This window comes from Bacillus sp. T33-2 (genome assembly GCF_002860205.1).
Lineage (GTDB): Bacteria > Bacillota > Bacilli > Bacillales > Cytobacillaceae > T33-2.
Window position 1 is genome coordinate 1 of sequence record NZ_PGVB01000037.1, and the last position, 46074, is coordinate 46074.

Here is a 46074-nt window from a genome sequence, read left to right on the forward strand (position 1 = left end):
AGGAACGGATATAGCTTCCGATTGTTTTGCTGGTCCGCTTGAGGATGGCGGCGATTTCCTGGTCAGATTTCCCCATCAGGTGCAGACGAATCGCCTGGTAACGTTCATACATACGACGGGTTTTTTCGCCTTTAAGTCTATTTTCAACCTCTTGTAATTCGTCAACATTGGATTTCATGACATTTCACCGCCCATTCAGGATAAGTCTCTATTTCGACGGGTGATATGCAAAAATCCTTCTGAATTACGAAGAAAAACTTAAGTTCAATCTATATAGCTCAAACAGAAAAATTTATTGCTCTCCTGCCCAGGCAGGGGAGTTTTTAATTAAGGATGGATTGCATACTTATGAACAATGGGTCATTTTTTGCACCCGGATTTCCACTAAATACGTTGTGACAAACTTGTCAAATTTTCGACAAAATATTTCAACCGTTTTAGCAGGAATTAGGCAGGGTAAACTAGAAATGTATTTACATAGCCTTTACAAAAGGAGGATCTAACTTATGAATTATAACATTCGTGGGGAAAACATTGAGGTAACTCCGGCAATTAGAGATTATCTTGAAAAGAAAATTGCCAAGCTTGACCGTTATTTTACAGAATCACCGGATGCAAGTGTAAACGTGAACCTGAAAGTTTATCCTGATAAAAAATCCAAAGTGGAAGTAACGATTCCAATGCCAAACCTTGTCCTCCGCGCTGAAGAAGCTAACGAAGACATGTACGCTGGAATTGATTTAATTACTGATAAATTAGAGCGGCAAATCCGCAAGCACAAGACAAAAGTAAACCGCAAGTTCCGTGAAAAAGCGAATGTGAGGGAATATGCACCGATCTTCACCGAGGTCGACCAGCATGAGGAAGAAGAAGACCTGGAAGTTGTCCGTACAAAGAGCTTCGACCTGAAGCCAATGGACAGTGAAGAAGCCATCCTGCAGATGAACATGCTCGGCCACAACTTCTACGTCTTCACAAACGCCGAAACGAACCGCACAAACGTGGTCTACAAGCGTAAAGACGGCCGGTATGGTTTGATTGAAGCGCAATAAACCAGTAAGCAAAATGATGCACGCAAACGCAGTCCTATATAGGGCTGCGTTTTTCATCTTTTTAACAACCATCCAGTTTTGCACAAAAGTCTGAGCGTTATTTGGTCTCTACTTCGACAAAAAACACGCGTATATTATAGTTAAAGAAAAACGTACTTTTTTGCACAAATGAAAGTGCAAAGGAGGTAACTTGCAATGGCTTTAGATCAACGAAGTAGCGCAATATTATCACATCTGGTCCAGGCTGACTCGTATGTACCTGTGAAAGAACTGGTGGATAAATTCAACATTTCACGGCGAACTATTTATTACGATGTTGAGAAGATTAATGGATGGCTTAAGGATAACAAGCTTCCGCTGGTCAGTCATGTAAGGACTGCAGGTTTTTACCTCGATAAGTCTGCGGCTGAAGCAATCCCTGAAATGCTTGGGAAATTGAAAGCGTGGCAATACGAGTACACCACAAAAGAACGAAGGGCATGGCTTGCCATTTATGTAATGGCAAGAGAAGCACCATTATTTCTTGAGAACCTTATGGGAAAAACGAGGGTTAGCCGAAATACGACTATTGAGGATTTAAAGTGCCTAAAGGACGAACTCACTCGATTTCAACTGCAGCTTGATTTTGACCGGCGGGATGGTTACATTGTGCGCGGGGAAGAGGAGGAAAAGCGAAAGGCAATTGTTTTTTACTTGCAGCATGTCATTTCAGACAAGCACTGGCAAGTGAGTGGGCCAGTAATTCCTGTTTTTCTGAGTAATGGTGGGGATGAGAATGCCCAAGGTGTTTGGGAATTTGAAAAACTAATGGCCATTGAAAAAATTCTGGCTGAGAGTGAAAAAGAATTAAATATCCAATTTACTGATGAATTTGTTCAAAGCCTTGCGTTTCGTCTGATGTTGTTCGCCCGACGTCTTTCCAGGGGAAAAAGGGTAACTATTGATCCGGTTGAAAAAGAAGTACTGAACGAATCAACAGCATATCAGGTAGCTCAGAGAATCGCCGGCAAGCTGGCAATCCTTTTTGACATCAATTTTCCGAAGGATGAAACCCTCTATATTACAAAGCATCTATTAAGTTCACGTATTCAGTTTTCGGAACATTCAAGCATTGATATGGATGATGCACACAGGTTGGATGAAGTAGTTTCAAAAATGGTGACAGATTTTCAAAGGTATGCCTGTGTCGTCTTCCAGGATCGTGTTGAAATGGAAAAGATTCTTCTCATGCACGTTAAGCCTGCATTTTACCGTGTGAAATATGGTCTTGAGGTTGAAAATAATGCAACTGAAATGATCCAGAGGAAATACAACGATATCTTTTTAATTACCAGAAAAGTCATACATCACTTGGAGGAGGCTGCCGGGAAGGAAGTTAACGACAATGAAACAGCATTGATAGCTGCCCATTTTGGTGGATGGATGAGAAAGACTGGTGCAAAACCAGCGATACGTAAACGTGCACTTGTTGTTTGCACCAAAGGTGTAGGCACGTCCAGATTACTGCAACAGCAGCTTGAAGGTCTGTTTTCAACGATAGACATTATCGGAAGCGTATCACTGCGTGAGTATGAACAATTTGACTATGATGCTGACTTTATCTTTTCCACGATTCCACTGGACGGTAAAGATAAGCCGGTTTATGTCGTCAGCCCGATTTTGACGGACGCAGAAAAGGAAAATCTTCTGAAACAAGTGAACATATCGATGGGTACAACCACAGAGCAGAGGACATCAGTTGAAGCACTTATCAGCATCATGAAAAAGCATGGACGAATAAATGACCTTGAATCGTTGAAAAAAGAATTGAAACAATACCTTTATCAGCCAGCTCCTATGGTTATGGCAGCACATAAGCCATCTTTATGTGATCTGTTGCAACCGCAGAAAATCCAATTTATCGATGAGGTGGCTGATTGGCAGGAAGCCATAAGAATAGCAGCTCAACCGTTACTGAAAGAAGGATCCGTTACAGAAAAATATATTCACGCCATGATTGAGTCCATACAGAAAATGGGTCCGTATGTCGTCATCGCCCCAAAGGTGGCCATTCCACACGCACGGCCGGAAGATGGTGTTAATAAGCTTGGGATGAGCTTGCTGAAACTGTCACACGGGATACCATTTTCCAAAGCAGGAACACATGATGTTAACTTGGTCGTCGTCTTGGCTGCTATAGACGGTGAGGCACACTTGAAAGCACTTTCACAGTTGTCAAAGATGCTTTCATGCAGTGAAAACATCGAGCAGTTGATCAAAGCTGAAACTCCTCAAGTTATGCTGGATTTTGTCAATGCCTATTCAGTCTAGAAATAAACAGGTCACGTAAATTGTACAGAGAGGATTTTTCACCATGAAGTTTTTAGAAAAGAATATGGTAGCACTGAATTTGGATGTATCATCCCCAGAAGCTGCAATCAGGGCTGCCGGGCAATTATTAGTAGAAGCGGATGTGGCAGAGGAGAAGTATACCGATGCCATGGTTGAATCCTACCAGAAGAATGGCCCTTATTTTGTTCTTGCACCGCAGATAGCCCTTCCGCATGCCCGTCCGGAAGACGGTGTAAAGGAGGCGTCAGTAGCATTTGTACGGCTAAAAAATCCGGTAGTTTTCGGAAACCCTGCAAATGATCCAGTAAAATTTGTCTTTGCACTTGGTGCTTCCTCAAGCGGGGAACATCTTAAGATTTTGCAAAAGCTGCTGGAGCTCTTGAACATCCATGAAAACATTGAAAAACTTGGTACTGTAAATTCCTATGAAGAACTGAACCAAATTATGAGGGGGAAACAATGATGAAAATTTTATGCGTGTGTGGACTTGGACAAGGAACAAGCTTGATTTTGAGAATGAACGTAGAAACAGTGTTACGTGATCTCGGAATTACAGCAGATGTGGAGAATACGGATGTGTCATCTGCCTCAAGCATGGCTCCAGATTATATTATCACCAGCAACGAATTGGCCCAGACTTTGGCAGGCACCACGGCAAAAGTCATCGTAGTCAATAATTACTTTGACCTTGGCGAAATCAAGGCATCACTGCGGAGTCAACTGACTTAGTAATAAATAAAAATGGGGGAAAGAAAATGGAAATAATCAAATGGGTTGCAACAAATGTTTTTGGTACACCTGCGATTCTTCTCGGCTTTATCGTACTCCTTGGATTGCTGCTTCAAAAGAAAAACTCCAGCCAGGTTGTCAGCGGCACTTTTAAAGCAATTATTGGTTTCTTGATAATCGGTGCTGGTGCCGGCGTTATTGTAAACGCTTTAATGGTATTCGAACCGATGTGGAAGGAAGTATTTAACCTAAAGGGAGAGTCACTAGGCAAGTTCATGGGCCAGGAAGCTTTTAACGTCAAATATGGCAGTGCCGTAACTCTTGCGATGACGTTAGGATTCCTTATTAATGTGCTTCTTGCAAGATTCACAAAGTTTAAATACATCTATCTGACTGGCCATATGATGTTCTGGACCACAACCGTCTTTGCGGGGATTGTTGTACATTCTGTCGGTGACGTTTCTTTTGGGAAACTAGTAATATTTTTATCTATCTTGATGGGGCTATATTGGACCCTTCAGCCAGCTCTCACACAGCCATTCATGCGTAAAATCACTGGTAACGACAACATAGCGCTTGGGCATACATCTGCATCGGTTGCATTGCTTGCTGCTCTTGCAGGCAAGGTTGCAGGAAACAAGGAAAATGATTCTGAAAAAATCAAATTGCCAAAAGGCCTAGAATTTCTGCGGGACTCCAACGTTATCACAGCTTTGACAATGGGGCTTCTTTTCCTGATTGGTGCGATAATCCTCTCTACGAAAGACACTGAGGCAGCCAAGGAACTGATAGCAAAATCAGGCGAGCAGAACTTTATCATTTATTCTATCATTCAATCATTTACCTTCGCCGGAGGAATTGCGATCGTGTTGCTCGGTGTACGGATGTTCATTGGGGAAATCGTTCCAGCCTTCAATGGGATTGCGACTAGATTAGTTCCTGGTGCAAAACCTGCGCTTGACTGCCCGATCGTATTCCCTTACGCGCCGAATGCCGTAATCCTCGGTTTCGTAGGTGCATTCGCAGGGGCAATAATCTGGCTTGTTGTCTTGGGCAACACGGTAAGCTATGTGTTCGTTCCAACGATGATCGTTCTGTTCTTCCATGGTGCGACAGCTGGTATTTTCGGTAATGCGACAGGCGGTGTGCGTGGTGCTTTGATGGGCGGATTCATTACTTCGACAGTTGTGGCATGGGGCCAATATATTATGGTGAAAATGCTGATCTCGAACACTGTTCCTGATACTGCGATGTGGGCGGCAGACTCTGACATGTTCATTCTCGGCCCGGTCGTAAAATTCCTTGCACATTTATTCTTTTAATCTAGTACAAGTAAAAGGGCATTCCGATGCCCTTTACTTTTTACCATTTCATCACTTCGTTAATTCACACCACAATTTAACAAAAAACATGGGGGGGTTGCCATCATGAGTTTTATCCGAACATTGCGCGGGGACATCATGCCCGAGGAATTAGGATTTACGTACTCTCATGAGCATATCATCTGCCGTCCTGCTTTCTGGGAGGAAAGAGGCGAAAATGACCTGTTGCTTGATGATGAGGAAAAGTCCAAGAAAGATGTTCTTGATTTTAAGCAGCACGGTGGAAAAGCTATCGTCGATGCAACAGCAGTTGACTATGGCAGGGATGTAAAAGCTGTCAAGAAAATTTCTGATGACCTTAATATTCATATTATCGCGACTGCTGGTTTTAATAAAAGCTTTCTATGGGATGCGAAAATCAAAGACGACTTAAAACCGATCATTGGGGATTACTCCACTTATACCGACTGGATTGATTCCAAAAGCATAAATGAGCTGGCAGATTTTGTCGTGAGTGAAGTGGAACAGGGCCTTGAGGCCACAACATTTAAAGCAGGACAGGTGAAATTCGGGACAGGCTACAACCGAATCACTCCATTGGAGGAAAAAACGCTGCGGGCAGTGGCCCGGGCCCACCATGAAACAAAAGCGCCACTTCATTCCCATACTGAAGCGGGAACAATGGGCCTTGAACAAATAGAGCTTTTAAAAAGTGAAGGTGTGGACCTCTCGTTTATGAGCTTCGGCCATATGGATCGAAATCCTGATCCTTATTATCATGAACAAATTGCGCGGACAGGTGCATACCTATGCTTTGATGGCATTGGGAAAATAAAATACGCACCCGAAAGTACGAGGATAAATTGCATCCTGGAGCTCGTGAGGAAGGGTTATGAAAATCAAATATTAATCAGCGGTGACACGGCTCGTAAGTCCTATTACAAACACTATGATTATGGTCTGGGGCTTGAATATATAATCGCCAAGTGGGTTCCTCGTTTTATTGATGACGCAAACCGCCAGGGGTTTGACGGCACCGCCCTTGTACATAAATTCTTTATAGAAAATGCAGCGAGATGCTTCAGGTTTGCAAAATAGGGAGGAATGACTTTGAAATTTCAAAACGAAAATTCCTTTGAGGTGAGAGCCAAAATTCAAACAGTTAAGGTAGCTATCCTGCCAATCGGTGCGGTAGAGGCACATGGGCCTCATTTGCCGCTGGGCACGGACAATTATCTGGCCGAGAGACTGGCTGAAAGGGTGGCCAGTAAAACTGAGGCATTTGTATTGCCTACATTGCCGTACGGACAGGTATGGAGTCTTAAAAATTTTCCGGGAAGCATAAATATCAGTAATGAATCCCTGGTCAGTTTTTTATTTGACATGGGAGTGAGCCTTTATGAGCAGGGATTCCGTGTTTTTGCGGTAATTAATGGCCATCTGGGCAATGCCCCAGCCTTGAAGGAAGCGGCGCGGAAACTATATAGCAGGTATCCGGATTTTAAGGTTCTTTATCTCTTTTATCCTGGAACGAAACGAATTACGGAGGAAGTGCGGGAAACAAAGTCTTCACATGCTACATACTTTCATGCGTGTGAAATAGAAACATCATACATGCTGTACCTGGCCGAAGAATATGTTGATATGTCCAAAGCGATAACAGATATACCACATATCCCACTCATTGCAGACGTGAAACCTACACCTTGGGAGGAATTCACCAATTCGGCTGTGCTGGGGGATGCAACGCTTGCTACGAAAGAAAAAGGTGAAAAAATAATCGAAGTGGCCATTGAAAATATGGTCACATTGATTGAAGGTGCTAAAGATGAACTTAACAGATCTTAATAAACTTGCTGACTTTTTACTCTTTAACTTTTTGGCAAAGGACAGGCAAAATGCACAGGACATTATTGAAGCAGGTGACGGATACATCGTACCCGGCATAGTGGCGTCCGATTTCCAGTGTATTGAGGATGCAATCAACAAGGTTAAAGAATTGAAGGAAGTGGCCCCTGTCGTAAGCATCGGCTTAGGTGAGGGGGGAAATCCGGCTAACTGGGAAAAGGTATTGAAAATATCGGCTCGTTCCAACCCAGGCCATATTAACCAGCCGTTTGATAAATCAAGCTACTCCAGAGGTTACTTGCAGACGGTGGGTGCGGAACAGGTTGTGAATGGGCTGGTGGCACCAGCTGGAAGAATCGGCTATGTGAAACTTGCCGCAGGCATAGAGTTAAAAGCTGAAGAACTTGTTACACTGGCCATTTCAATGGGGATTCAATCCATTAAATTTATGCCTTTAAACGGCTTGACGCATTTAGAGGAACTCGTCTATTTAACAAGTGTTGCCGCAGAACAGGGAATCATGGCAATTGAACCAGCTGGCGGCATTTCATCGGCCAATATTGCAGAAATAGTGAATGCTGTCCGCAACACTGGAATCCCTGTCTTCATGCCGCATATTTTCGGATCGACGATAGACAAAGCATCTGGCCGCACGATACCGGAGGAAGTCGCAAACATAATGCAAAGAGTGAGGGGATGATCAATAATGCTTACTCAATACTTTGAAAAAGCAGTAGAAAAAATAAAATTGGTTGAAACAAACGAAAAAGTAAATTTGCAAACAGCGGCTGAAAAAGTGGCGGACACCATCCGCAACGGGGGCATCGTCCAGCTGTTTGGCTGCGGGCATTCTCATATCCTGACTGAAGAAGTATTTTACCGTGCCGGAGGCCTTGTCCCTATTAAACCGATATTTGTGGAACCGCTGATGCTTCATGAGGGAGCATTAACATCTTCACATTTAGAGCGGCAAAATGACTATGCTGATCGTTTTCTAAAAGAACAGGATATTCGGCAGGAAGATTTGGTGTTTGTATTATCAACTTCAGGGCGTAACCCGGTTCCAGTTGATGTTGCAAATGCCGCCCGGGAAAAAGGTGCATATGTGGTTGGTATTACTTCGCTGGAGTATTCCCAAAGCCAGCCTTCGCGCCATAAAAGTGGCAAACACCTGTATAATTCTGTCAATCTTGTGATTAACAACTACTCAGCAAAAGGAGATGCGGCACTTTCTTATGACAAAGTGGACGTGCCGTTTGGCCCAACATCGACCGTGGTTGGTGCTGTCATCCTGAACGCCATCTTTGCCGAGGCTATTAAGCAGCTGGCTGACAACGGGGATGAACCGCCAATCCTCCTCAGTGGGAATATTGATGGGGCAGACGACCATAATAATTTGTTGATAGAAAGGTATAGACACAGGATAGCGTTATTATCGTAAATCGCGTCATAAAATGATAGATTATCGCAATGTCTCGATAAGCTGGATCCAACCGCACAGTCGTTCCGAAGCGCAATGAAATAATGATTGTTCCAGCCCGCAGCCAAATATTAGCTGCGGGTTTTATTATTTCAGGAGAAGGATTTTTACAACGGATGTCGAAATATATCGATCTAGGAGGAGATATAAATGACATTTTCAATTGTTGGATATGATCCGAAAGAAAAGGAATGGGGAATTGCGGTCCAATCGAAATTTCTGGGAGTAGGTGCCGTTGTTCCATTTGCAAAGGCTGGAGTTGGCGCGGTCGCCACACAGTCATATGCCAATACAGCTTACGGCCCTCAGGCCCTTGAATTATTTGCACAGGGGAAGTCAGCTGCTGAAGTGCTGGAGATTATCACCAAAGATGATCCTGACAAAGAAATGCGCCAGGTCGGGCTGATTGACGCATCAGGCAATGCCGCTTCGTTTACAGGTACATATTGTTACGACTGGGCAGGCGGGGTGACAGGCGAGAACTTTGCCGCACAGGGGAACATCCTTATTGATGAAAATACTGTTCAGGCAATGGCCCGGACGTTCACGGAAACAGAAGGAACACTTGCGCAAAGGCTCCTGGCAGCCCTTGATGCCGGCCAGCAAGCAGGAGGGGACAGCAGAGGCCAACAGTCCGCTGCGCTCCTTGTCGTCAAGGAAAAAGGGGGCTACGGCGGCTATAACGACCGGCTGATCGACTTGCGTGTCGACGACCACCATGAGCCGATCAAAGAACTGATCCGCCTTCATGGGCTGCAGCAACTCTACTTTGCGCCGTCAAAGCCTGAGAAAGTAGTTGCGGTTGAAGGGGATGTGAAGGATGAGCTCGCGGCGAACCTGCTGAGGCTTGGGTACCTGCGACAAGAGCAGACGGGAACTGAAGAAATATTAAAAGCGTTCACAACCTATATCCATACCGAGAATTTCGAAGAGCGCGAGCAGGAGCAGGGTAAGATTGATTTAGAGGTTTTGGAGTTTATGAAGAAGCAGCTCTAAGCATGGAGAAAAAAACTGAACCGGAGCCCGGTTCAGTTTTTTGCGTTTTAACAATCATTTTTCCCAGAACCTAGTGTGCGAAACGAGGAAGCCCGGCATCGCTGCCGGGCTCTCCATTTTATTCAAAAATCGCGTTGGACAAAATGCGGAACAGGTAATCAGTATGATGACGGAACCCTGCTTACAGTCTGATCATTGTGACATCTTTATCCTGTGACAATTACCGCCTGGCCCCGGGCGTTCACCCTTTTGTTATTTGAATAGAGATCGTTCCAATACCCCGCTATAAAGAATTCGGTGCCACTTGCAAATGTGGCTTCAACCACATCTTGGTATTACCACACCGGGCGGTAGACAAACCCGAGGTCTTCCTTATTGTAGCTGGCGGTCATATTTTTACTGATATAATTACTCAGTGAAACGTGATTTTGCATATATGGGTCTAATTTATTTATATATGGGTCCAATCACCATTTTTATGGGTCTAATTTTAAATTTTTGGGTCAAAAATGTAATTTATAGGTCTATCAATCCTTATATTGCCAAATAAGTGATTTTAATCCTCCGGCCTGTAATACACTCTGCCTTTATTTTTTCCGGAATGTGGCAGATTCATGGATATAAGCAATTTTTTCGCGGTTACACGGGATGAGATATGGAGGAATTGGCGGAGCCCGTGATTGGTGATGGAGGAATTGATTAGAAGAAAGTAATCATTTAAGGCCTGGATGTGAGCATCTTTGCAAAAAGCCCGGCACTTGGGGCAAAACCAGGTTCCTCTTTTGCGGATCATCGGCAAATAATTGCAGGAGTGGCACTGCACCCCAGATAAAGTGTCCTTTGGGTTGATACCGAAACTTTTTTGAATATTTATTTCGGGCGGGGTATGGCTTTTTACCAGAAGCCGTTTCAGTTTGCGGATTTCGGTTGGGGTAACAACCTCATTTGGGTAGGTTTTCTGAAATTCATTTACTTTTTTTAACATGTTACGTGAATGGCAAACCCTGCGCTTGGCCTCCGGGTATCCCGGCGCTTTAATGATCGTTTCAGGATTAGTGATAACTACCATATACTCGATAGGTAATTGCGGTATGTTATGTTTCTTGAGCCATTCAAGAAGCTCGTGCTGTTGCCTTTGGACCTGTGCGAGAGGGTCAGGGTAGCCTTTGTCTTTTTCATTGGAGGTACGGATTACCTGGCCAAAATCTTTATCAAAAAGTAAAGTTCCAGAGTAATTTTTTGACTCGATGATCATTGCAACATGGGAGCAAACGAGCAGAGTATCAATCTGGAAATAATCCTGGCCATTACTCATCCGAAGGTCATGAAAAATTAAGAAGTTTTTTATCGGCAGTTTTTTTAAATAAAAATCGAGAGACTCCTCCCCCTTAAAACCTTTTCGTCTAGATCCCAACTCGTTTTGGATTTGCGGCCGCTTCGGGTGGTTGGCGGGAAGCCTCCTCATCAACGTTTCAAGTACCTGGATGCGCAATGGGATCGTTCTGTTTTTTACAATCAAAAAAATCACTCCTTAAATATTTCGTTTAAACAAAGTAACTTCTGCATGAATCTTAAACTTGTGGGTTGAAGGGGTCTGGTATAACTCAAAAATGAGCTGTCGTCCAAATTGATCTGGCTATTGGAAGCTGAAAAAAGATAAGGGAGCAATTACCTCTTAACTGAGGGCATTACTCCCAGAAGTTCTTTTTCATACTGAACCAAACTAACAGATCGTTATGGTGCAGGTTTTAATCTTTTTGGTGCATGTGATGCACCCATTGATTGCTTGATAAAATCTGATCCCGCCGGTTCACTGCTGTGGCATGAAGAGCAAGCCTGTTGATCTCCGGTCGGATGTCCTGTTATTGGCTGATCTGCCCCATCTTTTTCAGGCAGGGCTGGTGACCTTTGATACAGGTCAGTCGTGCCATTGTGGCATTTTAAGCAGAAAGTTCTTTCGTTGGATGCATTCCATTCTGATCCGGCCGTTTGATATTTATCAGGGTCTGAAGGCGGCTTGTTTCCTGGATTTTCTCGTAGCATTTTTAAGTTGTTGGAGCCATGAGTTTCGTGGCAATCAGCACACGGCAGGTAACCCGCTGTCTGGGTAATGTCCCCTGCAGTGAAGTAATGCCCGGAATCAGTTGTTTGATTGTAATATTTTTGTATATCTTTGAACCTTGGATCTTCTATTTCTTTTTCTATATTATGGCAGGTAAAACATAGGGGCTCATTTTCGTCCAAGGATAGTTCTGTCCATAGCTTCTTGTCATAATGATTTACCTTGTTTGTGTCCGCATTTTTTACGAACACTGTGTTGTTATCATGGCATGACTCACAAAGGATATTATTGCTATCCTGTACACCTACTCCTGCTGCCTCAGGCTTTAAAGATTGATCATGATCATAAACGTAATGATCCTTTAACAGGTTCGGATTTTTCGTGGTCCAATCCAGGTGCGGGTTGTGACAATTGGAACAAGAACTGACTTCTGAGTCGTAGTCAAAATGTGTATGCTCTTTATTCCAATTATCAGGCTGGTTGATTCCTAATGTCCCATCATGGCAGGCTATACAGTAGTTTTGGACTCTAACCCCATCTTTGTAACTAAACTTGCCGCCTTCCAACTTTCCTTTATCTGCTACATGTGTGCTGTGGCAATTTGCGCATGTGTTTGTGTTCGTCATGTAACTTCCGTGAGGGTTTTCGGTTGGATTTTTAGTATCACCCGCAGTAGAAAATTTGATAAACGTTGGAAATACCCTGTTCCCATCGCTATCCGTTAAAAAAGGATTAATATAGACGTAATATGTCTTGCTGCTGGATAGGGATGTCAGAGAAAAGGTGCTTGTAAATTTACCAGGTTCGCTTATCGTTGATTCAGGAGTATCGACAACATTTTCTCCGTCCTGGGAGGTTACGATTAAACCGAAGTTGTCGAGAGATGCTGAGTTATCTTCAATGGTAACTTGGATCTTTGACTCCAGCGGCACTCTTGCCATATCTTCAACTGGCCAAGGATTAGGATCGATCGTTGCGGGCGGGATGATCTTGATATCAGTAACAATTGGCCTTTGCGTATCACCAACCGGCTCTGCCATGGTTTGAAAAGACTCTGTTTGTGACGGAGCATCCTGGCCTGGTTCTGGTTCAGATGCAGGTACAGGGTCAGGTTCGGTCGGTACAGTGTCCGTATAGCTTTCGGCAGGTGCAACCTCAGTGGGTACGGTGGCTGTAGATCCTTGTTCCTCTGGAGTGGGGGAAGGAGTAGTGGTTTCCGATTCGGTTGTTGCCGTAATTGTACTATCTGTGTTTGATAACGCAAAATTATCAGGAAAAGGGAATAGGGCAGACCCTAAAAAAACGGTAAAAGCAGCACAATATGAAATTAACGAATGTTTAATCGTTTTTTTCAAACCAGGTCATCTCTTTCCATGTATCATTCGTAGAAGGCTTTTTGATTTATGTAAATAGCAAGGTATATACATATTATAACTGTGAAAAAATAAGCAAAGTGCTACAGAAATTATATATTTTTTGACATTTTAATGCAGGGTGGAATAATAAAAACAAGGCAGTAATATTCCTATTACCACCTTGTTTATTAATCTTATATCTCTCTAGGGGCTAACAAATAGTGGGGCTATTTGTTAGTCTTTTTTCATTTAGTTGCCGGGAGTTAATCCACCTGGCATCGGATCGTCGGAGTCGTTGCCATAACCCGCATCATTTCTTAAACCTTCAGCATGTGAAGAAGTATGACATCCCCAGCATACAGACATGTTAGTGAAACGCTTCAGAGCAGAAGACGGTGCTTTATCAAGCATGTAAGCTTGAGCATCTGTCAGGTTGGCGAATGTTCCATCGCTTACCAGGTCTTGTGCTGTTTTACCTTCCGCATCCTTCATAACAGTTACGTCAGTACCGTGTGCAAAGTGGCAGCGAACGCAAGTATAGCTGTCAGAAGTTGTTGTATGGCGGTATGCGTGGCTGTAAGCACCTGTCTCAGAACCAGATTTGGCAAGATAGTCTGTGTGGCAGGCAGAACAGAAGCCAGACATTACTACACCCTTACCAGCCCAAGCTCCCCCTGACCATAGCTTTGATACATCAGTTTTAGTGACAATCGGATCTGCATAGTTTGGATCATCAGAAACATCCAGGTCCACTACATAGGCACGTGCTACATCACCGACAGTCACGGCGTCAATGAGCGCTGTTTTCCCAGCAGGGGAACCGATCCAGTTGTTAGCCTGGCGAATATCCTGGCTCTTTTTCAAAGGATATACAATATCAGCGTCCATATAAATGGCTTTTTCATCTGCGCCATCTTTTGTAGCCCAGAACGCAGTGTCATACACTTTGTACGTATGTGTTGCATCATATGTTCCAGTGTACACCCATGGGTTTGTATCTACAACATATGCAGTACCATTCCATTTATATAGCTGGATGACAGTAGCGCCAGCCCCTAGTCTTGGGAAGTTGGCTGCTTGTGCTTCAGAAATGTTTTTCGTTCTTACAGCGATGAAGTCATCACCTTTTGTTGTTGGGATAGCGGTGGATTCTACTACATCGACATCGACTAATTTTTGACCAGTTGGATTTTCAGCAGATTTTACAGTCGTTGCGATACCGTTTGGATTAAAATGCAATAAACGGTCGCTGTAAGATCCGTGCGGTGCATGGCAGCTTGCGCAGGTGAACTCAGCAGACCATGATCCATGGCCGTCTTTGTTTCCACCTGGAGCGGCTTTGATGGAAACAGCCCCTGTTGCTAAGTGGACAGACATATTCCCAGATTCTGTTCCACCAAATGTACCTGCAGACTTAGAACCGCCTTCAAACACGTTATAAAAACCTAAAGTTCCGTCATGGCAGGCAGTACATGTTGCATATACACCGTTTTTAAATAAGAGGTTCTTAGAAGCAGCGGTGTGCGTTTGGTGGCAGCTGGCGCATGAGTTGGTGTTATTTGCATACTCCCCGTGTGTTTTATGGGTAGTTACAGAACCATCTTTGTTCTTCATTCCCCCTGATTTGATAACAGTAGAAAAGTTATCAGTTTGGCCGCCGACGCCAAGGCCGGTCTGGTTGGCGTTTGTGATGCCATTATCATGTTCCGCATCTGTAGCAACACGGTCAGCGCTCACTTCTCTGTTGAACTCCGGACCACCTGCTGTCATGTAGAAAATAGTTTCGGAAATTGTTGAACCATCTGCTTTAACAGCAACAATTTCCCATTCCACTGTGCTACTGTTTGCCAATCCATCTACTGAATAGCTCATTTGGCCGTCAGCAAGAGTAATTTCTTCTGGTTCTTGCCCCGGTACATGCTTGAAAAGTTTGTAATCAGCTGCAGGTGTGTGACTACTATCTTCTACAGCTGCCCAAGTAAAGTCCAAATGTCCGTCGCTACTGTTCCAGGATGTTATCTCTGGACCGGCCGAAGCAGCGAAGGCGGCTACACTCAGCATCCCAACGAGTATTAACGATAATACCATTGAGAAGCCAATTTTTAGCTTACTCATTTTGCAAATCCTCCCTTGATTTGTCTCTTTCGTAAAGCTTTCTAAAGCAAAATGTAATCCGCTACTTCCAGGCATCACCTCCTTTAAGGATCGAAAAGGGAGTTTAATAGTAAACAGCAATGCGCTGGTTAAGGGTGTCTGTAATGTACACCTGGTCTTTATCGTCGACGTACAAGCCGTTAGGGAGGTAGAACTGCTCGTTTCCGTCGCCCATACCACCAAATTGGAATACTTCCTTTCCATCTTGATCAAATGCGTAAACATAATGAGTCAGGTTGTTTACGACGTACAAAATTCCTCTTGAATCCACTCCAATACCACGTGGATTCACGAAAACAGAAGACCCTTTTCCATCTTTAGAGCCATTAATGGTGCGTACATATTTTCCGGTTTTATCATATTGCAGGATTCGTTGATTACCAGAATCAGATATATAAATATTGTCACTATTGTCGACTGTGACAGCATTTGGTGCATTGAAAACGTCTTTGTCATCTACACCCTTGGCTATCTCCAATAGTTTTTTGCCGTCAAGGCTGAACACTAACAATTTATTGGATTTAATGTCTGTCACATATAGTTTTTCGTCAAAAATCCTGATACCGGCGGGAGTGTTGATTGACTTTGCATTTTTATCCTGCTCTTCGAAATTTCTAATGAATTTCCCTTTTTCATCGTGGATTGAGATGACGCCATTATATAAATCGGCAACATACACATTGCCTTTTTTGTCTCCGGTGATGCCGTATGGGAACTTAAATTCCCCATTGCCTGACCCTTCCTTCCCAAACTGGAAAATAGGGGAGCCGGATCCGTCGAAAACCTGAACCTGTTTGTTGTTAGTATCTGTTACGTATATAAACTCGCCAATTTTCGCTACGTCCATCGGCTTATCCAGTGATTTCTCAAAATCACCGTTGATCATCTGGCTGAACACAGGAGGGCCATCGCGATCAACAATATTTCTGGCTTTTTCAACTTTAGACTGTAAACCAAAAAAATAAATGGCCGTGAACGCAGCTATCGTCAAGGTTACGATGGTACCCATCCATATATAAACCGTCTTCTTTTTCAAGGGTTCCAACTCCTTTTGCTTTAGGATTAATCTTTGGATGCAATCCGGTCAAGTGCTTCTAGTGCAGGTTTGTATAATGGATCGTAGCTTAAAGCTTCTTTATAGATTTCCTCTGCGGCATCTTTCTTTCCCTGGGCTTCCGCCACCCGGCCAGCCTCGAAAATGATGTCTGTATTGCCCGGCATTAATTTGTCTGCCTCTGCCAAAGTTTCGCTTGCTTCCTTATACATTTTTAAATTTCTGTATGCCATCCCTTTTAAAAGATGTCCTTTGTAATCCCTTGGAGAAAGTTCAGTAGCTTTCATTGCATTTTTTAAAGCATCGTCATAACGTTTTTCGTCGTTATATACAATCCCTAGGTTTAAATATGCGTTGAAATTCTGTTTATCTAAATCAAGGGCAATCTTGTATTGTTTGATAGCTTCTTCGTTTTCCTCATTTAAAAAGTACGCATAGCCAAGGTCAACACGGGCTTTTGAATCGTTCGGTTTTAGGTCCACTTGGTCTTTTGCGTGTGAAAGCCGCTGCTTTACCTGATTTTGATCAATATCGGACCAAAGATACTTGTCGCTGATCATATAAGCGGATGATACACTGATTCCTAAAGTTAAAAGCAGTATCAATGCACTCTGCCACCATTTAAAACGATCGTTTTTCTTTTTTTTTGGGGATGGTGCTTTTTCGATTTCTTCTTGAATACTTGATTGTGCCTCCATAAGAACCCTCCTTACGATTGCGTTAATAACTTACGGTTTGTGGCAGCTGGAGCATGCTGGCTCAGAGTGGCATGTATAGCAGAATTGTGTTACTTTTTGGTCGGCTTCCACAGGGACGGGATGCTTCTTTCTCCAGGACTTATTGTTTTTGTGCATGCTTGGATGGCATGAAGCGCATGAAACCATCGAAGTTTCAATTTTGTCCGATTGCTGATAATTATGGCACGCAAGGCATTTTTGCTTGTTTTTTGATGCCAGATCACCGTGTTCGCTTAAAAAGCGGCTGCCGTGGCTTGGTGGTCGTATGCTATGGCAAGCCTTGCAATAAGTATTCTGTTTGGCATAATCAAACTGGGTTATTTTTGCCTCTGTGTCTTTAACATTGTGTAAAAATTGAGTAACCGATGGCAGTTCTTCAAATCCGTTTATTTCTTCCATTGACATATCTTTATGGCACATATTGCAATCTTTAAGTTCTTTTGCTGCTTGTGATCCATGTGTTTTCATATTAAAAGATGGTTCTTTATGGCTCTCCGGAAACATCCCGGTCGTATGGCACGCCTTACACTCAGTCGTAATTTTCCTGGCTTTATGGCACTCCATGCAAGTATCCATATCCGGCTTGATATACTTGTCATCCTTCATTGCTGCGTGGCCAACCTGGTCGTCCCACTTTGCGTAGTCCGCCTGGTAGGTCATTTTCCTGTCGGCAATCTTACCATGGGCCACGCCGCTGTGGCACTGGATGCAGGAGACGCCTTCTGCCTTATGCTTGTCATGCGGTATGATCAAATCTCCGGATGGTGTGAAGCTGCGGGTGTTGATATTGTGACATCTTTCACAAGCTTCGTCCGGTATTTCACTTGGCATCCTTATTGGTGCCTCGTATGTTTTCATTTGCTTTTTGATTGCTTGCTCGATTGTGTCCACCTTGCCTTTAGCCAGGTTTTTTGCACCTGGCTCGACATGGCAGTTAACGCAGTCCACCTCGCTGTGGGATGAAGCCTTCCAGGTATAGAACTCCGGCTTCATCTCATGGCAGGAGGCGCAGAATTTTGAACTTGAGCTACCTTCAAGGCCGATGTAACCGACCGAGAAGAGGATTGCTACGAAAAGCAGGGTCAATGCTGCAATTTTGCTCCAGTTTTTGTGAAAAAAGCGGAAGCGGGGAGGGGTCTTCTTGTCGTCGATATGTTCTTCCATAAAGATCCCTCCTTGAAACTAGCATTTTTACGATTTCTTGAAGCCGGTCCGGTGGCAGAACTCACAGTATACGTCAGTTGGCGCTTTAACTTTGGATGCTTCATCAGGCTTTGCGCGCTCATGGCATACGTAGCATTCGGCTTTTTGGTTGTCTGTCTTCGCTTTGTCAGCGTGGGCTGTCAGCCATTCGTCTGACTGAAGGTGACCAGGAGGCCGGTAGGCGTGGCAGCTGCTGCAGAAATTGCTTTCGCGCGAATCGGTTTTTACGACGTGAAGGTTAGGTTTGTATTCGTCTTTTGTAGCCCCTGCTTCGATCAAACTGACAATATCCTGTTTCGGTAATTTCTTGATCCATTTTTGGTCCTGGTGGCAGTTAAGGCATTTATCAAGCTCTTCGACCGCATTTCCGCCGTGGTTCAGGTTCCAGTCGGCACTTTGGTGGTTGGCCGGTGTGCTGACTTCTTTATGGCAAGTGGAGCATTCCATGGACAGCTTCACGTCTTTTTTCTGTTTCCCGATGGCCTGGAGGATGATTTCCTGGCTGTGCTTGTCATCAAGGGCTTTTTGTTCTTCCTCGGACAACGCCACCTCGGTTGTTGCAGGAGCTGCTGCTTCAGTAGTGTCTAATGTAGCCGCTTCAGCATGGCCATCTGCTTTTTCCTCGTGCTTCTCACCGTGTGTGTTTTCAGGCAGGCTGTACTGGATGTCTTTCCAAGGACGTTCGCCTTTGTTGACTTTATCGTGGCAGTCGATGCAGGTCCCCATGTTTGGTTTCATATATTCAGCTTTTACAAGCTTTTCGGCATTTTCTTTTTTCCAGAAATCAAGGTCCTTCTGGTGGTTGATGCCCCGCTCGACAACCTTGGCATGGGCCACACCGCTATGGCAGGTAATGCACGGGATATCTTCCTTAATATGTCCTTCGTGGTTGACGATCAAGTCGCCGGTCGCTGTTACCAGCCGGTTTTCCGAGTGGCACTGTGTACAGTTCTTGTTCATGACCGGCACAGTCTGGACAATCGGGTCCGGCGGGCCGACCACATGGTAATAAACTTCTTTCAGTGATTCAACTTTATGGATGACAGTGTTCACAACACCGGGGTCGACGTGGCATTGTACGCACTTTATCTGGCTGTGTGCGCTTTCCTCGAACGTAATGAATTCAGGACTCATTTCATGGCAAAATGAACAAAACTGTGGTTCTGAGGTATAGGCGATTGCCCCATAAGCTACCCCAAACATGGCAATGGATGCAAACAGCACCACAAATAATGCCCGCCAGCGGTTAACTGGATTCTTCCAATCTATAGCGCGGAATTTTCTCCAAAGTCTTCTCACTAAACCAGGTTTTTTATCTCGTATCTCTGTTTCTTCTGTCTCTGTCTTTTTCTTTTTCCTAAAGCCCAATGTGCTCATCCCCCTTACTATCGGATTGGCTTTTTTATGTTTTTTTAGAATCTTCCCTATGTCAAAGTATCTAACAATCTCAACTGATTTCCAATGTACAAATTGTGAATAAAGTTACAAAAAAACAGATTTAACAAAGAGTTCATTTTTTAGACTATTTCTAAAAATAACCCTTTATTTATCTATTATTTTAACGTGTCCATGGTAAAAACGTTGCAAATAAATTATTGTATAATTATGTATTTAATCTAATAAACTTGTAAATGGTAAAACTATATGACATTACAGTTTTCCGCTTGAATACCAGGGGATTTTACACATGAATATGGATTTTTTATACAGGATCCCTAATAATCCGTAAATGTGCTGCAGAAAAATTCATCAGTTTATCAGGTTTGCTGTCGAAAGCAGGACAGTTTTTGTAAATCATTCCCTATAGCCGCCGATGAGTTGTCACTGCAGGGCGTAAGTGGTAAAATTAAAGAGGAATAAATCGAATTTTTTTAAAAGGGATTCGGCACAGATGTAGCGAATCTTTTTTCTTTGGTGCAAAAACCATCTTCTATGATTGAAGAGATAAAAGGAGCGTCTGTAATGGGGATTTTAAATAAAATTTTCGACCAGAATAAACGCGATATCAAACGGCTAACGAGCTTGGCAGATAAAATAGATGCCCTTGCTTCCCAAATGGAACAGCTTTCTGACGGCGAGCTGAAAGCTAAGACAGCGGAATTCAAGGAAAGATACCAAAATGGCGAGTCAACCGATGACCTGCTTTCTGAAGCGTTCGCGGTTGTACGCGAGGGTTCACGGCGTGTCCTCGGCCTTTATCCTTATAAAGTGCAGCTAATGGGTGGTGTTGCCCTTCATGAGGGGAACATTGCCGAGATGAAAACCGGTGAAGGTAAAACATTGACAGCCACCATGCCGGTTTACTTGAATGCGATCACCGGAAAGGGTGTTCATGTTGTAACGGTCAACGAATACCTTGCAGGCCGTGACGCCACTGAAATGGGCCGGCTCTATGAATTTCTCGGGCTGACTGTAGGTTTGAACCTGAACGGCATGTCCAAGGAAGAAAAACAGGCTGCCTACCACGCGGACATCACTTACGGCACAAACAATGAGTATGGATTTGATTATCTAAGGGATAATATGGTGCTTTACAGCGACCAGAAGGTTCAGCGCCCACTTCATTTTGCCGTCATTGACGAGGTGGATTCCATCTTGATCGATGAAGCCAGGACACCGCTGATCATTTCCGGTACCGCGCAGAAATCTACAGCCCTGTATATCCAGGCTAATGCGTTTGTCCGCACAATTAAGCGTGACGAAGATTACACGTATGATGAGAAAACTAAGGGTGTCCAGTTGACCGAAGAAGGGATCACGAAAGCTGAACGCGCTTTTGGCATCGAGAACCTGTTCGACATCTCCCATGTGACACTTAACCATCATATTAACCAAGCTTTAAAGGCCAATGTCAGCATGCATCTTGATGTTGACTATGTTGTACAGGACGGTGAAATTGTCATTGTCGACCAGTTCACCGGGCGTCTAATGAAAGGGCGCCGTTACAGCGAAGGCCTCCATCAGGCGATCGAGGCGAAGGAAGGCGTTGAAATCCAGAACGAAAGCATGACGCTGGCGACAATCACTTTCCAGAACTACTTCCGCATGTACGAGAAGCTATCCGGTATGACCGGTACGGCAAAAACTGAGGAAGAAGAATTCCGCAACATCTATAATATGAATGTTGTTGTCATTCCTACCAACCAGCCGATCATCCGTGACGACCGTCCCGATCTGATTTATGCATCAATGGAAGGGAAGTTCCGTGCGGTTGTAGAGGATATTTCTGAACGCTACCACAAAGGGCAGCCAGTGCTTGTCGGTACGGTTGCGATTGAAACATCAGAGCTTATTTCCCGCATGCTGATTAAAAAAGGCGTCCGCCACAACGTATTGAACGCGAAGAACCACGCGCGCGAGGCAGATATCATCGCTGAAGCAGGCCAGCAGGGTACCGTTACCATTGCGACCAATATGGCCGGGCGCGGTACAGACATCAAGCTGGGTGAAGGTGTGAAAGAGATTGGCGGCCTTGCCGTTATCGGTACAGAACGCCATGAGTCGCGCCGGATTGATAATCAGCTGCGCGGCCGTTCGGGACGTCAGGGAGACCCTGGTGTGACCCAGTTCTATCTTTCCATGGAAGATGAATTGATGCGCCGTTTCGGCTCAGATAATATGAAAACAATGATGGCACGCCTTGGAATGGATGATTCCCAGCCAATCCAGAGCAAGATGGTTTCCAAAGCGGTTGAATCAGCACAGAAACGGGTTGAGGGCAACAACTTCGATGCCCGTAAACAATTGCTCCAGTATGACGATGTTTTGCGCCAGCAGCGCGAAATCATCTACAAGCAGCGGAATGAAGTGCTTGATGCCGAGAATCTTCGTGACATCGTTCAAAATATGATTCATTCTTCTCTACAAAGAAACGTTGAGGCTCACACTCCACTGGGTGAAGACCAGGATGACTGGAACCTTGACGGTATCATTGATTATGTTAATGGAAACCTGCTTCATGAAGGCGACATTACAATCGATGACATCCGCGGCAAAGATCCTGAAGAGATCGTCGAAACGATTTTTGCGAAAGTCAAGGAACGTTATGATGAAAAAGAACAGCAGCTTGGCGAAGAGCAAATGCGCGAGTTTGAAAGGGTAATCGTGCTCCGTGCGGTTGACTCCAAGTGGATTGACCATATCGACCAGATGGACCAGCTCCGCCAGGGTATCCACCTGCGTGCTTACGGACAGATCGATCCGCTGCGCGAATACCAGCATGAAGGCTTCGCGATGTTTGAAAACATGGTTCTTGCCATTGAAGAAGACGCCGCCAAGTACATCATGAAAGCGGAAATCCGCAACAACCTTGAGCGCCAGGAAGTAGTCAAGGGACAGGCGGTCAATCCGAAGGAAGAGGGCGGCGAGAAGCCGAAGAAAAAACCGGTCGTCAAGGCGATTAATGTGGGCCGGAATGAGCCATGCTACTGCGGCAGCGGCAAAAAGTACAAAAACTGCCACGGCAAGGCCGAATAGTCTTGCTGCCCGAACCGAATCGCAAATGATGAATATTTTAAAAGGGGGTCGGCACGGGCTGGCTCTCTTTTTTCCTTATTATCGTTTATAATGAAAGTAATTATATTATGAGGTGACAAAAATGGAATTAGCAGATATCAGAAATGAATTAGAAAAAACAGCCAAAAAACTGGCGGACTTCAGGGGGTCTCTTTGACCTCGAAAACAAGGAAGCCAGAATAGCCGAACTTGATGAAACGATGCTTGCACCTGGCTTTTGGGATGACCAGCAAAAAGCCCAAACTGTGATCAGCGAAGCCAATGCGCTGAAAGACCAGGTCCATGTATTTCATGATCTATATGAAACATACGAGAACCTTGAACTGACCTATGAGCTTGTAAAAGAAGAACGCGACGCGGAGCTACAAGCCGAACTCGAAAGTGAATTGGCTGAGCTGACAAGCCGCCTGAACGACTTTGAACTTGAGCTTCTGTTAAGTGAGCAATACGATAAAAATAATGCCATCCTGGAGCTGCACCCTGGTGCGGGCGGGACCGAATCCCAGGACTGGGGCTCGATGCTTTTGCGCATGTATACGCGCTGGGCAGAGAAAAAAGGTTTTAAAGTTGAAACACTGGATTATCTTCCCGGCGATGAAGCAGGAATCAAGAGTGTCACTTTGGCTATAAAAGGCCATAACGCATACGGCTACCTGAAAGCTGAAAAAGGGGTTCACCGCCTTGTGCGGATCTCCCCATTTGATTCCTCCGGACGCCGCCATACTTCGTTTGTTTCATGCGAAGTTATGCCTGAATTCAATGATGAGATTGAAATTGATATTCGTACAGAGGATTTGAAAATCGACACCTATCGTGCGAGTGGTGCTGGCGGACAGCATATTAATACGACTGATTCAGCTGTGCGGATCACCCATATTCCAACAGGAGTTGTGGTAACGTGCCAGACAGAACGCTCGCAAATCAAGAACCGGGAACGGGCGATGAAAATGCTGCAAGCCAAGCTCTATCAAAAGAAAATTGAAGAGCAGGAACAGGAGCTTGCCGAAATCCGCGGTGAGCAAAAAGAAATCGGCTGGGGAAGCCAGATCCGTTCGTACGTGTTCCATCCATATTCTATGGTGAAAGACCACCGTACCAATACTGAGGTCGGTAACGTCCAGGCCGTCATGGATGGCGAACTTGATACGTTCATTGATGCCTACCTGAGGTCGAGATTATCATTATGATTGTTTGAGGAAGCCCTTTGCCGGCTTACGTGCGGCAGGGGCTTTTCTATTTTGGTTCGAAATGTAGCTAGCTGCATTACACTTAATTTACGTCGATTTCCTCTGAAAAATAGTATGTAATTCTTCTTCCCTCCCAATTTATATAGTACAAACCGATAAATTTGACTAAAAAAGAAGGCTTAATCCCGGTAACTTCGGATTTATTCCCGGTAACGTAAATTTAATCCCGGTAACGTAAATTTTAATCCTGGTAAACTCTATTTTATTCCCAGTAGCTGTATTTACTTAGAAAGAAAGGGGATATTTTACAGTCTGTAGTGCGGCTGAAATCAATTACATGCACAAAAAAATCTTCAGAACCTACTTCACTATGTTTAGTGAATTACTCCTTTAACACGGCAACCCGCTGGCATTTACAGCCGTCCGGACCCGTGCTATACTCACTGTCGGTAAAGACGGGACAAAGGGGTTTTAAAATTGAAGAAACGGCGGAATCATCAATCTAATCCGAAAATAGAGCGTGTACTTGAATATGTTTATGTGCTGGTTGGTTCTGGTATTGTCGCGATTGCGTTCAACCAGTTTTTGCTTCCGAACAGGGTTGCTTCGGGAGGTGTGAGCGGGATCAGCACCATTCTTGATGCTGTGCTTAATTGGGAGCCGGCGTATGTGCAGTGGACCTTGAACATCCCGTTGTTTATTGCTGGTGTTGTATTGCTTGGCGGGCAGTATGGTATAAAAACGTTGGCTGGTACGTTGTTCCTGCCGCTGGTTGTTTTTCTGACAAAGGATTTTGAGCCTTGGACACATGATCCGCTCCTCGGCTCGTTATTTGGAGGAATTGGAGTCGGATTGGGGCTCGGAATTGCATTCTTGGGCAACGCTTCCACCGGAGGGACGGATTTGGCGGCGCAGATCATGCACAAATACACTGGGTTGTCACTCGGTACATGTGTCGCCCTGATTGACGGTTTAATTGTGTTCACCGCTGCGATTGTATTTGATGTTGAACGCGGCCTATATGCCTTGATCGGCCTTTACGTAACGAGCAAAACGATTGACCTTGTCCAGGTCGGTATCGGCCGGTCGAAAATGGCCATGATCATTACTGCCCATCAGGCTGAAGTAAGGGAAGCGATATTAAATAAGATTGACCGGGGTGTGACTAAATTATCCGCGTATGGCGGCTACACCGACCAGGAACGGCCGATTCTTATGTGTGTCGTGGATCAAACGGAGTTCACAAAATTGAAACAATTAGTCAAAACCATTGACCCGGCTGCATTTGTGATTGTTATGGATGCTTCAGAGGTATTGGGGGAGGGTTTTAAACGGGTTTGAATTTGGTATAAAATAGATATGCTTGACAATGTTTCTGTGGGGGGAATTATGGTGAAAAAGAAGTTGCTAGGGTTATTGATGGGGGCTTCACTCGTGCTCGCGGCATGCGGCGGCGGTGAAGATGCCAAAGATTCAGCCGGAGCGGGGGATCCGGAAAAACTGTATGAACAAAAATGCGCTGCTTGCCATGGCGGCGACCTTGAGGGTGCAAATGGACCGAAGCTAAGCGATGTCGGCTCCAGGCTGTCCAAGGAAGAGATTGAACAGGTTATCGAAAAAGGCCAGGGTGCAATGCCTCCTAAACAGCTGGAAGGTGAAGACGCATCTGCTGTAGCTGAATGGCTGGCCGGAAAAAAATGAAACGTGTAACATCAAAGCGTTCCTTTATTCTTGAGGAACGCTTTTTCTCATTCAAACCGCTAACCATTCCTCATTAAAAAACACTTCACAAAAAAGTCACACTTTCATTTGTAATTTCATTTTTACATTTTCGCAATAAAACTGAATATTATACATATTCTATCATTTTTCCTATATCAATAAACACAGGTAAAAACTAATTGCTGACTGGCTAATTAACAAAAATTTTAATGGGGAATTGAGGTTATAGAGGAAAAGAATTCCGGTATTATAATAGATTGAAATGAAACTGTAATATTTTTAAGGGTCAATTTGCCTGTGGTTGATGTTATAATGGGTTTGTTACAAATTGTCGAATGGTAGCTTAGTGATAAGACTTACGAACTAAGGTGATACTAGAATGATAGAAATGCAAGACGTGTATAAAAGATATCCCAATGGCGTTGTTGCTGCAAACGGGATCAATGTTCATATAGAGCAAGGCGAGTTTCTGTACGTTGTAGGGCCAAGTGGAGCCGGGAAATCGACTTTTATCAAAATGATGTACCGGGAAGAGAAGCCGACGCAAGGGACAATCACCATCAATGGTGTGAACCTGTCCAAGCTGAAGGCAAGCAAAGTGCCGATGCTGCGCCGCAACATCGGTGTCGTCTTCCAGGACTTCAAGCTTTTGCCAACCCTCAATGTATATGAGAATGTCGCGTTTGCCATGGAAGTTATAGAAGAGGAACCACAATACATTAAAAAGAGAGTTATGGAAACCCTTGAGCTAGTCGGTTTGAAGCATAAGGCAAGGATGCTGCCGACCGAGCTGTCCGGTGGGGAACAGCAGCGTGTCTCAATAGCGCGGTCAATCGTGAACGCACCTAAAGTAGTGATCGCGGATGAGCCGACCGGAAATCTTGACCCAGACACCTCATGGGATATCATGAAGACTTTCGAAGAGATCAACATGAGAGGCACAACGGTTGTAATGGCGACCCATAATAGGGATATCGTTAATACAATCAAGCACCGTGTCATTGCCATTGAAGGCGGTAAGATCGTCCGTGACGAACAGAAAGGTGAGTACGGCTATGAAAGCTAGAACCTTGCGGCGCCACTTCAGAGAAAGCTTCAAGAGCCTTGCCAGAAACGGCTGGATGACGTTTGCCTCCGTCAGTGCCGTAACCGTTACACTATTACTTGTCGGTGTCTTTTTCGTCATTATGATGAATTTGAATAAAGTGGCAACCAACATTGAACAGGATGTAGAAATCCGGGTTCATATCGATCTTGCCGCAAATGACCAGGATAAAGAAATCCTTAAACAGCAAATAGACCAGGTTCCAGGCATTAAAAGCATGGTCTATTCCCCGAAGGAAAAAGAGCTTGATAGGTTAATCAAAAGCTTTGGGGAAGAAGGAGAGACTCTTCAGCTGTTTGAACAGGAGAATCCTTTAAATGATGTATTCGTCGTAAAGACGAAAAACCCAACCGATACGATGAAAGTTGCTAAGCAAATTGAACAAATGGACTATACGGCCAAAGTAGAGTACGGCCAGGGAAGTGTTGAGAAGCTCTTCAGTTTTATCAAGGTAAGCCGGAATGTCGGCCTGATCCTGATTGTCGGGCTTTTGTTCACAGCCATGTTCCTGATTTCGAACACAATCAAGATTACGATCATGTCACGGCGCCGGGAAATTGAAATCATGAGGCTGGTCGGTGCGACCAACAGCTTTATCAGATGGCCATTCTTCCTGGAAGGACTGTGGCTTGGAATACTCGGATCCATCCTTCCAATCGCGGCTGTATCCGCGGCATATTACCAAGTGTATGATTTAATCCGGGAAAAAGTTAATAATCCTTTTATTCAATTGATAGAATTCAATCCTTTTGTATACCAATTATCAGCGGTCCTTATCATTATGGGTGCAGCAATTGGTGTCTGGGGAAGCCTTATGTCCGTCCGGAAATTCTTGAAAGTTTAACAGCGTGCCGGATCGCACGGTGGTACTGCTAACCTAAAAATAGACGATGCACCAACAGAGAACAAAGAAGTTACGAAACTATGTAGTAGGAGAGGGGAAAATATTACGTGAAAAAGCAGCTACTCTCACTGGCAGTAGTCAGTACTTTAAGTGTGGGGTCATTTGTAAGCCCAGTTTCATTAAATTATGCAAGTGCTTCTAAAATTTCAGATTTGACAGAACAGAAAAAGGATGTCCAACAGGAACGTTCAGGTTTATCGTCAGATATTAACAATACGAAAGCTAAAATAAGTGAAAACCAAAGTGAACAGGCAAATATCAATGCAGAAGTCAAGAGGCTTGATGCTGCAGTAACAGACGCCAACAATAAAATTGAGGAAAAAAACACACAAATTCAACAGACAGAAGCCGAAATTGAAAAGCTAAAAAGCGAAATTGCCGTATTGATTGAGCGCATTAATAAGCGAAATGAGATGTTAAAGGACCGTGCCCGCAATTTACAGCAAAATGGCGGTACTGTCAGCTATCTCGACGTACTGTTGGGCGCACAAAGCTTCAGTGATTTCGTTGACCGGGTAAATGCTGTTTCAGCTATCGTGGAGGCAGATAAGGACATAATCGAACAGCACAAAAAGGACCAGGCAGAACTTGAGTCAAAGCAAAAAGCTGTTGAAACGAAGCTGGCTGAGCTACAGCAAATGAAGAAGGATCTGGAAGCGTTAAAAGTGAAATTAAACGGCCAAATTGCCGAAAAAAATGAGTTGATGAGCCATCTTAAGCATGAAGAAGAACAAATGCATGCCCATCAATTGGCTCTTGAAGAAGAAAATGCGATTTTAGCTGCGCAGGAAGCTGCAATTCAACAGGCAATCCAGTTGGAACAGCAGCGCCAGGCTGAACTTGCACGCCAAGCTGAACTTGCACGGCAGGCTGAGCTTGCACGCCAGGCACAGCAAAACAGTGGGGGCGGTTCCGCTGCGCCTGCTGTAGCAGCACCACCAGTATCCAATGGAACTTGGACAAGGCCTGCAGCTGGACGCATCACTTCCGGTTTAGGGCAGCGCTGGGGATCATTCCATGCTGGAGTCGATATTGCGGCATCTGGCAATGTACCGATCGTGGCTGCCGCTGATGGAGTTGTAATCCGGTCATATTACTCATCCAGCTACGGAAACGTTATTTTTATTGCACACTCTGTCAATGGCCAAACCTATACTACTGTGTATGCGCATATGAGTGCACTGATGGCTTCTAGTGGATCAGTCGTATCTAAAGGGCAGCGGATTGGCACGATGGGAAATACCGGCCAGTCTTACGGCCAGCACTTACATTTCGAACTTCACAGAGGTTCATGGAATGCTTCCAAGTCTAACGCTATTAACCCGATTGGTATCGTACTATAACAAAATTCAAGAGAGAGGCATTGCTTCTCTCTTTTTCCTTTTCCCCATATAAAGGTTGAACTAACGTGTAATTATTTCCAATAATATAGGTCTTGTTAATGCAAAACAGCTTAGCCCAGAATTTGGGCCAAGCTGTTTTTTAATATCTAAAAGCCGGAAGGGCCAGCTCATGAAAGTGTGTGAACAGAAAGTTATTTTGAAGGTTGTTATGGTAGAGTTCCAAAGCTTGCATCTGCAGGTAATCGGGTTCTTTTAAACGAATGATTTCGTACAGAATATCCGCTTTTAATAGCCCATCATAATCGGTGTCCAATGTTTCAAGTGCAAGTTTAAAGGCAGCCAGTGAACCACTATCATCATGAAGGTATGTTTGAATGAATTTCCCCTCCAGATAATGATTCTTTGCGACTAGCAAAGGGTCGCTGACTTGAAATTGTTTTGTTTTATTGATTAAAGTCTGAATAAATGATTGGTCTTCTTTATGCTTTAAATCTAAGAAAATCGCTAACTGAAGCAGGGCCAAGCTTTTTTCTCTCAGCTTTTCACATTCGCTTATTCTGGTAAGGTCACACACAAGGTTTTCTTTTGAACTATCGACAAGTTCCGAATTTGGGCAGGATGTTAATATCGCGTAAATCGTCAGGGCCCATCCCCGCACCAACCCTTCCATATGGTCGGTTTGCTGCATCTTTACTCTCAGCGACAGCAATTCCTCATTTATACCATCGTTCAACTCATCTTCTAAAAGCTTAATGAGGAGTTTAACATACTGTGTTTCAATTGGAATAATAATGTGGTTCTGGACTTTATTGATGTCCTGCAGAGCTTTAATATTTGCACCTATATAAAGGTATAAAATAGAGCGGTTGAAATAGATATTATCTCTTTCTTCTTTGGTAATGGTCGGAGTTTCTTTCGAAAGCTTTAATGCTTGAGCTAGAAGCTCAAGGCTCTTTGTTATTTTCTTTTCGGCGAAAAACATGCTGGCTAGGGCATTATACGCTTTTAGTTTTAATACCAAGTTATAGTTATTAGTATCTTCAGTTGCTATAACCTTACAGAACAATTCCTTGGCCTTGTAAAACTTTTTTGTTTTCATATAAAAAATTCCTGACAGGAAATGAAAATCTATTTTCCTGCTTGGGATCTGCTAGGATTCTATTTTTGAATGGAATTTGTTTAACTCACTTTCCATATACTCCCAATGCTCTATTCCAATCAGGTCCCCGAGTTTATGTTTAAAATACTCAAGCTCTTTTATTTTGTTTTTAATATCAGGATCGGAAAAATAGCTCATCGGAAAATCAAGCTTTTCAGAAATCCTTTCTAGTTCTTCATTCGTTACAGACCTGTGGCCATTTTCTATATTACTCATTTTCCCGAGTGAACAGATGCCATCGGCCAATTCCCCTAATGTCATACCACGCATTTTTCTTGCTTCTCTAATTTTTTCGCCAATATGCTTGTGCCTCGGTATTTTCTGCATAAGACAGCTCCTTTAGAATTAAATAGCTAGTAATTATTATAGTCGAATAATTTGCTGAAAGTACTCTAAATGTTTTAATTGTAATCATAAATAGCAGAATATGAAATTTTTTGTGAAATTTTGTAGAAAATGATTGAAAATTTTACATTGATTGCTATAATTTACACCATGTTTATAAAAGTATAGTTCTTTTATCATAGGAAAAACGAATTAGAAACAGTAGTGCATTCCCTGCTGTATAGGCCAAACCTGGCTTAAAATTCAAACGATGCTATTTCGAACATGCAGACCGACATTAGCAGGCGTTTTTTAATGTCATAAATTGTATTAACAACAGGTAAGGAGAAGGGGAAGAAAATGGGTGCTTTAAATATTACACAGTTAGTAAAGGAACGTTCTTTTTACAGTGAATTCCAGCCTCTTTGGGATACAGTAAGTGAAAATATTTTCGCTTTTGAAGCTTTTATTCGGACTGCACCAAGAATGAACCCGGTGACCATTTTTGAGAATGCCAGAAAAAAAGGGGTTTTATATGAATTTGATACGGCGTCGATATCAAATGCAATCAAGGAATTTCCTTATGTTTATCTTAATAAGTACTATCTTTTCGTGAATGTTTTTCCATCGACCATTGTACATCACGATTTTCCAATTTTCATAGAAGGACTTTTGAATGTTTACCCGGATATAAAACACCGGATAGTTTTTGAAATAAATGAAGCAGCAATCGAGGAGAACTATTGGGATCAGGAAATCTTTCTTTCACGTTTGGCTTTTTTGAAGTCAAGCGGATTTCGGGTTGCGTTTGACGATATCCCTGTTTGTAAAACCTCTTTGCAGAAAATCATGCAGCTGGCACCTGACTTTATTAAGCTGGATCCTAGCCACTCGGAACAATTGACAGATTCATTGGAAAAACAGCAGAATATTAAGTTCCTCCTAAACTTTGTTCATGCGAAAACCGACCTTGTTCTTGAAGGAATTGAAACGAAAGATGACCTTCTGACAGCAAAAAAGTTGGGTGTCACCATCATGCAAGGCTATTATATTTCAAAGCCACAAAGGTTGTAGTCTATATTTTCATAGGGGTATTGCTTAATCAGCAGCTCACAATATATAAACTGAATCAGTACTGGCTCTGTCCCCGCTGTCCGAAGATCTGCAATTGACATTGACCAGATTTAAAATTTAATGAATTTATTTGGAGGAGGGACATGCCTTCCTTTTTTTGGGGATAAGGAAGTAGAGGCTGCACTTCTTTATATAGTATTCATAACCTGTCCTGATCCGTCATATAATGGAAACAGCAAGTACTCCACTGTTTGTATCAGGTCATCCATGGAAGACGATTGGACAGGCAGGAAGCAGAAGAGTGGGAATGGGAGGATGGCAATGGACCGGAAATGGATTGCTGTTTTAATGGCTGGATCTGTGCTGACGGGTGCCGGCGGGACGTACGCTGGCATGGAGTGGCTGGAACGGACAGAAGGTGTGGCGCTGGAGGCGCAAACAGTCCCGGGACAAGCAGCGGAAGAAGAAGCTGTCAACATGGACAGCATGGAAAAAATGGAGCAGGCATACGGACTGATTTTAAGCCGGTATGTTGAGAAAGTCGACCAGGAAAAACTGACAGAGGGTGCGATACAGGGGATGCTCGCCACCCTTGAGGATCCTTACTCTGTCTATATGGATAAGGAAACCTCCAAACAGTTTAACGATACACTAGAATCTACCTTCGAAGGAATTGGCGCAGAGGTAAGCAAGGTTGACAACAAAATTGTGATTGTAGCACCCTTCAAGGGCTCTCCAGCTGAAAAAGCAGGACTAAAGCCGAATGATCAAATCCTGAAAATTGACGGGGAGAGTGTCGAGGGGCTGGATATTTATGAAGCAACTTCAAAGATCCGCGGTGAAAAGGGCACCAAGGTCAGGCTGGAAATTGGCCGGCAGGGGTTAAAGGATCCTTTGCAGGTCGAGATAGAACGGGGTGAGATTCCGCAAATCACTGTTTATTCAGATGTGAAAAAGCAAAATGGGAAAAAGATCGGCTATTTGGAAATTACCTCTTTTTCAAAAGAAACAGCTGATGAATTCCATAAGGAGCTCTCAGGCCTTGAGAAAAAAGACATCGACGGGCTCATTATTGATGTGCGGGGGAACCCGGGAGGCCTGTTGCCAAGCGTTGACGAAATCCTGAAAGAGCTGGTCACTGATAAAAAGCCGATTTATCAGATCGAGCAGCGAAACGGTGAAAAAACACGCTATTTTTCTACTCTAAAGAAGGCGAAGCACTATCCAGTTGCTGTTCTCATTGACAAAGGCAGTGCCTCGGCTTCCGAAATTCTGGCAGGCGCATTGAAGGAAGCTGGCGGCTATCCTTTAATCGGTGAAAAGACATTTGGCAAAGGAACTGTCCAGCAGGCAGTTGAAATGGGGGATGGAAGCAATATTAAGCTTACGCTGTTCAAGTGGCTTACTCCAGACGGGAACTGGATCCATAATAAAGGCATCGAACCAGAACTTGAAGTCAAGCAGCCAGGCCTGTTTCAAACGCATCCGCTGCAAATCGAAAAATCGTTGCAAAGAGACATGAACAACGAGCAAGTAAAAAATGCTCAGGCAATCCTTGACGGGATCGGTTATGCCCCGGGACGTCTGGATGGCTATTTCAGCGAGTCCACCGAAACAGCGGTAAAGGCATTCCAGAAGAAAAAGGGGATGGAAGCGAATGGCGTGATCGACGCGAAAACAGCCGCCGCCCTTGAAGATGCAGCCCGCGACGCCATGAAGCAGGAGAAAAATGATATTCAGCTTCAGACCGCTTTAAAATATATTGCAAGATAACTGAATGGCTTAAAAGGATGAAACCCGTCCTTTTAAGCCTGTTTTTACTATAAGACAGAAATTCCGTTTTCGTGCTCCCCTTTTATCACATTTTCCAAAACTAGTAATAGGCTTTAAATTGCAGATTTGATAGAATAGGTGTAACTAAACTATTGAACGAATGTTGGATGCAAAGGGGTTGGCATGGGTGATTAAGGAATGGCTTTGGGAGTTGCTGATAGGGACCGGGAAGATGTTTATTCACCCTTTGTTCTATTATCTTATTATTCTGGCGGGCATCATCGGGGTTTCGCGTGTGAAGCGGGAGCGCAAAAATTTTCACATCCGTGTGGAGGATGCGTTTTTTGAACTGCGCCAGCTGTTGCCGCTCGGAATTGTAATAGGACTTGCCATTTCATTAGTGACATTGGCGGCAGGGACAGTGATTCCTTTTGCCGCTGTTATATTAACCGCTGTTTTCACATTGCTGTGGAGCCTGACTACAAGAGTCCGGCTGCTTGGGCCAGCGTTTACAGTCGGGGCCGCTTTTTTTGCGTTAATCTTTCTTGCAGGCCAGGATTGGAGCCTGCCTGTGTTTTCAGAAGAATTTGCGGATCTTCAAGATACGATTTTTCCTGGTATTGCCGTGCTGCTTGCCATACTGCTCATCGGTGAAGGGATTTTGATACGCCGAAATGGCATAAAAGGAACCTCGCCAAAATTGATCAAGAGTAAACGGGGCTTGACAGTTGGGGTTCATGAGGTAAAGAGATTATGGATGCTGCCCGTGTTCCTCATCATTCCGGGGGATGCCCTCGCCCCGATCTCATGGTGGCCGCTATTCCCGGGTGGGGATGGACAGTATTCGTTGTTCCTGGTGCCGTTTGCTGCAGGATTCCATCAGCAAGTCCAGGGAATGCTGCCAAAAGAGGCAATCCGGGACTTGGGTAACCGGGTGGCCGTGCTTGGCCTTGTGATCCTGATTATTGCTGCTGCCGGTTATTGGTACCCGATTGTGTCGATTACAGCTGTTGCCCTTGCGATTATCGGGCGTGAAGCAATCACACAAAGCCACCGGTTGAAAGAAGGCAGCCTGCCGTTTTATTTTTCCAAAAAAAATCATGGTGTCATGATCCTTGGAATCATTCCGGAATCCCCCGCAAACAAAATGGCATTGCAGGTTGGGGAACTAATCACCAAAGTGAACGGAAAATCCATCCACGACGAAAAAAGCTTTTATGAAGCATTGCAGCGAAACAGGGCCCACTGCAAGCTGGAAGTATTGGATACAAGCGGCCAAATCCGCTTCGTCCAGCGTGCGCTATATGAAGGTGATCATCACGAGCTCGGCATCCTGTTCGTCCAGGATGAAAAGACGTGGGGCAGTGAGGCTGTTTGATGTTGTGATTTTTCATAAATGATTAGAATGGTTGCGTAATTAGTTAGAATGGGTTTTCACAATTGATTAGAATAGAGTGTTAAACGTGGCGGGTTAGTGGAAGAATCGTTATGCAAATTGACCTGAAAATCAAAAGTATTTAAAAACGCCTAAAACCCTTGAAACGAAAGGTGTCCGGCGTTTTTTGTGTCGCATGATCAAGGCATAACCGAGATTAACACGAAAAACAGGGAAATCCTTTGATTTTTATTGGTTTCCTGCTAAATTTCAGGACAAAAACTAAAAAGAACTGTTGGATATAAATTAAAGTAGTTGTTAGATTTTTCATCTTAATTAGAAAAATTTCTGATAAAATTCCTGTCTCAGCCTCCCGTTTAGTTGAGCATAATTTCACTTTTTTCGTGGTCCAAAAGACTTTGTATTTACCTCGACAGGTGCTCCATTGTTTAGTAAGTGGGTGCCATAGCTATGTCTAAGTTGATGGGGATGAATAGCCTTGTTGATACGAGCACGACCAGATATTCGCTTGATCACATATCTCATTTGGGCAATGCTCATTCTGTGAGTCCTCCGTTCTGTTACAAATAAGCCCGGGTCGGTATCAAGGCGACCGTCTATGTAGCGCTTAAGCCATATTTCGGCTCGTATATTAAAATAGACTTCCCTTTCCTTATCACCTTTTCCCCTAACGATTAATCAGCGATTGGACCAATTAATGGAACTAGAATTAAGTGAAACAATCTCTCCGATCCTACATCCTGTAGAAAACATAAATTCGAATAGATCTCTATTGGACTAGTACAAGCTTGCCTTAAAAGTTCAATTTCCTTTTCGGTTAAAAACTTCGGGATATTTTTCCGCTTTTGGGTTCTTTTATCTTGGCAGCTGGATTAAAGGGTATATGACCTTCATCGTGGCACCACCGGAACAATGACTTCATAAATCGGATTCTGTGTGCCAAACTTGAGGGTTTTAGGTCCTTCCCTGTTTTCGCCAGAAAATCTTTGAGGTTATGTGTATTTAGAGTAATTATGTTTGAATCATTGAAATAAAGTGTTAGTAGCCTAGCCTGTAATCCATAGGCTTTTAGTGTAAAAGGAGAGAAACCCTCAATTCGTTTATTTGCTTCCTTATTCCAAGCTTCGGATAATAACAAGTGAATTCCTCCTATTAATTCGGCTTCTAAGAGGAATTATTGCCAGAGTTATAGAATTATAGCTTAATAAATGAATTATAATTTCAAGAAAGTGAACTCTCATGAACAAACGGGGCAGGTTAGTTTAACCAGCGACAGTGCAACCACACTTAACCATAGAAGATAAAAAGAAAGTATTTAACTGATAAAATTGCTAAAACTCGACTCCCATTTTTTGTGTTATATTATTGGTATAAAAATACAAAAGAGGTGGGAGATTTGAAGATTACTTTGGAGATGAGTAAGGGTGCTTACGAAATTGCAAAAAAAGTATATTCAGGAAAGACATCAAGAAATCAGGGGAAAATTGAAATTAACAAAGTTACAGGCATGAATGAAGGTTCTGCACAGGCTTTTATTACCATATTTCTTGCTATGATGAATGGAGAAGAATATAAAAGAGCTTTTAATAATGATACAAATAAATACTTGCTTGAAAGTATTAGGCAAGATTTTGGCCCTGATTATTATACAAACGCTTTAAAGGCCGTTCAGAAACATATAGATTATTATTCTACATTAAGGAAAGGGAATTTAACAGGGCTGCAAAAAATAGTCAATGAAATGAAATATTAGCATATTGAAGTAAAAGGAGTGTTGACGAGCAAGTTAACACCCTTTTTTTGTAATTCTTATTGTACTAACTGGAGAGCGTCAGCAAGCAATGAAGTCCAGCGTGAACCTAGTGGTTGAACCTATTCCTTCACAGATGAGTTTTAACCAGTATATAGAGGTCGTTACTAGTAGTACTGGTTATCAATATGAAAACCAAAGGTATTATGATCAGAATGGGTTACACTGGCATGAAGCAATCAGTTTGAATCAAAGTATTAAATTATTGCAAAAAACCGTGATGCATGATGGAAAAGCATTCATATTCACTTTCGGGGCGCATCCTGTAATTTATGATCAGCAGATCCAAATATTCGAGGATATTATTAATACTGTTAAATTCAATTAATGAGTTAGAAGCATGAGGAAGTAGGTTGCATAGAACAATAAAGGGGAAATATGGTATAATTTAGAGACTATCGCATTTTCGTTGAAGTCCTAATTGAACTAAATCAGCTAATAGTTTGTCAACAAACCAATTTTTATTGTATTCCAAAATATTTATTCCTCATATAGCAATAACACACCTCCACCTTGCCAAATCTGATAAACAAGAAAACCCAATACAGAGGAGTTAGATGCTACTCTGTCACTGGTTTTTCTCTATTAGTACTATATGATGAAGGTTTCAGGATGTTGAAACTATAATGTTACCTGTCAAGAATTCACCGCTGCTATTGACCAGATGATAATGTTCACTGTAATTATAATAAAAATAAGTGTTAGTTGAGTATATTTATCTGACTTTTTCATTTTGTTTCTACTCAATCTTACAAGATTGATAATCATCAAAATTAGAGCGACTCCCCCAAGAATTTTTGCCAAATCAAAAGATGTCATTATTTATTCATCCCTTCGAGCTATTTATCTATTTTAGCATTGTGAACCGGTCCAAAATGGCTGGTCAAACATCCACTTAACTTTGGTTCCGCACCCCTCTGCACTCGCTACAGTCAGGGCCCCTGCCCCAATACCCATAAGACCAGCAGCAATTCCTGCTGCAAGCCCAGCTGGTGGAAAGATGAATGCTGCAACCGCTGCTGCTATCGTAGCTACACCAGCCCCTATTGTTAAATAGCCTATGATTTTTGTTGTTTCACAGCTATCAAAATAGGTATCATATCCGTTCCATGTATCGACAAATTTACTTGCACCCGAACACGCGGCTATGTGAACTAATCCATCGTCAGTATTGTGTTTTTCTTTCTCAACGTAAGAATTAATTTTGGATACATCAGACTTTGTTGATTCAATTAGCTGTTTTGAAACACCATTTTTTTCTGCTGCTTTGTCATTAAACTGGATGGATGCACCATCAAATTCCATGAATGGTTGGATCGCGAGAGCATTTTTTGTAATTTTATTGTATTCTTTTATTTTGTTTTTAGCATCATTTATTCTCTCTGTAGAGATACCCTTTTGTTTTGCTTTCACCTTATCTAAAACAACGAATTGACCTTCAACACCTACGGCATAATAAACTGCTCGTCTAATTGAACGGCTTTCACTAAAGCTTTTGAATAGGTATAATCGGCTTGTACTCCTTGCGCAAACACACTGCCTACTACACTGAACATTAAAATAAACGAAATCATCAAGCAGGAAATCCTTTTAGTCATCTGCCTTCATTCCTTCCTTAGATATTTGTTTGAGAGTCCATGTCCAATAGGGAATGAATATAATTATTGGGGGATTGAAAAATATCCTCCTTTTTATTAGATTCCGGGTATATGTATCTGTTAATTCCATTATATAGAAAATAAATGGAAAAAACATCATTTTTTTAAAAAATAAGTAAATTCCCCTAAATATACTTCAATAATTTGATTTGGAACTGGAAAATAATTCATTAGCCAAAGAACACGGGCACGAGCTTTTACCTACATATTATTTTAGAAAAGATCTTGCACGCCCATTTCATTTAGATTATGTATTCGCATCACAGACCTTTTTAAAGCGTTTGCGCCATTTCCAAGTAGGTAGGTATGAGGACTGGATAAACAGTAGTGATCACTTGCCTATTGTTGCTGAATTTGAATAGTACTCTTGAAAGTGATTAGGGGGATGAAGGGAAGGTAGAATAATGGAGAGAATTAGACCCGAGATCAAAAACAATTTAGAAATTCCGGTGAACATATATAAAGGGGAATACCTAGTAGCAGAATGTCCAAATATTCAAAGTGCTGCTAGATGGTTAAAAGAAGATACAAATCAAACCCGCTTTAACTGGTCAGCTATAAACAATGGGATTTGGTTTGATAAGCCGTATAGTTACAATGGCGTAACCTATTATTTTTTGACCGCTCTTGAAGCAGTTTCCAGGAAACAAGAAGAGATGAAGGAAGAGGGAAAAATTTTAATGAAGGACAATACTGACCTCTTAGAATATAGGGTGTTAGGTGGTATGGTACTGAGTGAGTTAATGGATGGCCTGGATCTGGATGGGATGATGGAGCAAGCCGGGGATGCGCTTGGCGTTGATGAAGATTCATTTAACATCGGGGAAGGATTCAGTGTTTTTTTCGGTGGCGATGAGGAATAAATGATCTCGCTCCACAAGGCTTGGCAGTTACAGAAGATGGATGACATTACTAAAAGGCATGTAACATTTGTATTTGTACATGCTTTTTTGTAGCGATGGTGGTGACTAGTTTGTGTCGGCGTTGGCTGGAAACACCTCAATCCTAATGATATGGTGATCTTCCATTTCAAGTACTTTAAACTCATACCCGCCGTAGGTTAGGGATTCACCTTTTTTAAGGTCGAAATTCTGGGTTAGCATCCAGCCACCTATAGTATCCATTTCTTCTTCTTCAATATCCGTTTTCATCAAGTCATTGACTTCGTCAATTAAGACCTTTGAGTCGAAGATATAATGCTTGTCGTTTATCTTTTGAATTTCAGGTATTTCATCTACATCGAACTCGTCGCGGATTTCACCCACGATTGCCTCCAAGATATCCTCCACCGTCACCAGACCGGCTGTGCCACCGTATTCATCTAATAATATGGCCATGTGGATGCGATTTCTCTGCATGCTTATTAATAGATCATAAATCTGAATTGACTCGATGACTTCAGTAACGGGTTTGACATAGGTTTCAATCGTTCTTTTACTGATTTCTTTTTTAAGTTGAGAAAAAACTCGCCAATTAGCGTAACGGGTTCTGATACCTGTCACAAAACCTTCATTTGTTATAAATAATGTATTGAAATATGTACAACTATTTGCACCGCAAAATGCGGTGCTTTTTGTATATAAAAATAAAAAGGGCACAGTTCTTTATAAACGAATATTTCTCAATTTTTTTATTTATCACTTGCTGGATTATTGATGGTGTTTTTTATCAATAAGGCAAGTATTTATTACAAAATGCAAATGATTATTTACATTTTGCAAAAAAACAATTACAATTATTGTAATTAATTTAAGAAGGGAAACTATATGCTGGAAAATACAGTTAGAGAATTACGTGCACGTTTTAGGTGGACTCAACAAGACTTGGCTGATGCAATTGGAGTAACTAGGCAAACAATTGGTTTAATTGAAAAAGGGGACTATTCCCCGTCAGTTACTATGGCGTTAAAGATAGCAAAGGCATTTTATGTTACCGTAGAGGAAGTATTTTATTTAAAAGGGGAGGATTGATTTTTATGTTGAGGACCATTTTAAGTTCTCCGATTTTTCCAATTAGTTTACTAATGTTAATCACTGCCGATTTAGTATTATTACTAATGTACACTCAGTCTTCAATGGCAATAATATGTTCTTGGATATCTCTAATTTTGGCGTTTGTTTGGATATTACTTATTAAATTGCATAACAATAAAAATCCCAAAAACAGAATTAAATTAAATAGTTTTATCCCATATGAATTTCGAGACATGGATGAAGGGCAACAATGGGTAACTTTTAAGGCCTGTCGTAATGTCTATATTTATTACAGTCTTGCAATCCCAGTTGTTGCCTTCATTTGCTTTATGTTTTCCCAAAATATATTCGTCCCGATTTTAAGCATAGGGGTGTTAGGCGTAGGACAATACGTTGTTTATTGGATGACAACTTTTCGTCTTTTAAAAAGGATTTAACAGAAGAGATAGGAAATCCCGTTCATACAAAAAACCTCGTCTTATAAGAAAAAAGATGGCCATTCCTTATCCTATTCTGTTCAGTTTGTTGTTTTTAGGAACTGCTTACTGTTGGTATAAATCGCATGTTTTTATAATGAAATCAGTTAGCTTTTGGAATTAAAGTTAGTCAAGATACTTATACAAAAAGTGCATTAATCCAGGCAGGGTTGATGCATTTTTTTATCAAGGCGGTGTTTTTTTATGGAACGGAGCGTAAAGGTGATAATAACTGTTACATTTCTCTTTGTTGGGTTATTCGTATTATTTATGTTTTATGTTTTCATTGGTCAGGAATATGGTTACGCAGGAAATACGCAGACAAACTTTTGGAGTATAAGGTACCTGAAAAAACAGAAGTCATTGAACAAGATTTTGATTATGGAGTTATCTATGGAGGTGGTCCATGGGGCAATGGCGGTTATCCAACTCTTGTTGCATACAAAAGAATTCTAACTGAATTGAGTGAAAAAGAAATTTTTGACCATTACAATACGAAAGACTTTGAAATATACTTCAAAGGTGCTGAAGAGTTAAAGAAGAACAATAATAACCAAATCTGGTACGAAGGGTATATTAAAAAGGAGGATGCTTTGAGTACCGAAGAGAATAATGAGCACCCAATTGAGGTTATTATTCAATATAGAACAGAATTTAGTTATCCATTTTTCATAGACTTTTATTGAACTAACCGGTGCCTTGATCCAAGAAGGATTAACCGCCTTTTTTGTTGAACTCCTATTATGCTAACGGGCAGTTTAGTTGAAGAAGGATTTTAAACTAATAAGCAGAGATAAGGGGCATAAAATACAATAATTATTCACTTATTGTATAATGTTCTTGTTTGAAAACTTACAGCTTTTGATAAGGAGTAGTGGATTTTCATGGGAAATAATACGGATGAAAAATTGTATCGTCAAATCGTTGAATCCTCCACGGAGGCAATTATTATTCATCAAGATGGGAAATTTAAGTATATAAACCCTGCAGGACTAGACCTTTTACGGGTCACTTCCAGTGAGGAAGTTATAGGTAAATCTGTATTCGATATCGTACCCGACGAGTATATAGAGCTGACAGTAAGGCACGCACAAGCGGTCCTTGATGAAAATAAACCAACTGGAATTATCGAAAAACAATTTAGACGGTTTGATGGTTCAATAGTTGATGTAGAAACAAATTGTACTCCTGTTTTGTATGAGGATAAAAAAGCAATTCAATCTGTCGTCAGAGATATAACAAAGCGTAAAGAATTCGAAAGAACACTCGAAAAAGTGTCCAAAGAAATTAACACACTATCAGCTCCAGTCGTCCCTATTTTGGAAGGGGTCGCTGTGTTACCCCTAGTGGGTTCTATCAATTCTGAAAGAGCGAATTATATTTTAGAACATGTGCCTTTAAAAGTACAGGAACAGAATGTCCATACTTTGATTAGCGATTTTTCAGGCATCTATGAACTTGATGCAATGGTAATCCAATGTCTGTTTGAAACTAGTGCCGTACTTGGTTTGCTTGGTGTTCGTTCTATTGTAACGGGAGTAAGACCCGAAATTGCCCAAAGCGTTGTTCAGCTCGGAGCCGATTTATCCCTAATACAGATATTTGGAACTTTACAGCAGGCAGTACGTGATTTGGTGTTAAAGGATAGCTTCGTAAGTGTTTGAATAGGATATCAACTATATTCCATGATATATTGTTATCCATCTTCACTACAGGTTCGTTCTCTGGAGTAATAGCCGTCATGAGACGGCTTTTTCTTATTGTGCTAATGGGGCAGTTATGTTAAAGAAGGAATATAAACAAAATTGGTAGAATAAGTAATTGGATATAAATCTTAACGTCTAAATATTAATAAGAGGAGAATGTCCATGGGAACTAACGAAGTAAAAAGTTTAAACTAAAAAAAGCACGGGGGGTAAAAAAAATATGAAACAATTGGGGACGCTATACTTTTTCTGTGGAAAAATGGGAGCTGGGAAATCAACTAAATCAAAACAATTGGCGATAGATAAACATGCGGTATTGTTGTCTGAGGATGAATGGATTTCATCTCTTTATCCCAATCAGGTCGAATCATTTGAGGACTATCTAAAATTCTCAGCACAACTCAAGCCATTGGTGAAAAAACATGTCCAAAACATATTAAGTGTCGGTACAGATGTAGTCATGGATTTTCCAGCTAACACTCAATCACTGCGAAAGTGGTTTTTGGATATGGCGTCAGAGGTCAATGCAAACCATCAACTAATTTTCCTTAATTTAAATAACGAACAATGCTTACGTCAAATTGCACAAAGGCGTAACGAACAGCCTGAAAGAGCAGCTTTTGACACGGAAGCGGTGTTTATTCATGTTACTAATTTTTTTGAAGCACCAGAAGCATCCGAGGGTTTAAATATTTTAGAGTTTAGCGGAAAAGAATAACAAGGAGTTTAATGATTCGTGTGTATAGAGTACCTTTTGTTATGGTAGGTGCTCTAATTGTGAGTAAGAAAAGTTTCAATGTGTATATGTTAAAATCGATATAACTTTGTGAAGTGGTACACTTAAACTAAGGGTGCGTTGATCCAGAAGGATTAACGCATCTTTTGTTGAATTCCTTATTGAACAAACGGGGCAGTTTAATGGAGGATAGGAGAGTACTAGAATGAAAAAGAAAATAAACATTTTATTCTCACTTTTAACAATCACCTTAATGGTTGGTTGTACCAACGTAGAAGATACATCCAATACAGTTGTAGGAACGGATACACAAAAAGCAGTCGCAGCCGAAAAAAATAATAATGCTAAAGAAGAAACTGACTCCACGGTTCCGGAGGAAACTGCCACCCAACCAAATAACGAACTGTTCTCAGGCTACAATCTTATTGAAGTTGATGGTGGTGATCTGTCTGGACATCGTGAAACTAATGTTGTGGTTGACATTGGGTATGGGGACCGTGAATATTGGGCCTTTACGAATGAATACGGGCAACTAGTGCGTGTCATTGCTGCTGAAATGATCCTACAGGATGACAGTATCGAACCAGTATTATCGACCGGCAGGTACTATCCTGATGAGGCAAAGGTTCCGGGTGCCGACAGTGACGCTTTAGATGAAGGACATATCATTGCTGATTCTCTCGGAGGGGTATCAAATGCTTATAATATCACTCCGCAAGATAGCATACTAAATCGGCACGGTGATCAAGCTTATATGGAAGATTCATTCAGGAAAGCTGGTGGTGCTACTAATTTTGAAGCAATTATCACATATCCGAATACGGAAACGCAGATTCCTTCAAGTTATCAGTATACCTATACTTTAATGGGTAACGAAATCGTTGATACATTTGACAATGTGAACCCTGATGAAGTAAACTCATCACTCGGTTTAACAGGTAGTGAGCCTTCTGATTCAACTAGTTCAAACCCAAACGGTGATATTTCTAGCGTTGATACAAACGGTAATGGACAGGTGACGCTTAAAGAAGCAAAAGCAGCAGGTTTTAGTATGCCAATAACGAGTGATGATTGGTTATACCCATATATGCAAGATAATGATAAGGACGGTATGGTAGGTGAGTAAGCCCCTAGAACTTTGAGGCAAAATAAGTGAACTAATGAACAGTTTCCTCGTTGGACGATTTATAACAATTGCGAGTGGGTGTCTGTACAGGAACAACTGAAGTTAATGGTCATATCATCTATAAAATTTGTACGGTGAAAATATAATATTTTTTACTAACGGAAGGCTTTAGTTCAATAACGTTCTTCAATTATCGGGCGCAATTCCGCAGCAAGAACTGTGCTCTTTCTTTATGGTAAGGGTCAGATTGTGGAATACGGGAAGAATATTTTTATTTAAAAGAAGGAAACATCCATTTTTAATAGAATGTTAAATATTTTAATTAGAGGAGGTTGATCTGTTGGAGAGAAGAACTTTACTGGTATCTTCATTACCAGAGTATGAAGAAGAGATTGGCCGATGGCTATGGTGTCTAGAGGATGTTCGACGTACTCTTATAAGTGAATTAACTGGAACCAGCCAAAGCTTAATTGACCGGAAATTAGGAGAAAGACAATCAATTGGGACACTCTTGTATCACATTGCATTGATCGAGGCAGATTGGTTATATGTAGAAGTACTTGGAACTGATTGGGATCAAGAAATTAGCGCATTATTTCCTTTAGAACATCGAACTGACGGCAATTTAACTCACTTGGAGGGAGAAAGTATAGAGGAACATTTTTACCGCCTTAATAAGGTACGCGAAGTATTTCTTTCCCACTTTCGTTCAATGGACTTAACGGATTGGCGAAAGCCGAGAGTACTTGAACATTATGACGTCACACCTGAGTGGGTTGTTTACCATTTGATTGAACATGAATCGCATCATAGAGGTCAAATTTTTCAAATGCTTCGGGAATTACGAAATGATTAGTGCTAAAGAGAGGGAACTATAATCCATCTGGAATAACGGAATGGCTTTAGATAATTATAAAATCAATAAATGATGTTTAAGAAACGTTTATTCCACATTAATGATAAATCAAGTAGTGTAGTTATTCCATTAAAGGGCGCAATTCCGCAGCAAGAATTGTGCTCTTTGTTTATGTTAAGGGCCATATTGCGGTATAAGCGGCACTTTAAACCGGAGACTATAATATCTTTCGGTTTTCTTTTTATAATCGGAGTCAGTATCCGTAAATTTATTTGACACTAACGCAGCGTAATACTTTAGCCTTGTAATATGGAGGTGAATTACGCTGTTTACAACGGGAGAGATTTACAAAAGAACCGGATTTACTGAATGATCTATACGATATTATTCTAATTTGGATTTATTAAAAGCAAAGAAGAATGACAACGGTCAGTTGGTGTTATCCAAATCAGACTTAGAAAACATTGTACAAATACTTGCATCAAAAATAGCAGGTTATAAACTTAAAGATTTAATAGACCAACAACCTTCGTTAAGCTTTATTAAAGATGATTTAACACAAATTATTGCAGACTTAGAAAATGTATTATTCCATTTGGATCAAACTGACTCCGAGGAAAACCTTATGGAAAATAATAAGGTTACTTCAAAATTACAATGCTAAATATTTGCGAAAGAGGTGATTGAAATGGTGATGACTTATAAAATAATCGACACATTAAGTCAATATCAAGAATTACTTGCGATTACGGATTTAGAAAAAAGAAAAGATCATTTTCGTTTTACAATGATGAAGCCATTTGAGAAGATGTGGAATTTGATTAATGTTCCCCTAAAAGCAAAAGAACAAAGTGGCTATGATGTTGTAATGGCTACAAAAATGCTTGGCTTTGCAGATGTTTCTGATG

At 42.1% G+C, this 46074-nt stretch carries 41 protein-coding genes and 3 pseudogenes; 31 read left to right on the forward strand and 13 right to left on the reverse strand.

Annotated features, from left to right (window positions below; genetic code table 11):
• The coding region (locus CVD19_RS25970) for a terminase gpP N-terminus-related DNA-binding protein (RefSeq protein WP_441296231.1) at positions 1-178 on the reverse strand (178 nt) is incomplete at its 3' end.
• Positions 179-506: 328 nt separating this feature from the next.
• Here CVD19_RS25970 and hpf point away from each other — a divergent pair.
• From hpf to CVD19_RS21165, 10 genes are all read left to right on the forward strand, one after another.
• Positions 507-1052, forward strand: a complete 546-nt coding sequence (gene hpf / locus CVD19_RS21120) for a ribosome hibernation-promoting factor, HPF/YfiA family (protein ID WP_101585163.1) — start codon at positions 507-509, stop codon at positions 1050-1052.
• 195 nt (positions 1053-1247) lie between these two features.
• Positions 1248-3362, forward strand: a complete 2115-nt coding sequence (locus tag CVD19_RS21125; protein ID WP_101585164.1) for a BglG family transcription antiterminator — start codon at positions 1248-1250, stop codon at positions 3360-3362.
• A 43-nt stretch (positions 3363-3405) separates the two neighbouring features.
• Positions 3406-3846: a PTS sugar transporter subunit IIA gene (locus CVD19_RS21130; RefSeq protein WP_101585165.1), complete on the forward strand. Its 441-nt coding sequence runs from the start codon at positions 3406-3408 to the stop codon at positions 3844-3846.
• A complete protein-coding gene (locus CVD19_RS21135) occupies positions 3846-4112 on the forward strand; it encodes a PTS sugar transporter subunit IIB (protein WP_101585166.1) in 267 nt (88 codons plus the stop codon). The genes CVD19_RS21130 and CVD19_RS21135 overlap by 1 nt, the downstream gene beginning before the upstream one ends.
• Before the next feature lie 26 nt (positions 4113-4138).
• Positions 4139-5434, forward strand: coding sequence for a PTS ascorbate transporter subunit IIC (locus CVD19_RS21140; protein ID WP_101585167.1), 1296 nt, complete (start codon positions 4139-4141; stop codon positions 5432-5434).
• A 105-nt stretch (positions 5435-5539) separates the two neighbouring features.
• The gene (locus CVD19_RS21145) at positions 5540-6532 is read left to right on the forward strand and encodes a phosphotriesterase family protein (RefSeq protein WP_101585168.1); all 993 of its coding nucleotides are present in this window, start codon (positions 5540-5542) and stop codon (positions 6530-6532) included.
• 12 nt (positions 6533-6544) lie between these two features.
• The gene (locus CVD19_RS21150; protein ID WP_101585169.1) at positions 6545-7282 is read left to right on the forward strand and encodes a creatininase family protein; all 738 of its coding nucleotides are present in this window, start codon (positions 6545-6547) and stop codon (positions 7280-7282) included.
• Complete coding sequence (locus CVD19_RS21155; protein WP_374702915.1) at positions 7254-7982, forward strand: KDGP aldolase; 729 nt, start codon at positions 7254-7256, stop codon at positions 7980-7982. The genes CVD19_RS21150 and CVD19_RS21155 overlap by 29 nt, the downstream gene beginning before the upstream one ends.
• 6 nt (positions 7983-7988) lie before the next feature.
• Positions 7989-8723 carry an SIS domain-containing protein gene (locus tag CVD19_RS21160; protein ID WP_101585171.1) on the forward strand — a complete coding sequence of 245 codons (735 nt, stop codon included), beginning with the start codon at positions 7989-7991 and terminating at the stop codon, positions 8721-8723.
• 189 nt (positions 8724-8912) lie between these two features.
• Positions 8913-9758, forward strand: a complete 846-nt coding sequence (locus CVD19_RS21165) for a DUF1028 domain-containing protein (RefSeq protein WP_101585172.1) — start codon at positions 8913-8915, stop codon at positions 9756-9758.
• A gap of 556 nt (positions 9759-10314) precedes the next feature.
• Here the strand turns inward: CVD19_RS21165 and CVD19_RS21170 are convergent.
• The 7 genes from CVD19_RS21170 to CVD19_RS21200 form a co-directional block, all read right to left on the reverse strand.
• On the reverse strand, positions 10315-11277 hold the full coding sequence (locus CVD19_RS21170; protein WP_101585173.1) for a nuclease-related domain-containing protein: 963 nt from the start codon (positions 11275-11277) through the stop codon (positions 10315-10317).
• Positions 11278-11492: 215 nt separating this feature from the next.
• Complete coding sequence (locus CVD19_RS21175; RefSeq protein ID WP_101585174.1) at positions 11493-13175, reverse strand: cytochrome c3 family protein; 1683 nt, start codon at positions 13173-13175, stop codon at positions 11493-11495.
• Positions 13176-13424: 249 nt separating this feature from the next.
• Positions 13425-15290 carry a cytochrome c3 family protein gene (locus CVD19_RS21180; RefSeq protein ID WP_219620112.1) on the reverse strand — a complete coding sequence of 622 codons (1866 nt, stop codon included), beginning with the start codon at positions 15288-15290 and terminating at the stop codon, positions 13425-13427.
• A 103-nt stretch (positions 15291-15393) separates the two neighbouring features.
• Entirely contained in the window at positions 15394-16365 is a 972-nt protein-coding gene (locus CVD19_RS21185; protein WP_101585175.1) for a 6-bladed beta-propeller, read from the reverse strand.
• A 26-nt stretch (positions 16366-16391) separates the two neighbouring features.
• Complete coding sequence (locus CVD19_RS21190) at positions 16392-17081, reverse strand: tetratricopeptide repeat protein (protein ID WP_101585176.1); 690 nt, start codon at positions 17079-17081, stop codon at positions 16392-16394.
• A 30-nt stretch (positions 17082-17111) separates the two neighbouring features.
• On the reverse strand, positions 17112-18284 hold the full coding sequence (locus tag CVD19_RS21195; RefSeq protein ID WP_101585177.1) for a cytochrome c3 family protein: 1173 nt from the start codon (positions 18282-18284) through the stop codon (positions 17112-17114).
• 27 nt (positions 18285-18311) lie between these two features.
• A complete protein-coding gene (locus tag CVD19_RS21200) occupies positions 18312-19700 on the reverse strand; it encodes a cytochrome c3 family protein (RefSeq protein ID WP_101585178.1) in 1389 nt (462 codons plus the stop codon).
• 585 nt (positions 19701-20285) lie between these two features.
• Between CVD19_RS21200 and secA the strand changes: the two genes are divergently transcribed.
• The 7 genes from secA to CVD19_RS21235 all read left to right on the forward strand — a co-directional run bounded on the left by secA (position 20286) and on the right by CVD19_RS21235 (position 29099).
• Positions 20286-22799: a preprotein translocase subunit SecA gene (gene secA / locus CVD19_RS21205; protein ID WP_308314889.1), complete on the forward strand. Its 2514-nt coding sequence runs from the start codon at positions 20286-20288 to the stop codon at positions 22797-22799.
• Positions 22800-22920: 121 nt separating this feature from the next.
• Positions 22921-24025, forward strand: a protein-coding gene (prfB, locus tag CVD19_RS21210) for a peptide chain release factor 2 (RefSeq protein WP_101585180.1) whose coding sequence is annotated in 2 segments (ribosomal slippage) — positions 22921-22992 and positions 22994-24025 — 1104 coding nt in all. Because the reading frame shifts where the segments join, the coding sequence is not laid out codon by codon here.
• A gap of 477 nt (positions 24026-24502) precedes the next feature.
• Complete coding sequence (locus CVD19_RS21215; protein WP_101585181.1) at positions 24503-25366, forward strand: YitT family protein; 864 nt, start codon at positions 24503-24505, stop codon at positions 25364-25366.
• A 51-nt stretch (positions 25367-25417) separates the two neighbouring features.
• Positions 25418-25726, forward strand: coding sequence for a cytochrome c551 (gene cccB, locus CVD19_RS21220; RefSeq protein WP_101585204.1), 309 nt, complete (start codon positions 25418-25420; stop codon positions 25724-25726).
• A gap of 400 nt (positions 25727-26126) precedes the next feature.
• A complete protein-coding gene (gene ftsE, locus CVD19_RS21225) occupies positions 26127-26813 on the forward strand; it encodes a cell division ATP-binding protein FtsE (RefSeq protein WP_101585182.1) in 687 nt (228 codons plus the stop codon).
• Positions 26803-27696, forward strand: coding sequence for a permease-like cell division protein FtsX (gene ftsX, locus CVD19_RS21230; RefSeq protein ID WP_101585183.1), 894 nt, complete (start codon positions 26803-26805; stop codon positions 27694-27696). Before ftsE ends, ftsX begins: the two co-directional genes overlap by 11 nt.
• A gap of 107 nt (positions 27697-27803) precedes the next feature.
• Positions 27804-29099 carry a murein hydrolase activator EnvC family protein gene (locus CVD19_RS21235; protein WP_101585184.1) on the forward strand — a complete coding sequence of 432 codons (1296 nt, stop codon included), beginning with the start codon at positions 27804-27806 and terminating at the stop codon, positions 29097-29099.
• Positions 29100-29238: 139 nt separating this feature from the next.
• Here the strand turns inward: CVD19_RS21235 and CVD19_RS21240 are convergent, their stop codons facing one another.
• The gene (locus CVD19_RS21240; protein WP_101585185.1) at positions 29239-30198 is read right to left on the reverse strand and encodes a tetratricopeptide repeat protein; all 960 of its coding nucleotides are present in this window, start codon (positions 30196-30198) and stop codon (positions 29239-29241) included.
• A 51-nt stretch (positions 30199-30249) separates the two neighbouring features.
• A complete protein-coding gene (locus CVD19_RS21245; protein WP_101585186.1) occupies positions 30250-30585 on the reverse strand; it encodes a helix-turn-helix domain-containing protein in 336 nt (111 codons plus the stop codon).
• Positions 30586-30942: 357 nt separating this feature from the next.
• Here CVD19_RS21245 and CVD19_RS21250 point away from each other — a divergent pair, with 357 nt between their 5' ends.
• From CVD19_RS21250 to CVD19_RS21260, 3 genes are all read left to right on the forward strand, one after another.
• The gene (locus tag CVD19_RS21250) at positions 30943-31656 is read left to right on the forward strand and encodes an EAL domain-containing protein (protein ID WP_101585187.1); all 714 of its coding nucleotides are present in this window, start codon (positions 30943-30945) and stop codon (positions 31654-31656) included.
• Between the two features lie 321 nt (positions 31657-31977).
• Positions 31978-33429 (forward strand): S41 family peptidase, encoded by a 1452-nt coding sequence (locus CVD19_RS21255; protein WP_101585188.1) that lies wholly within the window; start codon positions 31978-31980, stop codon positions 33427-33429.
• 187 nt (positions 33430-33616) lie between these two features.
• A complete protein-coding gene (locus tag CVD19_RS21260) occupies positions 33617-34807 on the forward strand; it encodes a PDZ domain-containing protein (RefSeq protein WP_101585189.1) in 1191 nt (396 codons plus the stop codon).
• 333 nt (positions 34808-35140) lie between these two features.
• On the opposite strand, the pseudogene CVD19_RS25975 reads toward CVD19_RS21260, so the two are convergent.
• Positions 35141-35963, reverse strand: a pseudogene (locus tag CVD19_RS25975) (tyrosine-type recombinase/integrase).
• 258 nt (positions 35964-36221) lie between these two features.
• On the opposite strand from CVD19_RS25975, the gene CVD19_RS21270 reads away from it, so the two are divergent.
• Positions 36222-36578, forward strand: coding sequence for a hypothetical protein (locus CVD19_RS21270; protein ID WP_101585190.1), 357 nt, complete (start codon positions 36222-36224; stop codon positions 36576-36578).
• 88 nt (positions 36579-36666) lie between these two features.
• Positions 36667-36963, forward strand: a complete 297-nt coding sequence (locus CVD19_RS21275; RefSeq protein WP_101585191.1) for a hypothetical protein — start codon at positions 36667-36669, stop codon at positions 36961-36963.
• 524 nt (positions 36964-37487) lie between these two features.
• On the opposite strand, the gene CVD19_RS21285 is transcribed toward CVD19_RS21275, so the two are convergent.
• Positions 37488-38048, reverse strand: a complete 561-nt coding sequence (locus CVD19_RS21285; protein ID WP_101585193.1) for a hypothetical protein — start codon at positions 38046-38048, stop codon at positions 37488-37490.
• Positions 38049-38697: 649 nt separating this feature from the next.
• On the opposite strand from CVD19_RS21285, the gene CVD19_RS21290 reads away from it, so the two are divergent.
• Positions 38698-39156 (forward strand): hypothetical protein, encoded by a 459-nt coding sequence (locus CVD19_RS21290; protein ID WP_101585194.1) that lies wholly within the window; start codon positions 38698-38700, stop codon positions 39154-39156.
• 105 nt (positions 39157-39261) lie between these two features.
• Here the strand turns inward: CVD19_RS21290 and CVD19_RS21295 are convergent.
• A pseudogene (locus CVD19_RS21295) lies at positions 39262-39738 on the reverse strand (transporter associated domain-containing protein); the annotation flags it as partial.
• 321 nt (positions 39739-40059) lie between these two features.
• Between CVD19_RS21295 and CVD19_RS21300 the strand changes: the two are divergent.
• The 8 genes and pseudogenes from CVD19_RS21300 to CVD19_RS21340 form a co-directional block, all read left to right on the forward strand.
• Entirely contained in the window at positions 40060-40263 is a 204-nt protein-coding gene (locus tag CVD19_RS21300; RefSeq protein ID WP_101585195.1) for a helix-turn-helix transcriptional regulator, read from the forward strand.
• Between the two features lie 652 nt (positions 40264-40915).
• Entirely contained in the window at positions 40916-41428 is a 513-nt protein-coding gene (locus tag CVD19_RS21310; RefSeq protein ID WP_101585197.1) for a hypothetical protein, read from the forward strand.
• 198 nt (positions 41429-41626) lie between these two features.
• Entirely contained in the window at positions 41627-42406 is a 780-nt protein-coding gene (locus CVD19_RS21315; RefSeq protein ID WP_101585198.1) for a PAS domain S-box protein, read from the forward strand.
• A gap of 262 nt (positions 42407-42668) precedes the next feature.
• A complete protein-coding gene (locus CVD19_RS21320) occupies positions 42669-43166 on the forward strand; it encodes an AAA family ATPase (RefSeq protein ID WP_101585199.1) in 498 nt (165 codons plus the stop codon).
• A gap of 223 nt (positions 43167-43389) precedes the next feature.
• The gene (locus CVD19_RS21325) at positions 43390-44310 is read left to right on the forward strand and encodes a DNA/RNA non-specific endonuclease (protein WP_101585200.1); all 921 of its coding nucleotides are present in this window, start codon (positions 43390-43392) and stop codon (positions 44308-44310) included.
• A gap of 340 nt (positions 44311-44650) precedes the next feature.
• Positions 44651-45166, forward strand: coding sequence for a DinB family protein (locus CVD19_RS21330; RefSeq protein WP_101585201.1), 516 nt, complete (start codon positions 44651-44653; stop codon positions 45164-45166).
• Positions 45167-45560: 394 nt separating this feature from the next.
• A complete protein-coding gene (locus CVD19_RS21335) occupies positions 45561-45830 on the forward strand; it encodes a hypothetical protein (RefSeq protein WP_101585202.1) in 270 nt (89 codons plus the stop codon).
• A 24-nt stretch (positions 45831-45854) separates the two neighbouring features.
• A pseudogene (locus tag CVD19_RS21340) lies at positions 45855-46074 on the forward strand (hypothetical protein); the annotation flags it as partial.

Excerpts from the sequence above, each read along its gene's own strand:
- CVD19_RS21240 (WP_101585185.1), bottom strand. The coding sequence starts at position 30,198 with ATGAAAACAAAAAAGTTTTACAAGGCCAAGGAATTGTTCTGTAAGGTT.
- CVD19_RS21190 (WP_101585176.1), bottom strand. The coding sequence starts at position 17,081 with ATGGAGGCACAATCAAGTATTCAAGAAGAAATCGAAAAAGCACCATCC.
- CVD19_RS21275 (WP_101585191.1), top strand. The coding sequence starts at position 36,667 with ATGAAGTCCAGCGTGAACCTAGTGGTTGAACCTATTCCTTCACAGATG.
- CVD19_RS21145 (WP_101585168.1), top strand. The coding sequence starts at position 5,540 with ATGAGTTTTATCCGAACATTGCGCGGGGACATCATGCCCGAGGAATTA.
- CVD19_RS21195 (WP_101585177.1), bottom strand. The coding sequence starts at position 18,284 with ATGGAAGAACATATCGACGACAAGAAGACCCCTCCCCGCTTCCGCTTT.
- CVD19_RS21140 (WP_101585167.1), top strand. The coding sequence starts at position 4,139 with ATGGAAATAATCAAATGGGTTGCAACAAATGTTTTTGGTACACCTGCG.
- CVD19_RS21130 (WP_101585165.1), top strand. The coding sequence starts at position 3,406 with ATGAAGTTTTTAGAAAAGAATATGGTAGCACTGAATTTGGATGTATCA.
- CVD19_RS21255 (WP_101585188.1), top strand. The coding sequence starts at position 31,978 with ATGGACCGGAAATGGATTGCTGTTTTAATGGCTGGATCTGTGCTGACG.
- CVD19_RS21135 (WP_101585166.1), top strand. The coding sequence starts at position 3,846 with ATGAAAATTTTATGCGTGTGTGGACTTGGACAAGGAACAAGCTTGATT.
- CVD19_RS21300 (WP_101585195.1), top strand. The coding sequence starts at position 40,060 with ATGCTGGAAAATACAGTTAGAGAATTACGTGCACGTTTTAGGTGGACT.
- CVD19_RS21325 (WP_101585200.1), top strand. The coding sequence starts at position 43,390 with ATGAAAAAGAAAATAAACATTTTATTCTCACTTTTAACAATCACCTTA.
- CVD19_RS21160 (WP_101585171.1), top strand. The coding sequence starts at position 7,989 with ATGCTTACTCAATACTTTGAAAAAGCAGTAGAAAAAATAAAATTGGTT.
- CVD19_RS21250 (WP_101585187.1), top strand. The coding sequence starts at position 30,943 with ATGGGTGCTTTAAATATTACACAGTTAGTAAAGGAACGTTCTTTTTAC.
- CVD19_RS21290 (WP_101585194.1), top strand. The coding sequence starts at position 38,698 with ATGGAGAGAATTAGACCCGAGATCAAAAACAATTTAGAAATTCCGGTG.
- CVD19_RS21310 (WP_101585197.1), top strand. The coding sequence starts at position 40,916 with ATGCATTTTTTTATCAAGGCGGTGTTTTTTTATGGAACGGAGCGTAAA.
- secA (WP_308314889.1), top strand. The coding sequence starts at position 20,286 with ATGGGGATTTTAAATAAAATTTTCGACCAGAATAAACGCGATATCAAA.
- CVD19_RS21320 (WP_101585199.1), top strand. The coding sequence starts at position 42,669 with ATGAAACAATTGGGGACGCTATACTTTTTCTGTGGAAAAATGGGAGCT.
- ftsX (WP_101585183.1), top strand. The coding sequence starts at position 26,803 with ATGAAAGCTAGAACCTTGCGGCGCCACTTCAGAGAAAGCTTCAAGAGC.
- CVD19_RS21245 (WP_101585186.1), bottom strand. The coding sequence starts at position 30,585 with ATGCAGAAAATACCGAGGCACAAGCATATTGGCGAAAAAATTAGAGAA.
- CVD19_RS21125 (WP_101585164.1), top strand. The coding sequence starts at position 1,248 with ATGGCTTTAGATCAACGAAGTAGCGCAATATTATCACATCTGGTCCAG.
- hpf (WP_101585163.1), top strand. The coding sequence starts at position 507 with ATGAATTATAACATTCGTGGGGAAAACATTGAGGTAACTCCGGCAATT.
- CVD19_RS21315 (WP_101585198.1), top strand. The coding sequence starts at position 41,627 with ATGGGAAATAATACGGATGAAAAATTGTATCGTCAAATCGTTGAATCC.
- ftsE (WP_101585182.1), top strand. The coding sequence starts at position 26,127 with ATGATAGAAATGCAAGACGTGTATAAAAGATATCCCAATGGCGTTGTT.
- CVD19_RS21180 (WP_219620112.1), bottom strand. The coding sequence starts at position 15,290 with ATGAGTAAGCTAAAAATTGGCTTCTCAATGGTATTATCGTTAATACTC.
- CVD19_RS21165 (WP_101585172.1), top strand. The coding sequence starts at position 8,913 with ATGACATTTTCAATTGTTGGATATGATCCGAAAGAAAAGGAATGGGGA.
- CVD19_RS21200 (WP_101585178.1), bottom strand. The coding sequence starts at position 19,700 with ATGAGCACATTGGGCTTTAGGAAAAAGAAAAAGACAGAGACAGAAGAA.